Origin of the sequence: Symbiobacterium sp. (assembly GCF_040797425.1) — a bacterium.
Classification (GTDB): domain Bacteria; phylum Bacillota; class Sulfobacillia; order Symbiobacteriales; family Symbiobacteriaceae; genus Symbiobacterium.
On the sequence record NZ_JBFNEH010000023.1, the window covers coordinates 1 to 52,830 of the forward strand.

Here is a 52,830-nt window from a genome sequence, read left to right on the forward strand (position 1 = left end):
TTTGGAAGGGCCATCTCTCGTCCTGCTTTTTTCAGCAGAAATGTTGTGGCCTACCAACGAAAACTTTACTCACACTATCATGGAAACACACTTCACCGCGGCGCCCGCACGTCTGGCACTTCGACGGCCGCCGCCTCAGTCTCCCGGCAGGCCGCAACCGAATCAGCCGCGGGCGTCCACCGCGACTGCAGCGCGGTCTGAGTCGGCCAGGAGGTTCGCTCTCCAGCGCAGTGCGGTCGATGCCGGCCAGGCGGATCTCCAGCAGCGTGAGGGAGGCCAGCGGAACGCCGCAACCGCACGGGAGCCGCTGGAGTCTGTCTAGCAGGAGAGCCGCCGCGTGGGCACGCGGCGCCGGTCCGGCCGGCGCCGACGCAGCACCATGACCCCCCCTCGCAGGACTGCACAGTACACAGGGCGAACATAAGAAGACTGCGTATACCTGTTAGGCGGTGAGCGGTAGACAATGCGTACTGTGCACAGCATGCTACCGTCTCAACAGGCACAACAAGGATGACTGATTACTTACTTTATGCTTTGACTTTCTTGCGCACTGCGGCCGTGCCACCACCGAAGCTTCCGGCACCGGGCAGTCGCTTCCCATGGCCGCTGTCACCGCAGGCCGCCCACGACTCACGGCTGCCCTGCGGCTCACGGCCCACACTCACAACCTGTTCACACGGCCCGCGGCTCACCGCTCCATCACGTCGGAGGTGGCATGCTTGCCCGTTCGCGTGTTGATCCTGTCTGCCGACTTCGGCTCCGGCCATCAGGCCGCCGCGAAGGCCATTGCGGACGCGTGCCGCAGCCTCTCCGCCGACTGTGAGGCCATCGTGGTCCCATCGCAGAGCGCGCTGCTGGGCCTCTTCGCCCGCGCTTACCTCTGGCAGATCAAGCACATACCGGGCCTCTATCGCCGGCTTTACCAGCTGCCCGTCAGCCGGCCCCTGCGCACCCTGGTGATCCTGGTGCTGAGCAAGCCGGTGCGGCGCAGCGTTGAGAAAGAACGGCCCGACGTCATCGTCGGCACCCATCCCTTCCCGGCCGGCGCCGCGGTCTGCCTGCTGCGCCGGGCCCGCAGGCAGGTTCCCGTCGTCATGGCGCTCACCGACTTCGCCCCCCACGGCTTCTGGGTCTGGCCCGGCGTCGCCCGCTACTGCTGCGCCTCGCCGGCCGCCGCCGCCGACCTTGTGCGTCGCGGGGCCGATGCCGCCCGCGTCATCGTCACCGGCCTGCCGGTGCGGCCGCACCTCGCAGAGCTCATCCGGCAGAGCAGGAGGGAGCCCTCGGCTGGCCCGGGCGGCCCGAACCGGCACCTGGCGGACCAGGGCAGCGCGCCCAACTCGCCCCGCCGCGTGCTCCTGATGGGCGGCGGGCTGGGCCTCGGCCCGATCCCCGAGGCAGTGGGCGCCCTGCTGGCCCTGCCGCAGGCCGCCCTGCGCCTCACGGTGATCTGCGGGCGCAACGAGGCGCTGAAAGAAGAAATTACCCGCCGCTTCGGCGGCGACCCGCGCCTCACCGTGCTCGGTTTTACCGACGCGGTGATCGAGCACATGCGCGCGGCCGACCTTCTCGTCACCAAGCCGGGGGGCATCACGTGCGCCGAAGCCCTGGCGCTGGGCGTTCCCATGCTGCTGCTCGACCCGCTGCCCGGGCACGAGGAGGAGAACGCACGCTATCTGGTGGAGACCGGCGCCGCCCGGGTGGCCCGCGGCCCCGCGCTCACCGCGGCGGCCAGCGAGCTGCTGTTCGCCCGGCCCGACCGCCTCGCCGCCATGGCCGAGGCTGCCCGGCAGGCCGGGCAGCCCAACGCGGCCCGCATGATCGCGGCGGAGGTACTGGCGCTGGCGAAACGCTCCTGCCGCGCCCCGGGAAGCGTGCGAATAACCCCGCCTTCTTAACCAAACCTTAATATCGGTACGCTACAGTGAAAGTGGCCACACTTCGAGAACCATCGGCACGGAGGAGATGGAAACCCGATGGGTCGAGCACACAGGCGCGCGCTGCTGGCTGCCCTGCTCCTTGCGGTGGTGGCACTCGGCGGCTGCGGCGGGCGGCCACAGCCCGATCCCAACGACCCGCTGACCGGCACCATCCTGGCCAGCGGCTCGACCGCGCTCCTGCCCCTCGTCTCGGTGGCCGCCGAGGTCTTCGAGGAGCAGCACCCGAACGTGACGGTGAGCGTGAGCGGGGGCGGCTCGTACAACGGCCTCACGCAGGTGGCCGCCGGCGCGGTGGACATCGGCAACTCAGACGTGCCCGCCACCGGCGAGCTGGCCGAGGGGCTTGTGGAGCACAAGGTCGCCATTGCGCCCTTCGTGATCATCACCCACCTGGAGAACCCGGTGGACGGCCTCACCATGGACCAGCTGGCCGGCATGCTGCGCGGGGAGATCTCCAACTGGCGCGAGGTGGGCGGACCCGACCTGGAGGTGATGGTGGTCAGCCGCCAGCAGTCCTCCGGCTCCCGCGCCACCATCGTGGAGAAGGTGCTCGGCGGCGAAGGGGACATCACGCCCCAGGCGCTGGTGCAGGACTCCAACGGCAAGGTCGTGACCACGGTCCAGTATACCCCGGGCGCCATCGCCTACGTGGATGCGGCCTACTTCCGGCCGAAGAAGGTGAAGGCCCTGGCGCTGGACGGGGTCGCGTACTCGCAGGAAGCCGTGATCGCCGGCGAGTGGCCAATTTACGCATACGAATATATGTACACCAAAGGGGAACCCACAGGCCTCACCCGGGCCTTCCTGGACTTCGTGCTGAGCCCCGCCTTCCAGGAGGAGTACGTGGTGGAGCACGGCTTCGTGCCCATCGCGGCCGATCCGCAGCGGTAGGCCGGCCGGAGCCCGTCTCGGTGGGAGGTGTTGCCCGTGCCAGAGCGGATTCTCGTCGTCGATGATGAGCCGTCCATCCTGGAACTGGTCGCCTACAACCTGCGCCGGGCCGGCTACGAGGTGCTCACCGCCACCAATGGCGAGGACGGGCTCCGCATGGCCCTGGAGGGGGACATCGACCTCCTGATCCTCGATGTGATGCTGCCCGGCATCGACGGCTTCGAGGTGCTGCGGGCGGTGCGGCGCACCTCCGAACTGCCGGTGCTGCTGCTCACCGCCCGGGGAGAGGAGACCGATCGAGTGGTGGGCTTTGAGATCGGCGCCGACGACTACGTCACCAAGCCCTTCAGCCCGCGGGAGCTCACGGGACGGGTGAAGGCGATCCTGCGCCGGATGCGGCGGCCGCTGCAGCCGGAGGAGCAGGAAACGCTGCGCTTGGGGCCGCTGGCCATCAACCTCGCCAGCTACGAGGTGACCCGGGACGGGCAGCGGGTGGATCTCACGCCCACCGAGTTTCAGATCCTGAAGGTACTCGCCCAGAACCCAGGGCGGGTGTTCAGCCGCGACGAGCTGGTCGACCGGGTGATGGGCCCGGACTTCTACGGCGACGTGCGCACCGTGGACGTCCACATCCGGCACCTGAGGGCGAAGCTGGAGGAGAACCCCTCCGAGCCCCGGCTGATCGAGACCGAGCGGGGCGCCGGTTACCGCTTCGCAGGGGGCCGCCGGCGATGAGCGGGCGGCCGGGGCCCACGCTCCTCTGGTTCGCCCTCCCGGCCACCGCCGCTCTGGCGGCGGGCCTGCCCTACGTGCTCTCCGGCCGGCTGCGGCAGGCGCTGCTGGCCGGGCCAGGAGCGCTGGACATCCTGGTCTGGCTGCTGGTCGCCGGGGCGGTCCTCATACCGCCGGCGCTGGGCTGGCGGGAGGCCCGCCGGCTGGCGCAGGCCCTGGAGCATCATGCCGACGCGGCCAGGAAGCGGGCCGAAAAGGAGTACCAGGAGCGCCTGGCCGGGCTGCTCCTGGAGAAGGCCCACCTCGACGCGATCCTGCGGCACATGGCCGACGGCATCCTGCTGGTGGACCAGCAGCGGCGGATCATCCTGATGAACCCCGCGGCCGAGCGGATGCTCGGCGTGGCGCGGCACGAGGCGGTGGGCCGGGACCACCTGGAGGTCACCCACCACTTCGACCTGGACGAGCAGCTCGCCCGGGTGCTGGCCACCGGCGAACCCGCGACCCTCGAGATTCGCCGGGCCCGCCCGGAGCACCAGATCCTCGAGGCCCGCATCGTCCTGGCCGCCAGCGCCCAGGAGCGGGCGGCGCTGATCATGCTGCGGGACATCACCCGGGCCCGCCAGCTGGAGCAGATGCGCACCGACTTCGTCGCCAACGTCACCCACGAGCTGCGCACGCCCCTCACGTCCATCGAGGGTTTCGCGGAGACGCTGCTCGAGGGCGCCCTGAACGAGCCGGAGACGGCCCGCCGCTTCGTGGAGATCATCCAGCGGGAGAGCCGTCACCTGGCCGCCCTCATCGACGAGCTGCTCGACCTGGCCCGGGTGGAGTCGGGCAGGTTCCGGATGCGGCGGCGGCTCACGCGGCCGGCGGACCTCGTTCAGGAGACCCTCGCCCGCCTGTCCCCCGAGGCGGAGAAGAAGGGCGTCCGGCTCACAGCGGAGGTCGCGGACGACCTGCCGCTCGTCGACGGCGACCCCGACCGCCTGATCCAGGTGCTGACCAACCTGGTGGACAACGCCATCAAGTACACGCCCGCCGGCGGCCGGGTGACGCTCTCCGCCCGCCGTGCGGAGGACCAGGTCCTCCTCGCCGTGGGCGACACCGGCGCCGGCATCCCCCAGGCTGACCTGGGGCGGATCTTCGAGCGGTTCTACCGCGTGGACAAGGCCCGCTCCCGCGCCACCGGCGGCACCGGCCTCGGGCTGGCCATCGCCAAGCACATCGTGGAGGCGCACGGCGGCACCATCGCGGTGGAGAGCGAGCTGGGCAGGGGCAGCACCTTCACCGTCGCCCTTCCCGCCGCCGGTGAGCGCACGGCCTCCGTTTCGAACCGGCAATAGTCTCTGACTGGAGGGAGTTCCCGTGAACCGGGTGCGCACCGCGGACCGCACCGCACGGGTGGTGCTCACCGCCTGTGCGACCCTGGTCTCCCTGGTGATCGCCGCCATCCTGCTTTTTGTGGGGTCGGAAGGCCTTCTGCTCTTCCGGGACGTCTCGCCCTTTGAGTTCCTCTTCGGCCTCACCTGGAACCCGCCCCTGGGGCGCTACGGTGCGCTGCCATTCCTGGTCGGTTCGGTGGCGGCCACGGCCATTGCGCTCCTCATCGGCGCCCCGCTGGGCCTGGCCGGGGCGATCTTCATGGCCAAGGTGGCCCCGCCGTGGATGCGCCACATCCTCCGCCAGGCCGCCAACCTTTTCGTCGGCATCCCCTCTGTGGTCTACGGCTACATCGGCATGACCCTGCTGGTGCCCTGGGTGCGGGAGCACCTGGGCGGCCAGGGCTTCGGCGTGCTGGTGGCCGGGACGATTCTGGCGATCATGATCATGCCGACGATCCTCGGCGTGTCGGAGGACGCCCTGCGGGACGTGGACCCCACCCTCGAGGAGGGGTCGCTGGGGCTCGGCGCCACCCGCTGGCAGACGATCTGGCTGGTGGTCCTTCCGGCCGCCCGGCCCCGCATCCTGGCGGCGATCATCCTCGCCTTCGCCCGGGCGTTCGGCGAGACGACGGCGGTGCAGATGGTGATCGGCAACTCGCCGGTCCTCGTGCGATCGCTCACCACCGGCACAGCGACGCTCACCTCGCAAATCATCATGGAGATGGGCCAGACCCCGCCGGGCTCCCCCTGGAACCGGGCGCTCTTCATGATGGCCTTCGGGCTCCTCGTGGTCTCGCTGCTGATGATCCTGCTGGTCCGCTGGGTCAGCAACCGGGGGGTGGCCCGCTGATGACCCGGCAGAAGCTCGCAGACCGCATCGCCACCGCCGTGCTCTGGGCGGCGGGGATCCTGATCCTGCTCATCCTGGCCGGCTTCCTGCTGCCCATCCTCCTGCAGGGGCTGCCCGTGCTCGACTGGCAGTTCATCACCACCCGCTCCAGCGCGGTGCGGGAGGGTGGCGGCGTGGGGGCGCAGTTCTTCAACACCATCTACATCACGTTCCTATCCCTCCTCTTCTCCCTCCCCGTCGGCGTGGGAGCAGGCGTCTACCTGGCCGAGTACGCCAGGCCGGGGCGCCTCACCGACCTGATCCGGCTCTCGGTGGAGGCCCTGGCCTCGGTGCCCTCCATCGTCCTGGGCCTGTTCGGCATGATCCTCTTCGTCAACTACATGGGCTGGGGGTTCACCATCCTGGGCGGCGCGCTCAGCCTCGCCCTGCTGAACCTGCCGGTCCTGGTGCGGGTCACCGAGGAGGCCATCCAGGGCGTGCCCCGCTCCTACCGGGAAGGCTCGCTGGCCCTGGGGGCCACCCACTGGCAGACCACGGCGAAGGTGGTGCTGCCCACCGCCTTGCCCGGCATCCTCACCGGGCTCTCGCTGGTGGCCGGCCGCGCCCTCGGCGAGACGGCGGTGCTGATCTACACCGCGGGCGTCACCGCCTCCCGCTGGTTCCCCAACCCTGACCTGATGGTGGCGGGCGAGACCCTGGCGGTGCGCATCTGGTCGGTCACCTCGGAGGGGCTGGTGCCCGACGCCGACCGGATCGCCATGGGCAGCTCCGCCCTGCTGATCCTGCTGGTGCTGGCTGTCAACCTGCTGATCGCCCTGCCCCTCTGGCGGTACCGGCGCCGCATGCGCTAGGCGCCCCATGCTCCAGAACGCGAAGGAGGCTCTGACCGAATGACGGAACAGGTGCGGATGCGCGCCGAGGGTGTGGACCTTTACTACGGCACGTTCCGGGCACTGCGCAGCATCACGCTGGAGATTCCCGCCAATCGGGTGACGGCGCTCATCGGGCCCTCCGGTTGCGGCAAGTCCTCCTTCCTGCGCTGCCTCAACCGCATGAACGACCTGGTTCCGGGGGCGCGGATCACCGGCAAGATCACCCTGGACGGGCAGGACATCTATGCCCCCCATGTGGACGTGGTGGCCCTGCGGCGGCGGGTGGGCATGGTCTTCCAGCGGCCCAACCCCTTCCCGATGTCCATCTACGACAACGTCGCCTACGGCCCGCGCATCCACGGGGAGCGACGCAAGGCGGTGCTGGACGAGATCGTGGAACAGTCCCTCCGGGGTGCCGCCCTCTGGGACGAGGTGAAGGACCGCCTGCACCGGTCGGCCCTGGGCCTTTCCGGCGGGCAGCAGCAGCGGCTCTGCATCGCCCGCTCTCTGGCGGTGAAGCCCGAGGTGCTGCTCATGGACGAGCCGGCATCGGCCCTGGACCCCATCTCCACGGCCAAGATCGAGGAGCTGATCCGCCAGCTGCGCACGAGCTACTCCATCGTGATCGTGACCCACAACATGCAACAGGCCGCCCGCATCTCCGACTACACTGCCTTCTTCCTCTCCGGCGAACTGATCGAGCACGGCCCCACGGGCACCATCTTCACCAACCCCAAGGACCAGCGCACCGAGGACTACATCACCGGCCGCTTCGGCTGATGCGAGGGAGGTTGGACCCGTGACCACCCGCTCGGCGTTCGACGAGCAGATCGCCGCCCTCCAGCGGGACCTGCTGCGGATGGGCGTCTTCGTGAACGAGTCCATCGAGCGCGCGTTGCAGGCGCTCCAGCAAGGGGACCGGAAACTGGCGGAGGAGGTCATCGAGGGCGACGAGGTGGCCGACCGGATGCTGATCGATATCCAGCAGCGCTGCCTCCAGCTGGTGGCCCTGCAGCAGCCGCTGGCGCGCGACCTGCGCTCCATCGCGACCGTCCTCAAGATCGTGACCGACCTCGAGCGCATGGCCGACCACGCCACCGATATCGCCCGCATCGTACGCCGGCTGGGCCTCTCCGGCCCGCCCCGGCCGCTGGCCGACATCCCGCGCCTCGCGCAGCGGGTGCAGGAGATGAACCGGGAGGCCCTGGAGGCCTGGGTGAGCGGCGACTCCGAGCGGGCCCGGCGCATGACGGCGGTGGACGATGAGATCGACCGGCTCTACCGGCAGGTGTTCGATGAGCTGCTGCAGGTGATGCAGACCGACCCGAAGTCGGTCCGGACGGCCACCTACCTCATCCTGGCGGCCCACCACCTGGAGCGCATCGGCGACCACGCCACCAACCTGGGCGAGTGGACCATCTTCCAGGAGACCGGGGAACTGGAAGATCTGAACGCATGAGCGGAAGGGCTGTCCCAGCAGCAGATCACGCTGCCGGGGCAGCCCGGGTTTATGCGATGCGGCTCAAGCGGGTCATCCCCGCGTCTGGAACTGCCCGAGCCGCGCCCGCCAGAGCCAGCGCCGCTCGCGCCGGCGCATCTGGGCGGGGATGTACTGGTAATTCTGCACCGCCTCGGCAAACAGCCGGCGCGCCAGGTCTGCATGGCCGGCCTTCCGGCAAAGGTGGCCGGCCCGGGTGAGGATTTCCACGCCCTCAAACTGCTCCAGGGTGGAGACCAGTTCGGCCACCCGCTCCCCGTCGCCCTGCGCCGCGGCCTCTTCGATCAGATACAGGTACGGCTCCCCGTAGGCGACCTGGGGCTGCAGTGCGAGGGCCTGCTCCAGCCGGCTGCGCCCCTCGGCGCCGCGGCCCACCTTCACCAGGGAGGCGCCCAGCAGATAAAGGGCCCGGGGGCTGTCCTCGCCCCGCTCCACCGCCCGCTCGAGGTACTCGGCCGCCGCCTGGTACCGCCCGCTGCGCAGGTAGTGCTCGCCCAGCTCGACCATCGCCCGGACGTCCGCAGGGTTGACCTGCACCGTGTAGAGCAGGCTGGCGATGCGCCGCCGGTGGTGCAGGAGCGCCGTCACCGCTGCCACGATCCCGAAATATCGGTGATCCAGGTACCAGAGAAAGAGCAACAGGAGGAGCAGCCGGCCCAGCGCCGTCTGGAGCAGCCAGGAAACGGCCAGAAGCCAGCCGATCGACTTCATGGAAGGTATTCCGCCCCTTTGCAACCGAAATGTTGTGTTTCGACGGATTCGACGGGCGAGATGCCAACCCCTCTCCCCTACCCCCTTGCAGGCGACGACCATCTGTAGTTTGATGGTTTCGTGCCATAGCGGTGCGGCGCACAGGCCCGGCTGCAGGCCAAGGCGCAGCGGGCCTCGGCCAGAGGACTTCGCAGGCAGGACGGTGAGCAGGAGTGGCGGTGCGGGTGCTGGGGCTCGATCCGGGCAAGCGGACGGGCTGGTTTCTGAGCGAGGGCTACGAACCGGTGGGCTGCGGCTCGGAGCGGGACGCCATGCGCATCCTGGAGCAGGTGGGGCGGGTGGACGTGGTGGTCGTGGAGGACGCCCTGGACATGGACCAGGTGGAGCCGCTGCGCAAGGTGCTGACGGTTCCCTGGGTAGGGGTGACCCCGGAGCAACTGCAGCGGCGGCTCTTTACCCAGGTGCTCGGGCGGAAGCGGGTCAACGGCCCCGTGGTGCGGCAGGAGGTGGTGCGCCGGGCCTTCGGCATGGTGCCCGGCGACGTGCACGCCCTGGACGCCGCGTGCCTGGTGCTCTGGTGGCTGGTCGACAGCGACCTGGCCGACGGGGCGCCCGACCTGGGGCCGCTCAAGGTGTGGGACCTCTTCACCATCGCCGACGAGTTCGGCGAGGAGACCTACCAGATCGTGCCCCCCAACACGGCAGACCCGGAGCAGGGGCTGGTCTCCTGGGCCTCCCCGCTGGTGCAGGCGGTGAAACAGGCCAGGCCGGGGGACGTGGTGACCGTGCACGCACCCGGCGGCGACTGGCAGTGCCGGCTGGTGCGCATCGGCTCGTGACCCAAAGGTCGGAGGCAGGCCTTTCGCACGCCAGCCTCCTTGCGCTTTAACCAGAGTACCCGGGCAGCTCTGACGGCTGGGGAAGCTTCAGTTCCATCCCCGCGTAGATCTTGTTGGGATCTTCCAGTCCGTTCAGCGCCTCGATGTCGCCGGCGTAGATGTGCGTGTTGTAGTACTTCTGGCTGATCTCGTAGAGGGTCTCGTTAGGCTGCACGATGTGCACGGCGGGGACGGCCTCGAAGGTGGTCATGGCCGGGGCCGTCTCATCGCCATCGAGGGTCGCGCCGCTTCCGTCCGTGGTCGATTCTCCGGCGACGTCACGGGTCTCCCCGGCGCCCTGCGTGTCGGCAGTGGTCGCCGTGTTGGGGGCGGAACCGGTCGTGGTCTGCGTGTTGGTTGCGGCCTCCGTGTTCAGCGGCGTCCCGTTCTCAGGTTCCGCCAGCTGCTCCAGGGCATCGGTGCCCCCGGTCTGGTTCTGGCTCCGCTGGGTGAGCGCGAAGAGCGCAACGGCGAGGGCCAGCACCAGCACCGCCACCCCGCCGATCACCAGCGAGGTCCGGGTCTTGGAAGAGTTGGTCTGCATGGTTTCCCTCCTCTCTGCCAGCCCATTCTTGGGCTTCAGTGAGAGTATTTCCACGCAAACCATGAACTAAACATCCACTCTTCCAGCAGAGGGCCTCTGCCCCCGGTGTGGCCGGCACCTGAGCGGTCCTTTCGAACGCCTAGTCCTACTTCGCCGCGACTAGGGCGTTAATAGTACCTTGTATACCTAGTGTATATAGTACTCCCGGTCGTTAAACTATAGACTTATCTACCTCTACAATATTGACTGCGTTTTGTGATATCATGAGCCCGGGTGAACCGATCGGCGTGGAAGGAGGTCAACCTGGAATGCGACGTCCGATCAAGCAGCGGCCTATCCGCCCGGATTACCGGTCCCGCAGGCTCAGCCGGGAGCTCGACTGGCTTGTCGATCAGTGGCAGTCCTCGAGCCCCGAAGAGCGCCTCCAGCTGGTGCTTGCCAAGATCCGCGCCGAGGAGCGCATCGAGGCTGAATCGTCGTCCCGCTAGGGGCGGTTCATAGGCGGAACAGCAGAACGGCGGTCGCGCGACCGCCGTTCTGTTCGTTCTGCACTGCGCCATGCGGCCCCCCACTACCCCGCGAGGCGCTCCATCTCGTCCAGGAGGCCGGCAAACACGTCCAGGGCCTGCTGCACCGGCTCGGGCGACGTCATGTCGACGCCGGCCTTCTTGAGCAGGTTGGTGGAGTAGTCCGAGGAGCCGCTCTTCAGGAACTCCAGGTACCGCTCCACGGCCGGCTTCCCCTCCGTCAGCACCTGCTGGCTGAGCGCCACCGACGCCGAGATGCCCGTCGCGTACTGGTACACGTAGAAGGCGCCGTAGAAGTGGGGTACCCGGGCCCACTCCAGGGCGATCAGGTCGTCGATCACCATGCCCTCGGTGGCGTAGTACTTCTTGTTGAGATCGTAGTAGATCTCGTTCAGCACGTCGGCCGTGAGCGCCTCGCCCTGTTCGACCCGCTGGTGGGTGATGTGCTCAAACTCGGCGAACATCGTCTGCCGGTAGAGGGTGGTGCGGAACGTCTCCAGCTGGTGGTTGATGATGTACATTCTCAGCTTGGGGTCGGTCGTCTGCTGCAGCAGGTAGTGGGTGAGCAGGGCCTCGTTGAACGTGGAGGCCACCTCGGCCACGAAGATGGTGTAGTCGGCGTAGTGGTAGGGCTGGTGCCTGCGGGAGAAGTAGGAGTGCATCGAGTGGCCCAGCTCGTGCGCCAGGGTGAACATCGAGTCGAAGTTGTCCTGGTAGTTCATGAGGATGAACGGCTTGGTGGTGTACGCGCCGAACGAGTAGGCTCCCGACCGCTTGCCCACGTTCTCATAGATGTCCACCCAGCGGTCGGTGGTCATGCCCCGGCGCGCCACCTCGCAGTACTCCTCGCCCAGGGGCGCCAGCGCCTTGAGGATCGTCTCGACCGCCTCGCCGTACGAGATCTTCTTGTCGACCTCGGGCACCATGGGGGTGTAGATATCGTACATGTGCAGCTCGTCGACGTTCAGGAGCTTCCGCCGGAGCCGCATGTACCGGTGCAGCGAGGAGATGTTCTTGTTCACGGTGGCGACAAGGTTGTCGTACACGCTCTCCGGCACGTTCGTGTCCGCGAGCGCCATGGCGCGGGCGGAGGGGTAACGCCTCGCCCGGGCGTAGAACACGTCCTTCTTCACCGAGCTGGCGTATGCAGCCGCCAGCGTGTTGCGGAACTTGCCGTAGGTGGTGTAGAGCGCCTCGAACGCCGCCTGCCGCACGGCGCGCACCGGGCTCTCCATGAAGCGCAGGAAGCGCCCGTGGGTGAGCTCGACCTCACGCCCCTCTTCGTCCTTGATCTTCGGGAACTTCAGGTCGGCGTGGTTCAGCTTGCCGAAGATCTCCCGGGGCGCCTCGCTCACCTCGCTCATCTGGGCGAGCAGTTCCTCCACCTCCGGCGAGCGCACGTGCGCCTTCTGCCGCATCAGGTCTTCCAGCGCGTGCCGGTAGGCGCCCAGCTCCGCGTTTTCATCTAGCCAGGCCCGAAGCGTCTCCGTGGGAATGGAGAGGATTTCGGGCACAAGAAATGACCCGGCGGCCGCAACCTTGGCGTAGAGCGTGTTCGCGCGGGTCGCCAGCGCATGATACGTGGTGTTGGTGGTGTCCTCGTCCTCTTTCATGCGGGCGAAGACCAGCACCTGCTCCAGGAGTTGGTAGAGCTCATCCCGCGCCCGGAGCGCCTCCAGAAGGGTTCCGGCCGACTCGCCCAGGCGCCCCTGGTAGGCGGTGAGCCGCGGCATCATGGCCTCCACCCGGGCGTAGTCCTCTTCCCACGCGGCGACGGAAGGGTACACCGAGTCCAGGTCCCACTTGTGCTCGGCCGGCACGTCCTCACGCTTGAGCAGTTCCACCGAATGATCGCTCCTCCCCGTAGGCTCGTGATTCTATTGTTCTATTTTACCACGCGCAGGTACGGGACTGCGGCCGGGTTCCTCGTCCCTGCGGGGCCCGTCAGATCATAGCCTGGGGTTGCGGCGGTGCTGTGGCGCCCCGCGCCCGCCGTTCACACGTACGCGTGCCGGCCGGTGATCAGCAGGTTCACACCCACCAGCGTGAACAGGACGATCACGAAGCCCAGTGCGGCCACCCAGGCGGCCGCCCGCCCTTCCCAGCCCCGCACGATCCGCATGTGCAGGTAGCCCGAATAGAAGAGCCAGGTGATCAGCGCCCAGGTCTCCTTGGGGTCCCAGTCCCAGTAGCGGCCCCATGCCTTCTGAGCCCAGATCATCGCAAAGACCAGCGCCCCCAGCGTGAAGAGCGGGTAGCCCACTGCGATGCCGCGGTACGACACCTCATCCAGCAGCCGGGGGCTCATGTTGCCCACCGCCCGCGTTCCCAGATCCCGCAGGGGCATGTTGGCCGCGAGCCGGACCAGCGCGTAGAGCAGGGCACCCGCGACCGTGGAGAGCACCAGCGTGTTCAGGTTTCGGGCGGCGTAGAGGCCCCTCATCCAGGCGGGAGCCTGCACCAGGGGCAGGGGAAGCCCCAGGAACGCCGCCTCGCCGGGTTGAGAGCCCGCCGGCCCGATGAAGGGCGGCAGGCGATACTCCAGTACGGCGGGGCCCTCGGCCAGGCTCGTCACGTAGGCGCTGTAACCGGCGGCCTTGAAGCTCAGGGCCAGCACCAGGAAGCCGGTGAGCACGGCGCCGCAGAAGAAGAAGAACTCCAGCAGGGCGTCCTCCCACCGGCCGGACTGCTCCCGGCGCACGCGCAGGAGGTACATGAGTGCCGCCCCGAAGGAGACGGCGAAGGCGCCCTCCCCCAGGGCAGCGAAGGCGACGTGCAGCGGCAGCCAGATCGAGCGAAGCACCGGCGCCAGCGGCTGCACTTCGGTGGGGAAGACCGAGGCGTAGGCGATCACGGCGATGCCCACCGGGGCAACGAAGGCGCCCAGTCCCGGCATCTTGTACCACGCCGAGATGAGGACGAAGAAGAACATCACCGACCAGCCCATGAACGACATGTACTCGAACATGTTGCCCAAGGGCACCTGGCCCGAGCCGATCCAGCGCGCACCGATCGCGAGCCCCTGGAGGATCACGCCCAGCACGGCGGCGTGAAAGCCATGGCGGCCCAACTGGTCGGCCCGCGCGAAGTGGTGTGCGTCGCTCCGGCGCAGCGTGAGGCGGGAGACGTACAGGACCGCCGCGGCCACGTACGCTGCGAACGCGCCCAGGAACAGGTAGCTCGACAGCTGGATCATCGCTCTTCCCCTTCCATCTCCACATCCCCGGCGCACCGGCCGGGATCGAGCAGGCGGGCCAGTGCGGCTGTCTCCCGTGCGAAGGAGCGCGGGTTGCGGTTCGTCCAGCCCCCCACCACGACCAGGCCGTCCTCGGTGAAGGCCCAGTAGCGCCGGTGTGCGATGTAGAACGCGGCAAACACCCCCGCCGAGATGACGAACAAGCCCACGTAGACCACCGGAATCCCCAGGTCTTTCTTCACCTGGAGCCCGGAGGTGAAGACGGGCTCGACCCGCAGGGTGCTGAACCGGACCGGGGTGGTCTCGTCGAACTCCAACTCCGGGTGCAGGGGAAGGAACCAGGTGGTGTACGGCTCACCCTCGGGTGGTACGACCGCCAGCTTCAGGCCCGGGTTGGCGGGGCGGCTCGAACGGCTGGTGGGCTGCCCCCGGGCGTCGATCGCCAGGTCCGGGTAGTAGGCCTCCACCGTAATCCGGAAGTCGCCGGCGACGTACTCCCGCTCGGGCTGCATGAGGTCGATGGTGAAGCGGCCGACCTCCGTGCCGCCCGCACGGTCGATCACCGCCACCTCGGCCCTGCCGTAGTCAGCGTAGTAGGAGGACTGATAGAGCCCCACCCGGTCGTAGGAGAGGGGCTCGTTGACGGCGATGGTCCCAACCTTCACCACGTTCCCACCGGCGTCGAGCACCCGCACGCGGGTCTGGTAGTTCACCGGCTCGCCGTCGGCCCCGAAGTCCACGGCGAAACCGAGGCTCTCCACGTAGAAGTCGGTGCCGGGCACCCGCACGACCTCGCCGTCCCGCAGCCAGATGTACTCCTCGAGGTAGGCGCCGGGCAGGGTGCGGATGCCGGCTCCCACCAGCAGCAGGATCAGGCCGATGTGGGTGATGTAGGGGCCCCAGCGGCCCATGCGGCCCTTGTCGGCGTAAAGCCGGCCGCCCTGCTCGATCACCCGGTAGCGGCGCGCCCGCAGGGCCGCGGCCAGGTCTGCGTACGGCGAATCCCCCCGGGCGGCAGGCGCGGTGAACCGGTACTTCAGCCCCCGCACGAACTCCGTGGCCGGAGCCGGGTTCGGCCGCTGCACCGCCCGCCACAGGGGGACGAAGCGCTCCAGTGAACAGATGACCAGCGACGCGGCGATGAGGAAGAGCAGCGTCTGGTACCACCAAGAGGAGTACAGGTGCGTCACGCCCGTGCGCAGCAACAGGGCGCCCAGCACGGGGCCGTACTCCTGCGGGTAGAACTGCTCCGGGGGCAGGGCGGAGGCGTACTGCCCCTCCTGCGGGATCAGGGTGCCGGCAATGGAGGCCGCCGCCACGAGGAAGATGAGCACCGTGGCCACGCGCACGGAGGAGAAGAAGTCCCACGTGCGGTCCAGAAGATCCTTGTCCGGCCTCACGCCCTGCTCGTCCACGGCTCACCCCTCCTGGAGGATCAGCTTGAGGGCCTCGTCGACCTGTGCCTCGTCCAGAGCGCCCGTCCACTTGGCCCGGATGACGCCCTCCCGGTCGAGGAAGAACGAGGTGGGCAGCGGCACGATCTGGTAGAGCTGGCTCACGTTTCCGCCCCGGTCCACCAGAATGGGGAAGGTGAGCCCCAGCTGCTCACGAAACCGCGTGATCGCCAGGTCGCTCTCATCCAGGTTGACGGCCAGCACAAGGAGGCCGCGATCGCGGTGGGTCTCGTAGGCCGCCTGCAGCACCGGCATTTCGGCCCTGCAGTACGTGCACCAGGTGGCGAAGAAGTTGAGCACGACCGCCCGTCCGCGCAGATCGGAGAGCCGGTAGGTCTCACCCTCCACCGTGTTCAGTTCGAAGTCCGGTGCCACGCAGCCCACTGCCGCGCCGTCGGCGCCGCGGGGGCTGGGCCGGAGGAGCAGGAAGCCGAACCAGAGCGCGGCGAGCAGCAGCGTGACCGCCGCTGTGATCCGCTTGTACGTGGGGTACCGCTTCACTGCCCTTCTCCTCCCTCTGAACCCCGGGGACACCCGCGTCCGGGACGGACCCAACCGATAGCCTGTACTTACTACGTTAGCAGGACCTGAAGCCCACCGGCTATGGCTTCTGCGATGTATTAACATTTTAGACGCACGGCAATTTCGGGCAGCCCCAAAGGGCCTACCGACGGCCCGAACTGCCCTCTGTGCGCAGACGAAGGGCCCGACCGCGTGTCTCCAGATGCGGTCGGGCCCCCCAGCTGAGGGCGCAGCGCACACCTCCATCCCACCCGGACGCCCCTTGCGGAGGCCGCCATTCGTGGCCGCTGCGGCCGGCGTGTGCGGCGACGGCCCTCTATGGTACAATCAGGTGCGGCCGGGCGGGCCTGCCGGTGCCGCGCACAAACGCAGCAGCAGTGCGTGGCAACGCAGGCAGGCCCTCACCCGGGCGACTTCGTCATCGATCAGCGGGAGGGTGCGAACATTGGCGTGGGTCTACCTGATCGTGGCGGGCCTGATGGAGGTCGGCTGGGCCACGGCGATGAAGTACTCGGCCGGCTTCACCCGCCTCTGGCCGACCGTCTGGACCATCGTGCTGAGCCTGGCCAGCTTCGCCCTGCTCAGCCAGGCGATGAAGTCCCTGCCCCTGGGCACCGCCTACGGCGTCTGGACCGGCATCGGCGCCGTGGGCTCGGCGCTGATGGGCATCCTGGTGCTCGGCGAGCCGCGCGATGCGGTGCGCCTGGTCTGCATCGCCATGATCCTGGCGGGCATCGTCGGGTTGAAGGTGACCTCCAGGGCCTGATTACGGCACGGAACACGCGCGGCCCCTCAGGGCAGCGCCTCCACCACCGCGGCGATGCCCTGGCCGCCGCCGATGCAGAGCGTGGCCAGGCCGTAACGGCCGCCCCGGCGGCGCAGCTCGAGCAGCAGGGTGAGCAGAAGGCGCGCCCCGCTGGCGCCCACCGGATGGCCGAGGGCGATGGCCCCGCCGTTGACGTTGGTGCGCTCGCGCGGAAGGTCCAGCTCTCGCTCCACCGCCAGATACTGCGCGGCGAAGGCCTCGTTCACCTCCACCAGGTCCATGTCGGCGAGCGTGAGCCCGGCCCGTTCGAGGGCCTTGCGGCTGGCCGGCACGGGCCCGATTCCCATATAGTGTGGGTCGACGCCGGCCACCGCCCAGCTGACCAGCCGCCCCAGGGGCTTCCAGCCCTCGGCTGCCGCCCGGCGTGCGGAGGCCAGCACCAGCATCGCGGCGCCGTCGTTGATGCCGCTGGCGTTGCCGGCCGTGACGGTGCCACCCTCCTTGAACCGGGCCGGCAGGCGGGCGAGGGCCTCGTAGGTGGTGTCGGGCCGGGGATGTTCGTCCTGCTCCAGCCGGCGCCCCTCGCCGCGGCGGGCAGGCAGCGCCACCGGCACAATCTCCTCGGCCAGCCGCTCCCGTGCGGCTGCCGCGCGCTGCTGAGACAGAAGCGCGAACCGATCCTGATCCTCCCGGGTGATGCCGTAACGCTCGGCGAGGTTCTCGGCGGTGATGGCCATGCCACAACCGCAGTAGGTGTCGGTGAGCGCCTCCCACAGGGCATCGCCCAGTTCGGGGGTGCCGATGCCGGGGCCGAACCGGTTGCGCAGCACGTACGGCGCCTGGCTCATCGACTCGGCGCCCCCCACCAGCGCCACGGAGGCCTCGCCGGCCCGAATGGTCTGGGCCGCCGAGACGGCGGACTGCAGGCCGGAGCCGCAGAGCCGGTTGACGGTGAGCGCCGGGGTCTCCACCGGGATGCCGGCGTGCAGGGCGATGTGACGGGCGAGGTACGGTGCGTCCTTGCCGGTGTGGATCACGTTCCCCACCACCACCTCGTCCACGGCCCCGGCCGGGACCCCCGTCCGCTCCAGTGCGGCCTTCGCCGCCACCACCCCCAGGTCGACGGCCGAGACCTCCCGCAGCGAGCCGCCGAAGCTGCCGAAGGGCGTGCGGGCGCCCCCCAGGATCACCACTTCCTCCATCTGCGATAACCCCCCACTCGATTCGATTCTGTATTCAGCCTGGTCTATCTTCTCTGTGACCTTCGGCTATCCCTTGCCGTTTCACCTGATCCTTCCGAATTACTTCTAAAGACCCATTATCTCCCTGCAGGAATTTAGCCGAATCAGGTGAATAACGAGTATATGGAGAGAAGTAGGGACTGCCCGTTCAGGCCCCTCAAGGCCTTGAATAACAACGTCCTGCTGGCATACGATCCGGCCTCGGACCAGGAGGTCGTGCTGGTGGGACGGGGGCTGGGGTTCCAGGCTTCGGGCCCACTGAGCCGAAGCGATCCCCGCATCGAGAAGGTCTTCCGGCTGGATGAGAGCCGCAACCGCAGGCAGTTTCTCCGCCTGACGGAGACCCTCTCGGGCGACGTGATCGGCGTGGCGGAGGAGATCCTCCACCTGGCCGCGGGCCGGTTCGGCCCCCCGGGCGAGGAGGCGCACCTGACGCTGGCGGAGCACCTGGCCGCCACGCTGGACCGGGTCCGGCAGGGAATGCCGATTCCCAACCCGTTCCTGGCGCAGATTCAACTCCTCTACCCGGAGGAGTATGAGCTGGCCGGTCAGGCCGTGCAGATGATCGCGGACCGGCTGGGGGTCCGGCTGCCGGAGGAGGAGCAGGGGCTCCTGGCGCTCCACCTTCTGGGGATGCGCCGCAGGGAGCCACCCAAGCTGGTGGCCCGGCACCAGGCGGTGATCCGGGAGTCGGCCCAGTTCCTGGCCGACGAGGCGGGCATCTCCTGGTCGGACGACGACCCGCGCCTTGCCCGCGTGCTCCTGCACCTCCGGCTCGCGGTGGAGTTGATCGTCTCAGGGAAGGGCGAGGCAAACCCGCTTCTGGACCGCATCCGCAGCGAGTACCCGGACGCGTTCGCCCGGGCCCGTCGGCTGGGCGACTATATGGCGGAGCGGCTGGACCGGCCCGTGAGCGACGACGAAGTCGGGTACCTGGCCCTGCACCTCCTGCGCCTCAAGAACCTAACTTAATCATCGTTTGCGCTGGCGTGTCACCGCCGTGCTCAGGTGGGCATGAGCCAGCCAGAGAAGGTCCGGCACCTCTGTGGGGGCTGGGCGGTCTCTGGCTGGCTTTCTGTTTGAGGCGGGTGCCGGCGGCGCCAGGAAAGGAGGGTAGCGCAAGCGCCGCCGGCCCGATTCCGAGCTCACCTACCAGTCCTATTAATGAAGGAGGTCGATAGGATGCTCGCACAGCTCCAGAAGATCGGCAAGGGGCTCATGACGCCCGTTGCGGTCCTCCCCGCAGCCGGCCTGCTCCTGCGCTTCGGCCAGCCCGACGTGCTGGACTGGCCCTGGATGGCCGAGGCCGGTAACGCCATTTTCAACAACCTGGCCTTGCTCTTTGCGGTGGGTCTTGCCGTCAGCCTTGCCAAGGATGCCGGCGTGGCCGGGCTGTCCGGCGTCGTGGCCTACTTCGTGATCACCGAGGTCGCCACCACCATCAACAGCGAGATCAACATGGGCGTGCTGGCCGGCATCATCGCCGGTATCCTGGCGGCCAGCATGTACAACCGCTTCAAGGACACCAAGCTGCCCGACTACCTCGGCTTCTTCGGCGGCAGGCGCTTCGTCCCCATCGTCACGGCAGGTGCCGCAACCGTCCTCGGCCTGATCTTCGGCTTCATCTGGCCGCCGATCCAGCACGGCATCGGAGCCATCGGCAACTGGTTGGTGGCCGCCGGTGCGGTGGGCGTAGGCGTCTTCGGCCTGCTGAACCGGTTGCTCATCCCGCTGGGCCTGCACCACGTGATCAACAGCCTGGTCTGGTTCGTCTTCGGCGAGTTCCCGAAGGCCGACGGCACCATCGCCACCGGCGACCTGAACCGGTTCTTCGCAGGTGACCCGAGCGCCGGCTTCTTCATGGCGGGTTGGTTCCCGATCATGATGTTCGGCCTCGTCGGTGCCGCCCTGGCCATTACGCACGCGGCCCGGCCGGAGCACCGCAAGCGGGTGGGCGGCATCATGCTCTCCGCCGCCTTCACGTCGTTCCTCACCGGCATCACCGAACCCATCGAGTTTGCCTTCATGTTCGTCGCTCCGCTGCTCTACGTGATCCACGCCGTGCTGTCCGGCATCTCCATGGCAATCGCCCAGCTTCTGGACATCCACCACGGCTTCACGTTCTCGGCGGGGTTGATCGACTACGTCCTCAACTACGGCATTGCCTCAGACAACGCCTGGCTGTTGATCCCCATCGGCCTGGTCTTCGGCGTGGTCTACTACGTGGTCTTCCGCTGGGTCATCGTGAAGTTCAACATCGCAACCCCCGGCCGGGAGCCCGAGGAGAGCGCCGAGGCTGCCGACTAGATGACTGCCTCAACGAGGAGGAATGCGTGTGGACGACAGGACGAAGGCCCAGGAGATTCTCGCCGCCCTGGGCGGCAAGGAGAACCTCGTCGAACTGGAATCGTGCATCACCCGCCTGCGGCTGGTGGTGAAGAACCCCGGCGCCGTGGATGAGAAGCGGCTGAAGGCGCTGGGGGCCGTCGGCGTCATGAAGGCCGGTCAGGTCGTGCAGGTGGTGCTGGGCACCTCCGCCGAACGCATCGAGCAGATCATGAAGGATATGATCTAGATGAGCATGGTCACCCTGCTGGCCCCCATCACCGGCACCGTCGTCCCCCTGGACGAGGTGCCCGACCCGGTGTTCTCGGGCCGGCTGCTGGGCGACGGCCTGGCCATCGATCCCACGGGTGACCTGGTGGTGGCGCCGGTGGCCGGCGAGGTGGCAGCCCTCTTTCCCACGGGCCACGCGCTGGCCATCCGGACCGCCGCGGGCACTGAGATTCTGCTGCACCTCGGGCTCGACAGCAGCAAGGCGAAGGGCGTCTTCCGCCCCCTCGTGGCGCAGGGCGATCGGGTGCAGGCGGGCCAGCCACTGGTCCGCGTGGACCTGGCGGAGTTCCGGCGGCAGGCTCGCTCGCCCCTGAGCCCGGTGCTGATCCTGGACCCCGGGGAACACCTCCGGGTCGAGGTGGTCGCCAGCGGCCCGGTGGTGGCCGGTCAGGACGCCGTCTGCCGCCTGCTGGAAAGGAGGGAAGACGATGCGACTGCTTGACCTTCCTCCCTCGCGGCTGACAGAGCTCGGGCGCGCAGAACTGCTGGAAGGCATTAGGCTCTCGGAAGGCCGGCTGGTGGTGGCCGAGACGGTGGTGACCGCCCCGCCCCTGGTGGACGGGATCACCAACGCCGAACTGGTCGCCGCCTTCGGTGCCGACCTCGTGCTGCTCAACTGCTATGACTGCGAACGCCCCACCATCGCGGGACTGCCGGAGGGGGCGGGACAGACCTGCCGGGACGTGAAGGCACTGGTGGGCCGGCCGGTGGGGGTGAACCTGGAGCCCAGTGACCGTGTCCCGCCCGGCCGTCGGGCCACCCCGGCGAACGCCGTGCGGGCGGTGGAGCAGGGCGCCGACTTCATCTGCCTGACGGGCAATCCGAACACCCTGGTGACCAACGAAGGCATCCTGGAGAGCCTCCGGCTCATCAAGGCGGCCGTAGGGGACAGGGCCTTCCTGATCGCCGGCCGCATGCATGCGGCGGGGGTCGGCCTTTCCGGCTGCAGGGGCCTGATCACGCCGGAGGAGGCCGAGGCGTTCGTGGAAGCCGGCGCCGACGTGCTGCTGGTGCCCGCCCCGGGAACAGTGCCGGGCGCCATGGTGGAAGCGGTGAGCGCGTGCGTTCAGGCGGCTCACCGCAGGGGGGCGCTGGCGATGTCGGCTATCGGCACCTCCCAGGAGGGCGCCGACGAGGCCACTGTCCGGCAGCTGGCCCTGAACGCGAAGATGGCGGGAGTCGACCTGCATCACCTGGGCGACGCCGGCTACTTCGGCGTGGCAGTGCCCGAGAACATCCTGGCGTACTGCGTGGCCGTGAAGGGCAGGCGGCACACCTACCGGCGCATGGCGATGTCGCTCACGGGGTTGCGTGCTGGGGCGGACCGGCGGGGGGCGGCACCGGCCGCCCCCGGTTCGCTATAGCGTCTCGCGCCGCACCTTGTCGCCCTCGCAGGTGAGCCGCACCGGCTTCCCCTCCACCCTCGTCTCCAGGTGCACCGGCCGGCCCCACAGCTGGTAGACGTACTGCAGCGTGCGCTCGGCGTAGGGCAGGTCGAGGTCGCGGCCGTCGTGCTGGTGGCGCAGGTAGAGCTCGCGGCGCCCCTTGTAGTCGCCGTCCTCCACCACGATGTAGGGATGGCCGAAGTTGGTCATGGCGTCGCAGAGGGCGTCGCGCACCCGCTCCCAGTTCTTGTCGGTGATCTTCCACTCCTCGTCCTGGAACTCGTACACGAAAAGGTCGAGGTCCTTCACCAGTTCTTCGGTGAGGTAGGTGCGAAGGAAGGAGACGTCATTCTCCATCTCCCGCACCGCGAAGATCTTCTCCCGGCCGAAGCGCTTCTCGATGTCCTCGAAGACTTTTAGCCCTACGTAGTATGGGTTGATCCGGGCGTGTCCCGGCGTGCAGACCGCCGCGTGCAGCCGGCCGAACTCCACGAACTCCTCGTCGGTGAGGTCCAGTTCCCGCATGATGCGCATGTGCCAGAAGGAGGCCCAGCCCTCGTTCATGATCTTGGTCATCATCTGGGGCACGAAGTAGAGCGACTCCTCCCGCACGATGGCGATAATGTCCCGCTGCCAGTCCTCCAGGTGGTCGGCGTGCTCCAGGAGGAAGAGCAGCAGGTCCTTCTCGGGCTCGGGGGGGACCTTCCGGCGCTGCGGCTTCGCCGCCCGGGCGCCGGTTTTCTTTTCCTCCGCCCGCTCCTGCCGGGGGAAGAGGTCGGCGTAGGGCCCGTCGCCGGGGCGGACGGGGGGCTCCTCCCGGGGGTCCGGCTGCTCCCGGCGGGGGAAGGGGTCGATGTGGTCGGAGATGGAGAGCACGGCATCCAGGAAGCGCTCCACCTCCAGGTTCCCCTCCTCGATGCCGTACTGGCGGATGCGCCGGGCGTTCTGGCTGACGGTCTCGAGCATCCGCCGGTTGGTGGGCGCAAACCAGATGTTGTTCTTGAAGAAGTCGGTGTGGCCGAACACGTGGGCCACCACGAACTTGTTCTGCAGCAAGGAGTTGGTTTCCAGCAGGAAGGCGTAGCTGGGGTTGGCGTTGATCACCAGCTCGTAGATCTTGCTGAGGCCGTAGTCGTAGGAGGACTTCATGGTGTAGTACGCCTTGCCGTGGGTCCAGTGGCTGAACCGGCCGGGCAGCAGGTAGGCGCCGAACTCGTAGAGGATGGTCGCAGGCACGATCTCAAAGTGGGTGGGGAACGGATCCAGGCCCAGCCGTCGCGCCGTCTCCCAGATCTCCCCGATCGCTTCCTCCAGGACCGGCAGGTCACGGTCTTCCATGGGGCTGTCTCCTCCCTCCCGATGGGGTTCCTACATTCTATGCCCCGTCAGGGTGGGAAGTACGGGAGTTTCATGCCGCGCACACATGCCAACGCCCGGGCTGCACATCAGCCCGGGCGTTGCTGCGTATCTGACTACAAAGGAGAACCGCACTGATCGCAGAATTTGGCGTCCTCGTCGTTCAGTGCCCGGCAGCTGGGGCAGCGCACCTTCACGACTGTCTGCAGTTCCAACGAACTCTCAGGTGCGGAGTCCCGGACCTCCTCAAGGGCATCCTTCACAAGGCCGCCCGCCGCGCGGGCCCAGGGGCTGAGGTCCTCGCGGGCCTTCTCGGGGTCGAGAACCAACCCGGAGCCGGCGGGTCCCTTCAGGCCCACGTTCATCATGAAGGCGCCGATCACCATCAGCACCATGCCCCCGATGCCGCGCGCCATCATGCCCCGCATATCGGCGAGCGGGTCGGCGAAAGGGTCAGCGAAGGGATTCGAAGAGAAGGAAGATGGGAGAATGAAGAAGTTCGAAAGGAAAAGCAGCCCACCCATGGCTATGACAGCCATGCCGCCGTAGTAGACCGCCCTCCGCTCCGGTGAGATCTCTGGCTTCCGCATCTGGCCGCACCACCCCTGCTCCCAAGAAAGTACGTGTCCGACTCTATGACTGGCGACACTGTCCTTCGGGTTCGCACACGCCGGCGGCAGTTCATGGCGTGCGGCCGGCTGACGGTCCATGCGGACCGCCCAGCGCTGCAGCAGCGTTGGGCGTCACGTGTCCGGCGGGCCACAGGTGTGGCCACCGCCGCACGAGAAGTGGGCCCGGGGCGGTGGGGGCTCTGTGCGCGGTGCGCCATCATCGTTACGTCGATGGTGGCGCAACACTTTTTTCTTTCTGCTCGTTATTATCTATGGGAGAAGGAGAGTGATCGCCGTGCACAGATGGCGCGTCGGGCGAGTGCTGCTGAGCCTGCTTGTCGTCCTGCCGCTCGCCACGCCGGCCACCGCAGGGGCCACTGGTGGCATCCCCGAGGTTCATCGCCTCGCGGAGGCCGTCACCCAGGCCATGGCTGACTTCCCCGGCGAGTACAGTGTGGCCGTGGAGGATCTCACGACGGGAGCACAGTGGCTCCTGAACGCCGACCGGCGCTACCACCCCGCCAGCACCCTGAAACTGCCCGTCGCACTCTACGCCCTGGAGCAGTACCGGGCGGGCGAGATCGGCTGGGAAGACCTCATCGAGTACACCGAGCGCGACGTCGAGCCGCCGGTCGGCCCCTTCGAAACGGCCGCCTTCGGCAATCGCTTTCCCGTCGGCGACCTGGTCGGCTGGTCCCTCTCCAACAGCAACAACATCGCTGTAAACATGCTGGGGCGGCACCTGGGGTGGGGGAACATCGAGCTGTGGACGGCCAGCATCGGCGGGCGTCTGACCCACGAGGAAAGGCTGCCGCGCGCTAGCGCCCTCGACGTGCTGCACTGGTGGGGCCACCTCCACCGCCTCGCCCAGGAAGACCCGGAAGTCGCCGAGCTGGTCGTCCAGCCCCTGAGGGACGTGACGTACCGGGGGCGCATTTCCGCCGGCCTGCCAGAGGGCGTACCCCACCTGCACAAGTACGGCTCCTATGACGGCAACTACCATGACTCCGGCATCGTCTACGGAGACCGCCCCTTCATTCTGGTGGTGATGACGGACGGGGCGCCGCTGGCTGAGGCCGACGCTGCCATCGCCCGGGTCACCGCGGCCGTCTACCAGGTGCTGACCGAGTCCCCTGGGACGAACCCCGAACCGGTACAGGTGGTCAAGGCGCTGCTCGACGAGGTTGGACCGGTGCCGTACTAGTCCCGGCTCATCCAACCCGCACGCATCACAAGGGCGCCTCCTGCAGCCGCTAGGCGGCATGCGGGAGGCGCCTGCATACTGACGAGCCAGTGCACCGCCCTAGGAGCTTGACCAGGTAATCGAGTGCGGCGTCCCAGGTCAGGGGTTCGCACTGGGCCTGCTGGACCGGTTCGGAGCCGGGCGGGTCTGACGGACTGGATGCCGGTTCCGGCGACGCGGAGTCGGATGGGCGCTCCAGAAGGGAGGCGTCAGATGGCAGCTCCTGCACCGGGACATCTGACGGCGACTCGGAAACCGGATCGTCGGTCACCGTGCTGGTCGCCGTCGGCGCCGGGGCGGGGCCCGGCTGCGGCGTGGTTGGGAGCGCACCCGCGCAGCCGGTGAGCAGGAGTGGCACGAGGATCAACCCCACCATCCTGGTTGCCGTACCACTATTCATGCACATAGTAGATGACAGCCCCCATTCTCTGCCTCCCGAAACCATCTTTGAGGTAGCCGCGGTTCATGTTCGTTTCGCCGGCCTGAGCGATTGCTGGCCCTCTCTCGGGGTCGTAAGGTTCGTCGCTGGGAATCACCATGGCCACATGCCCAATACCACCAGGGTTGTAGAACACTGCTACGACTGGCTTTCCCTCGTTGGCCCATTCCTGGGCTAACCGACCCGCGTCAACCGGTCTCCTCGCACTGGCCAGTTCCTTGGCCTTATCGGTCTTATCGACAGGGATCCAGCCATTGGAGGCACCATACTGTGCCAACCAGACTGCCGTGAGGTTGGCGTCCAACTCTTGGCCGTCCGGGCCTGGTATAGCTTTTTTGGACCAGTCCCGCTTCTCTACCCAGTGGGGAATCTCAGCCCCATGGGCCCGGGTGACGTCCCAGACGAAGATGTTACAGTAGGGTGTTCTGATCGCGCACGCGCCCAGGCATTCACCTGCGTCATCATGTCCTTATCGCCGAACTGCCGCCCCCGTTCGGTGGTGGCCAGTGCGAGATCCCGACCGAACATCGTGTTGTCCTCCCACACCATAATACTCTGTTTAATGTGTCGAATTTCACAGTTCTCCCCTATCGCTCGTTTCTCCTGCTCCTTCGAGACAGGCCCGCAAGCAGACAAAGGCCCCCGGGGCAACCATCCGCCCCGGGGGCCCGCTCATGTGGCCATGCATCACTTGTCCAGAACGATGGAGAGGTACTTGTACTCGAGGTAATCCTCCAGCCCGTGGCGCCCGCCCTCGCGGCCCTGGCCGCTCTCCTTGATGCCGCCGAAGGGCGCCTGGGGAACCGCCAGGAGGGAGTCGTTCACCGCGACCATGCCGTACTCCAGCGCCTCGCTCACCCGCACCGTCCGGCCGAGGTTGCGCGTGAAGATGTAGGCGGCCAGGCCGTACGGGGTGTCGTTGGCCCGCCGGATCACCTCCTCCTCGGTGCGGAACGGGATGATCGGGGCCACGGGGCCGAACGTCTCCTCCCGCATGATCTTCATGTCATCCGTGACCTGGTCGAGCAGCGTGGGGGCATAGAAGAAGCCGCGGTCGAACTTCTCGCCGGTCAGCCGGTGCCCGCCGGTGAGCACCCGGGCCCCCTTGCCGCGGGCATCGCTGACGTGCTCTTCTACTTTTATAAATGCGGCCTCGTCGATCAGCGGCCCCACGGCGGTGCCCTCCTCCAGCCCGTACCCAACCCGCAGACCGCGCACCGCCTCCACGAACCGGCGGGTAAACTCCGCCGCCACCGACTCCTGCACGAAGATCCGGTTGGCGCAGATGCAGGTCTGCCCGGCGTTCCGGAACTTGCTGGTGATGGCCCCCTGCACGGCCGCGTCCAGGTCGGCGTCGTCGAAGACGATGAACGGCGCGTGGCCGCCCAGCTCCATGCTGAAGCGCTTCATCCGCGCAGCCGCTCCCTGCGCCAGGTACTTGCCCACCTCGGTGGAGCCGGTAAACGAAATCTTCCGCACCAGCCGGTTCTCCAGAAACTCCTGCCCCACGGCCGCCGGGTCGCGGGTGGTGACGATGTTGACCACGCCCGCCGGCAGGCCGGCCTCCTGGATGATCTCGGCCAGGAGGAGGGCGCTCAGCGGGGTCTGCTCGGCCGGCTTCAGGACCACCGTGCAGCCGGCCGCCAGGGCCGGGGCGATCTTCCGGGTGATCATGGACGACGGGAAGTTCCAGGGCGTGATGGCCGCGACCACGCCCACCGGCTGGCGCAGCACCACGATGCGGGTTCGCCGGGAGGAGGCGGGGATGACCTCGCCGTAGACGCGCCGGGTCTCCTCGGCGTACCAGTTCAGGTACTCCGCCCCGTTGATCACCTCGGCCTTCGCCTCGGGCAGCGGCTTGCCGTTCTCTTCCGTGAGCACGCGGGCGAGTCGGTCGACGTTCTGCATGATGCCGTCGTAGACCTTGCGCATGTAACGGGCCCGCACGTGGGCGGGCAGCGAGGACCACTCCGCAAAGGCGGCGTGGGCAGCCTCAATGGCGGCGCGAGCATCCTCCGCACCGGCATCGGGAACGGTGGCCACCACCTCGCCGGTGGCAGGGTTGGTCACGGCGAACCGTGCGCCGCTCGCCGCCTCCCGCCACTGGCCGCCGATGAAAAGCTGATAGGACTGTGCGGACACCAGCGATCCCCCCAGAACCTGCATTTTCCAAACCCATGATGCGGCCTGGGTTGCGGGGTTGTCAACGGCGGTGGCGTCCGGATCCGGGAGGCGGGTCGGGTGCTTGGCCCGCATGGCGGTTGGCGCGGCTCACTTGCCCTCCGGCGGCCTCGACCACCATGGCGATGCCCTGCCCGACCCCGATGCACATGGTGGCGAGTCCATACCGGCTGCCGCGGCGGACCATCTCATGTACCAGCGTCGTCAGAATGCGGGCCCCGGTGCACCCCAGCGGGTGTCCGAGCGCGATCGCCCCGCCGTTCACGTTCACCCGGACCGGGTCCAGGCCGAGGGCGCGGATGCAGGCCACGGCCTGCGCCGCAAAGGCTTCGTTCAACTCCACGAGGTCGAGCTGGTCGACCGTGAGGCCAGCCCGCTCCAGCGCCTTCCGCGTGGCGGGGACAGGGCCCATGCCCATGATCGACGGGTCGACTCCGGCCACGGCCGTGGCAACGATGCGGGCCATGGGGGTCAGCCCGAGGGCCCTGGCCCGCTCAGCCGACATCACCAGGAGCGCGGCCGCGCCGTCGTTGATCCCGCTGGAGTTGCCGGCTGTCACGGTCCCGCCCTTCCGGAAGGCCGGCGGCAGCCGCACCAACTGCTCCAGCGTCGTGTCCGGGCGCGGGTGCTCGTCCGTGGTGACGAGCCGGGTCTCGCCGCGTCCGGCGGGAACCGGAACCGGGACCAGTTCCGCGTCGAACCGGCCTTCCCGCATCGCGGCGGCACAGCGCCTCTGGCTCTCCAGGGCGAACCGGTCCTGGTCCTCGCGGGAGATCTGCCACTGCTCCGCCACCCGCTCCGCCGTCTCGCCGAGGCTGATGGGCGGATACGCCTCGGCGAGGCGGGGGTTCACGAACCGCCAGCCGAGGGTGGTGTCGTATATCTCCACCTGGCGCGCCCAGGGAGCGGCCGCCTTGGCCATCACGAAGGGCGCACGTGTCATCGACTCGGTTCCGCCGGCGATGAAGACCTCACCCTCGCCGCTCCAGATGGCCCGGGCCGCCTGGGCCACCGCCTCGAGGCCTGAGCCGCAGAGGCGGTTCACCGTGACCCCGGGAACGGTCACGGGCAGCCCGGCCAGAAGCACGGCCATGCGGGCGACGTTCCGGTTGTCCTCCCCGGCCTGGTTGGCGCAGCCGAGGTAGACATCGTCAATCGACTCCGGTGGGACAGCCGGGTTTCGCTCCAGCAGCGCCCGGATCACGGTCGCCGCCAGGTCGTCCGGGCGGACGTCCCTGAGGGCCCCGCCGTACCGACCGATGGGCGTACGGACCGCATCGACAATCACTGCTTCTGCCGGGCGCCCGCGCGACACGGCCAGCCCATCCCTCAGGGCAGCCACTGCCCGGCCACCTGCCACCCGGCGATGCGCCACGTGCCCCCCACGGGCACGAAGCGCCAGGTCAACGTGGAGGCCTGTCCGGTGAAGTTGCTCACGTAATCCATCCGCACCAGGGTCCCCTCCCCGTCCGGTTCCACCGAAAGGCGAATCGCGTCGGGGAACCAGTCCTCTGCCTTGAGGTTCACCGGGGCGCCCGCCACCCACTCCCGATAGTGGGCGGCCGCCCGGCCGGTGGTCAGCAGTTCCGCCCGCTCATACAGGTCGGCGTTCCAGAAGCGCGTCAGCAGTTCCCGGGCCGTCGCCTCGTCGAGAGGAGGAGGCGGCGGCGCACTCGCGTCGGGGGCGGGGTAGTACGAGGCCAACTCGATCTCCGTCACCAGCCCGCGCGGGCCAAACCGCACCGTCAGCGCCGCATGGGACGAGGGGCTCAGGTACCGCCACTCCGCCCCGTCCGCGGCGATTGCCTGCGGCGCCCCGAGCCGGGCGACCACCTCAGCCGCGCACTGCCCCACCGCCACGCCGGCGCCGGCTTCGCCGCTGGCCGTCACCAGGCGGTGCGCCTGCGCCTGCAGGTGCGCCGCGTAGGGGAAGTGGGCCCACACCGCACCATTCCCAAAGACGTAGGTGCGGTCGTCGAAGCTGCTGCCTGGCCCCAACAAGGTCTCTAGTTCCTCCAGCCGGCTGCGGAGGGGTGCTCCCGCCACGGTCAGCTCCGCCGCCTCCGGCTCCCAGACCCGCCCGGGGTCGGGCTCCACCGCACCCCCGACCTGTGCGGGCGGGGTGAAGCGGAGTGCCAGGCGGTCCGAGAGCGCCCAGTCTTCCCCGCGGATACTCAGCACTTCTGCCGTGCCTGTGTCGCCACTGGGCTGCCCGGCCAGCGGAACCGTCACCACGAAACTCCCCCAGTCGCCGCGGCCGCCGCCCGCCTCCGCCTGCACCTCGCCCAGGAGCGCACCGCCCCCGTCGCGCACCCGCACCAGCAGCACGTTCTCGTTCACCATGGCGAACCCGCTCACGACCACCCGGCCCGTGCAGGCCTGGTCGTGCAGCGCGGAGGCCAACCGGACGCCGGCCTCGGGCAGGGGAACCGGCGGAAGACTATGCGGATTGCGCACCGCCGGCAACCACGGGCTGCCCGGCTCGGGCCCCTGGACGACCCGGGGCGGCTCACCGCCGGCAGCATCCGCCGCCAGTACGGCCACTCCGGGCGCCCCCTTCTGCCCTTCCGTGATGCGGTACCCGACCTCCACCGCCCCTTCTCGCCGTGCGAGGCGGGTGATCGTCAGGGCGCCGGCCGTCCCGGGTGCGGCGACGAGATAGGTCTTCCCCTCCTCGAATAGGGTCACCAGCCCGCCGTGCTCCTGGATGGCGGCGACCCATGCGCACACGGCCTCCGGAAGCGGCTGGTTCGCCATCACCGGCGTGAGGCCCGTCACCCCGCCGGCGATGTTCAGAGGCGGCGCGGTGCAGTCGGAAGTCTGATCCGGGCGGGCGCCTCCCTGATTTTCCTGTGCCGGCTCCTGCGCCGAGACCGGTGCCGTTTCTTCCACGCTTTCCGGTGCTGGCTCCTGCGGCGGCGCCCATGCGGCACATCCAGCCGTGAGCACCGCCAGGAGCAGTGCCGTCGTCCACTGCTTCACGCTTCGACACATAACCGCAACACCTCAGCAGACGAACATGCGTCCGTCGCTCCGAGACTCGCCCGCCGGCCTCCACGAGCCGGGCCGGCCCTCGTAAGGACCACGGCCCGCCGCCCACGGTGCCCGCCCTCTTGGACGGACCGGCACTTGCGCTGCCGCGGCCGTGCGCGGCGGCCCGCCTACCGGAGCTTCGCGTACTCCTCCCGCACCATCTCCATGAACCGGTCCCAGGGGAAGTTGCGGGGTTCGTTGTACTTGCCCGACTTATTCAGGAAGTCTCCGTGCCCGACGACGGTACTCCTGGTGAGATCCACGAACGGCTTGCCGTCAGGGTTCAGCACGAGGTTGCCGTTGGCATCGCGCAAGTACTCCCGCGTGGGCTCGAGGCCGTACCGGTGCAGGATGTCCGCCACCAACCTGGCCGCCTGCCGCAACTGCTTCTCCGTGTAAACGAACTCCACGCCCTCCAGGGTCTCCCAGTTGCCGGAGAACGGTGTGCGCAGGTCGTCGTTTTGCAGTTCGATGCCGATGGACCGCCGGTTCATATAGCCCGCGTCCTGAACCCACGGGTTATTCCTCAGCCCTGCCGGAGCAGAGGACTTGTTGATGCCGCCGGCGTGGTAGGCGATGTTTTTCTCGGCCACTGCCCGCGTGATCACGCCATCGTGGTCCACGATGTAGTGCGCCGAAGCCTCCACGTCATTGGACCAGTGGCTGAGGGCAGCTTCCGTGCCGCCGGCGGAGATATGATGGATCACCACGTGGGTGATGTCGCCCCGGGTGCGGTTCGCGACCGTGTAGTTGGCCGGGTGGACCCGATGGGTCTGGTCGACGATCTGGAGGGGCGGCGCTGACTCCGGAGAGCGCTGGGGTTGGGTGACGGAGCGGCCCTCCACCTCTGCCCATCGCTCATAGAAGTAGATGACATCTTCCAGATAGCGCGGGTTGCCGCCCTTGACCACCGACCGGAAGGAGGTCCACTCCTCCTCAGGCCGGCCGGCCGCTCGTGCCGCCTGGATTGCTTTCAGGACGTTGCCCTGCCCGTAGTTGTAGGCCTGTATCCCCTTCCGCACGTCTCCATCGAAGTAATCAATGAAGTATCTGAGAATCTGGGCTCCCTTCCAGATATTCTCCACCGGGTCGAGCAGCGGTTCGGGCGAGGAGTAGCCCCACAGATTCCAGACGATCTGCATCAGACCGGTGTCGCCACTGCCTCCCCTCGCGTCGGGGTGTCCTTTCGACTCGCGGGTGATGACAGCCTTGATGAGCAGCGGGTCCAGGTTGTAGGCGGCTGCGGCTGCCCGGATGACCGAGTCGTACCGGTTCACGCGTTCGATGATTTCCCGGCCCTCTTTCTCCCAGATGTCCGCGACGTTGGGGCTGGGCTCCAGCAGTCTCCCGGCGCCCGGGAAGAGTTCCTCCCGGCTCACTGGACCCTGTGGCCGGAAACGGGCCTCGGCGAGGGCATCCCACTGGGCCACCAGCGCCGGGTCCAGGTGCTCGCGCCAGAAGGCAAGCGCGGCCGTTGCCCGCTCGACCACCGCGATCGAAGAGCGGCTTTCCGCCAGAACCTGGCGCGCGGCCAAGTATTCTTCCTGAAGTCGCTGCTCGAACTGCTCTGCAATCCGTCGGCCCGGGCGGCTGGCAACCGCAACCGGTAGGGCTGCCAACAGGCTCTCTGCCTCTGCCAGCGCCGCGCGGTCGCAGTTCAACAGTGCCCTCCAGTATGCCTCGTAGGCTTGCCCAAACTCAGCCAGCACGGCCCCCTTCTCACGGTCCAGATGCCAGCTGTTGTCAGACCGCCAAAGCACCTCTGCCCCGGGGTCGCGCACCACCAGGAGTGCCCTGACCTCGGCCCCCTGCTGCTCCCAGCGCTCCGTGGGCTGACCCTGGAAGTATGCCTGCCACCAACCTTGCTTCGCCCGGTACAGCATGGCGTAGGCATCGTGCAGGCTCACCGCCTCAGCCTGGATCGCCTCCACCAGCACGCCGAAGACCGGGTCTTGCAGGTTCGCATCCCTGAAATCCCGCAGGGGCTGGTAGAACTCGGCATCCCAGCGATTGGCGGCCTCCTCGCCGTCCTTGATGACGCGGTGCCAATACTCCGCCTTGCCCTTCAGGAAGTTCTCGCGGAAGGTGAGAACGGCATCGACCCGGCTGGCCTGTTCTCCAAACACCGACGCGAGTTTCTCCTGCATCCACCCCTCGCCGAGCACCTCGTCAAAACGATCCAGCCGGGCGAGGTGCTCCTGCACTTGCGGGACCGTGGCCATGCCGGTCTCCAGTTCTTCGCGCAGGAGGGTGAGCTCGGCGATGGCCTGCTTCTCCACCAGGCGCAGGATGGAGTCCCGCACGCCGAAGGGATCCGCCGGGGGTGGCCCGGGCGGCAGCGGCTGGCCCGTCAGGAACGCCTGCCAGTACTCCGCCAGCTTCGCCCACTGCTGCTGCATGGCGACGATGTGCTCCCGGGTCTCGGGTTTCACCTGTTCCCACAGGTGGACATACGGGAGAAATGCCGGATCCGCGCGGAACTGGGGGTCGACCACGTCCAGCCGCCCCTGCTCGGCCAGGCTCCTATACTGCTCGCACTTGAGCTGGACCAAGAGGACGTCGGGGTCGGCCGTGAGCTGGAGGGCCAGTTGGTCCGCCTCACGGCCGGACACCGCCGCGTAGACGCGCACCAGCGTCCGTCCTTCAGGGTTGTCCAGTCCCTGGCTCCGCAGCGCCGCCTTGGCCTCCGGCGAGAAGGCGTCCCCCTCCCCACGCATCTCCTCCCCCAGCATGTTCTTGACATAAGTGAACGCCCAGGCCTGGAGCACGGCCGGGTTCCGTTCCCCCGGCTCGGCACCGCCCAGGCTACCTAGCGTTGCGAGCGCCTCCGCGTTCATACATAAGTCCCTGACCTGAGACATCAAGTAGGATACGGTCAGACCGTCCCGCTGCAGCACCGGGCTCCTGGAACGGTCCATATTCCATCTGCCTCCCCCGACATCAGAGTCTGTCACCCACGCATATCACTCTTTTCCGTCTAAACTCAATATTCAGTCATCTTCGTGCCCGCCCGAATCCCCGCGCCTCCAGTTGCCGCCTTGCGACTGGTCACCACGCCGAACGTTTAGCCGTGAACGGGCCGCCTCCCCCTTACCCTGAATCAGAACACCCCATCGCTCACCCCTGTGCTAGGCCCTACCGTCCCGCAAGGAGCGCCGGAAGGCAGAGGGTCCGGCCGCACCGCCGGACCCTCCGCTTGCGCTATCCCACCGCCATCCCGCCGCGGCTGAACCACTTCTGCAGGGCGGGATAGACGTCCCGTTTTTCCGTAATGGTCACAATCACGAACCGCGGGTCCTTGATCGCCGAGAAAGCGCTCATGAGTGAGCTCGTGTACCCGCCCTCCCGGATCTCGCCGTACCCGAACAGGTTCGAGACCTCCAGCAGCTTGTGCACCAGCTCCACGCAAACCCGGTTGTCGTTGTCGCTCCAGTTGTCCCCGTCAGAGAAATGGAAGGGATAGATGTTCCAACGCTCCGGGTCGTACCGCTCCCGGATGATGTCCAGCGCCAGCCGGTAGGCCGACGAAACCCGCGTGCCTCCGCTTTCGCCCAGCTTGAAGAACGCCTCCTCATCCACTTCCCTGGCCTCGGAATGATGGATGATGAAGACGATCTCCACGTCCTGGTACTTCGTCCGCAGGAACCGGGTCATCCAGAAGAAGAGGCTCCGGGTGATATACTTCTTGAACTCGCCCATTGAGCCGGAGGCGTCCCGCATCGCGATGACCACCGCGTTGCTGCTGGGGCGCATCTCCTGCTCCCATACCTTGAAGCGCAGGTCTTCGTTTGTGATGTTCCCCAGGACGGGCATGCCCAGGCGGGCGTTGCGCTTCAGGTTCTCCATGATCGTGCGCCGCCGGTCGAGGTTGGCCATGGGCCCCTTCTTCCGCACCTCGGTGAAGCGCACCTCTTCGGTCGGAACCTCCTGCGTCGACTTGGGCTTGAGGTCGGGCAGGCCCAGGTCCTCGAAGATCAGCTCGGCCAGCTCGTCGACCGTCACCTCGGCCTCGTAATAATCCACGCCGGGCTGGTCGCCGGGCTGGTTTCCGGTACCGGCTCCCTTCCCACCGGAACGGGCCCGGCCGAGCACGTCGCCCACCCGCGAGTCGCCGTTGCCCTGCCCCACCCGCTTCCCCTGTTTCGGGTCGAACCGGAAGCGGTACTCCTCCAGCGTCCGAATGGGTACCTTCACCAGCCGCTTGCCGTCGGAGGTGATAATGGACTCCTCGGCGATGATCTCGGGCAGGTTCTCCCGGATCGCCTCCTTGATCTTCTCCTGGTGCCGGGCCTGGTCGATGGGGCCTTTCCGGTGCAGGCTCCAGTCGTGCTGAGACGTCGAAGCCATACTCCTCCCCCCTCCTCAGTCTGCACACCTGCGCGGGTGAACGGTCCTGATTCCAGTCTATGATGCAGCTTTGTGGCAGACTTGCCGCGCACGCACGTAAACTCACGACTTTCGCTGACAGATTATTTACGCTTCAATTCCGACAATGACAGGACTGAGCCACCCGGCGGACGAATTCCACCTCTCCACGAGGGCGGACAAGCCCTCGAATCCGGTGTGGAGGAGGAGTGTCCATGCGACCCGCGATCCGTCGCAGCTCCGCGGGTTCCGGCCCGCGGCTGATACGGACCGGTCTGGCCCTGCTCCTGACTGCCGCCGTGCCGGCGCAAGCCATGGCGGCAATCGGCGTCGGCGTCAAACCCGGTCCGGTTCAGTCCGGCCCCGGGAAACCCGCGGCAGTCTCCGTGTTCGGTGACCCCTCGGCCAAGGGTGAGGCCAAGGTCCAGTCCACCGTGCTGGAAGCTTTCAAGGAGAGCGACAAGGTCTCCTACCTGGTGAAGCTGAAGGTACAGGCGGACATCGAAAGCGCCGCGGCCTCCGCACGGGCGACGGCCCGGACCCCTGCTGCAGCCGAACTCGCAGCCCGCAGTGCGGTGATTACCAGCCTGCAAGAGGCTGCCGCCGTGTCCCAGGCGGGGCTGCTGAGCTTCCTGGACAAGGCTCAGTCGGCAGGACTCGTCGAGTCGTACCAGTCCTTCTGGGTTACCAACATGGTGGCCGTCACGTCTGACAAGGCCACCCTGGAGAAGATCGCGGCCCGTCCCGACGTCGAGGCAATTTACCTGGATGAGAAGATCCACCTGATCAAGTCTGACATCGTGTTTGAAGAGGCGGAAGTCGGCACGCTCGCTGCGGAGCCCGAGTGGAACATCACCCGGGTCGGCGCGCCGGCCGTCTGGAGCCAGTTCCAGATCGACGGCACCGGTACGGTCGTCGCCAGCCTGGACACCGGCGTCGACGCCAACCACCCGGCCCTGGCGAACCAGTACAAGGGCCGCGGCGCCAGCGATCACTCCGCCTTCTGGTTCGATGCGGTGAATGGGCGCTCCACTCCCTATGACGACGAGGGTCACGGTACCCACACCGCCGGCACCATGGTAGGCCGCGACCCCGAGGGCGTGAACCAGATCGGCGTGGCCCCCGGCGCCCAGTGGATCACGGCGAAGATCCTGGACAGCAGCGGCAGCGGCTACAGCAGCTGGATCCTGGCCGCCGGTCAGTGGCTGCTTGCCCCCGGCGGCGACCCCGCCAACGCCCCCGACGTGGTGAACAACTCCTGGGGCGGCGGCCCTGGCATGAACGAGTGGTTCCGGGACGTCGTGCGGGCCTGGCGTGAAGCCGGCATCGTGCCCGTCTTCGCCAACGGCAACGACGGCCCCGGCGCCGGCACCGTGGCCAGTCCGGCCAACTACCCCGAGTCCATCGGCGTGGGCAACGTGACCCGCGACGACAGCCTCGCCAACTCGTCCAGCCGTGGGCCCAGCCCGTACGGGGAGATCAAGCCTGAGCTCTCCGCACCCGGCACCGGGGTCCGCTCCTCGCTGCCCGGTGGGGCGTACGGCGCCGGAACCGGCACCTCGATGGCGGCGCCCCACGTGGCCGGCGTGGCCGCACTGCTCCGGCAGGTGGACGCCAGCCTGAGCGTCGATGAAATCGAGGAGATTCTCACCAGCACGGCGGATCCCATGACGAATGCCCAGTATCCCGGCGTTCCCAACAACGGCTGGGGCTATGGCATCGTCAACGCGTACAAGGCCGTCTCGGCCGCACTCGGGCTGACCGAGGGCCGCATCACCGGCCGTGTGCTCACCCAGGGCGACGACCTCCTCGGTCCGACCATCCGCCACACTCCTGTGACCGAGTCCTTCAAGTACACCCCCACCACCATCACCGCGGAGATCACTGACGACGTCTCCCTCACCGCCGTCTACCTGCGCTTCCGGCAGCCCGGCCGCAGCTGGTGGGGCATCGTGGACATGACCCAGACCTCGGGCGACCACAGGGGCGGCACCTTCGTCGGCACCATCCCGGCTGAGCTCTCGACCACCGACACCATCGAGTACTACATTGAGGCCGTCGACTACGGCAACAACCGCGCCCGCAGCGGCTCCCCGACCAACCCGCACGTGATCATCCTGCACAACGGTGCGACGCCCGGCTACTTGGAGGACTTCGAGGGTGCAGCCCCCGGCTGGTTCACCGCCGGTGATCCCGCCGACCTGTGGGAGATTGGCGAACCCACCTCCGGCCCCGGCTACGCCTACTCCGGCACCCGGGTCGCCGCGACCAATCTCTCCGGCCAGTACACCAATAACGCGCAGGCCTTCCTGATTTCGCCGCCCATCGACCTGAGCAACGTCGACGGTCCGCCTGCCCTTCGGTTCCAGCACTGGTACAACCTCGAGACCAACTTCGACCTGGGCATCGTGGCAGCCACCGTCAACTACGGTGAGACCTGGGACATTCTGGCCACCTACACCGGCACCAGCGGAACCTACCAGGAGGCCGTCATCAGCCTGGGCGACTACGTCGGAGCCCAGAACCTCTTCATCGCCTTTGTCCTGGACACCGACAGCTCCGTCACCCGCGACGGCTGGTACCTGGACGACGTGGAGATCTTCGTGGACACCGAGGCTCCGTCGGCTCCGACCAACCTGACGGCCATTCCCACGGGCATGGGCGGCATTGCGCTCACGTGGGACGCCTCGCCGGAGGCCGACGTCGACCACTACACCGTCTACCGCTCCACTACGTCCGGCGAGGGCTACGCCGCCATCGCCACCTCGATCGACACCGCCTATGTGGACATCGCCGTGGAAGCTGACACGCAGTACTTCTACGTGGTGACAGCCACCGACATCTTCGGCAACGAGAGCGGCTTCTCCAACGAGGCCTCGGCCGCACCCGCCGCGGTGGACATCCGCTTCTTTGACGACATGGAGGCCGGCCCCGGCAACTGGACGCTGGATGGCACCAACAATCCCTGGGAATGGGGTGCACCCACCACCGGTCCCGGCGCTGCCTTCTCCGGCCAGTACCTGTGGGCCACCAACCTGCACGGCAACTACCCGGCCAACGCCAACGCCTCCCTCGTCTCGCCGCCCATCGATCTGAGCGGGCTGAGCGCGGCCGCACTGCAGTTCACCCACTGGTACTCGATCGAGCGTAACTACGACTACGGCCGCGTGGAAATCACTGCCGACGGCGGCGCCACCTGGACCGAACTGGCCCGCTACACCGCACCCGGGTCCAGCGGCGCTCCGGTTGGCCCGGAGAGCCCGCTGATCGACCTGAGCGACTACGTGGGCCAGACCGTGCAGATCCGCTTCCGCCTCACCTCCGACGGCTCGGTCCAGTACGCCGGCTGGTACATTGACGACGTCGTCGTGGCCGGCGCTGCGTCCGGGGCCGCGGCCATCGACCTCAGCTTCTCCACCGGCGGCGAACCGGCCGTCACGAAGGACGGCAAGAAGCCGGCTGAGTCGGTCGAGCTGAACCTGAAGATCCCGGCAGCCGTCAAGTCCGACTACCGGATTGACGAGGGCAACGACAAGGTCGGCGCCCTGGCCCTGCCGGTCCTGGATGCCACCGTGACCGTCCTCGAGACAGGCCGCATGGTGCGCACCAGCCCGGCCGACGGCTCCTTCACCCTGGATCTCCCCGCCTCCACCTACACGCTGGTGGCCGAGTCCTACGGCTACTACCCGCAGGAGCGCGTGGTCACGGTGGAGGGCGGCGAGGAAGTCACCGTCAACTTCCTGCTTGAGGCCATTCCGTACGGCGAGCTGCGCGGTACCGTGATCAACTCCCGGACCGGCGAGCCGGTCGAAGGCGCCCGGGTCCACGTGGTCGAGGACGCCCGCATCGCCCCGACCTTCACCGATGCCGATGGCGAGTTCAGCCTCAGGGTGCTCGAGGGTACCTACACCCTGGTCGTCTCCCACAGCAACTACTACAGCCACTCTGAGGTCGTCGAAGTGCCAGGCAACGGGACCACCTCTGTGGAGATTGCCCTGCGTCCCTTCGTGGGCGTGCCCGGCGAGCTGGCCTATGACGACGGCACCGCCGAGAACGCCTGGGCGTTCTACGACGCCGGCAACGGCTGGGCCGTGCGGATGACTGCCGAGCAGCCCGTGCTGCTCACCGGCGCCAAGGTCTACCTCTGGGATTCCAGCTGGCCCGGCTACGGTGCGAGGGCCTTCCAGGTGGCCGTCTTCGGCGCCAGGGCAGATGGCACGCCTGGTGACCTCCTGGCCGGCCCCGTGCTGGTGGAGAACGGTATCCTGGGCGGCTGGAACGAGGTCGACCTGCGCAGCTACGGCATCTCGGTGCAGGGTGACTTCTATGTGGCCTACATCCAGGCCGACGCCTACCCGAACGTGCCTGGCATGGCCTTCGACGAGACCACCACCCAGGGTCGCACCTGGCAGCTGGTAGGCGGCGCCTGGGGTCCCTGGACCGACGAGGGCAACGCGATGATCCGCGCACTGGTCTCCACGGAGGTCGGCGCTCCGGTCATCACGTCTCCTGCGGACGGTTCCTTCACCAACCAGACCGAGGTTACGGTGGAGGGCAAGGGCGTCAAGGGCACGACCGTGCGGCTCTATGACAACGGCGAGCCCGTGGCCGAGGCCGCGCCGGGCGACGACGGCCGGTTCGCAGCCGTGGTCAGCCTCGTGGAAGGCGAGCACCTGCTCACCGCAGTGGCCGTCAACCCCGAGGGCATGACCACCGATCCCTCGGCGCCCGTCCGGATCACCGTGGACCTCACGGCTCCGGAGCTCACCATCACCTCGCCCTCCGATCCTGCCCTGGTGAACAGCCGGCTTCTCACCGTCACGGGTCGGGCGGTTGACCTGCACCTGGCCGGTGTTACGGTGAACGGCACCGCCGCCGACGTGGACGAGGAAGGCAACTTCACGGCCGAGATCCTCCTCCGCGAAGGCGACAACTCCGTCACCGTCACCGCCGCCGACCGGGCGGGCAACTCGACCACCGCCACCCTGACCGTAGTGGTGGACATCACCGCACCCGTGCTGACCAACCTGCAGCCCGACTCCGACCTGACTCTGACGACCGGCGACACCCTGGTGGTCTCCTTCGAGTCTGAGCCGGCCCTGGCCCTGGCTGCCTTCAGCATCGTGGCCAACCTGGGCGGCGGCAGCGCCACCAGCGATGATCCCGTGGCCGGACTGGAGCCTGGCGAGATCGCCATGACCGAGACGGCCCCGGGCCACTACGAGGGTACCTTCACCGTGCCGGAGGGCCTGAGCCTGCCGCAGGCGTTCGTGCGGTTCCGGGCGGTGGACGAGGCCGGGAACACGACTCGGGCCTTTGCTCCGGGCCTGCTGACCATCACGGCCGGCGAGCCCGGTGAGCCCGGCGAGCCCGGTGAGCCTGGTGAGCCCGGTGAGCCTGGTGAGCCCGGTGAGCCTGGTGAGCCCGGCGAGCCCGGTGAGCCTGGTGAGCCTGGTGAGCCCGGCGAGCCCGGTGAGCCTGGTGAGCCTGGTGAGCCCGGTGAGCCTGGCGAGCCCGATGAGCCCGGTCAGACCGATCCCACCACCCCGGTGGCACTCATCGACGGGCCGACCGTCGTTGAGGTAAAGAAGAACGGCAAGTGGAGCGCTGCCGAGTCCTACTCCGATTCCCGCATCGTGAAGTACGAGTGGGATATGGGTGACGGCTCCGAGCCCATCAAGGGCAAGAACATCACGTACAAGTACAAGCAGGCTGGCACCTACACCATCACGCTCACCGTCACCGACAAGGAAGGCGACACCGCCACGACGACCCTGACCGTGGTAGTCTTCGAAAAGCCGAAGGCCACCATCCAGGGTCCCAAGTCGGTGAAGCTTGACGAGACCGTCACGTTCGACGGCTCCGGGTCCACCGGCAGCCACATCGTGCGGTACGAATGGAACATGGGCGACGGCTCCGATCCCATCGAGGGTCCGGTCGTCCAGTACCAGTGGGCGCATACCGGGACTTACAAGGTTACCCTGACCGTGACCGACAGCTTCGGCAACACGGCTACGGCCACGCTAACGGTAAAGGTCACGAACAAGTAGCCCACGCCGAGAAAGGGAGCGAAGTTCTGCTCCCTTTCTCTTTTTGACCTTATCACCCAAGAGGGCGAGGTTGATCCGTCAAAATCATCCGATAATTCATGCTGCCAGGCTGTGGCACGGATGCTACGCTTCCTCCAGGTCTCCCTTTTTCTTGAAGGAGGGGTAGAGGTGATAGGGCGACGCCTCAGACGCCAACTCCAGTCGGCGCTGGGCACCCTGCTTTCCCTTGCCGGACTGGTAGTTGCCTCCGTTCCGGCGCTGGCCCAGGAGCCGCATCAGTACGCCGCCTGGAATCTGAACGTGGAATCCGCCGCCCTCGCGTTCGAACGGCTCGGCGGTCCCAACTGCAGCGACACCGCGTACCGCCTCTCGATCCCGACACTGTCGGCGGAGACGGTCTACGCCATGCCGGTGGAGTGCCCTGACCTGCAGAGACTGGCGCCGGGGGACGCCGGTCATGTGGGCTCGTACACCGTGAGGAACGAGGGGGCTCGCTCCGTCCGGCTGAAGTTCCGAGGCCTCACCAGCGGCAAGCTGTTTTCCGGCCCCTCCCCCCTCCAACTGGCGGTCACGGACGACCAGGGCAACACCTACGTTTCGGACGGAAAGACCCGCACCGTTTCCAACCTGGCCCCGGGTGAACAGGTCACCCTTACCGTGAAATACTGGTGGGATCCGGCCGCACCGAACGAATACCAGGGCAGCCAGGGCACCATCCTCCTCTCGCTGGTGGCCGAAAGCGCCGGCAATCCCGGCGGCGGCGACCCGGGTGGCGGCGGTACGGACGACCGTCCCCGCACCCCACCGCGTCAGCCGCCCGCCACTGACCCCGGCGGACCCGCCATTCCCGCTTCAGGCCGGGTGGTGGTCCACGTCCTGGGTGACGCCTTCGGCGACGGCTCCCTCCGGCCTCTGCCCGGTGCGGCCGTGACGCTGGGGGCCCTCTCCGGCTCCACCGACTCGACCGGCCAGGTGGTCTTCGACGGGCTTCCCTTCGGCCTCTACACAGCCATGGCCACGGCCGCCCACCCGGTGCGCGGCACCGACCCGCTGACCGGCACCGGCGCCGCGGAGATCACCGCCGAGGAACCGGTCGGCCACATCACCATCGTGCTCACCTGGCCGCCGGAGCCGCCCGTCCCGCCGCCTGACGTGTCCGAACTGATCGACGAGGAAGGGCCTGTCCTCTCGGAGCAGAACGGGAGCCTCACGGTCCGCGTCCTGGACGCGAGCCCGCGCAACCCGGACGGGCCCCTGCCGATGGCCGGTGCGCTGGTCCATGTGGAGAGCTGGGGCGGCTACACCGGCGAAAACGGTGAGCTGTACCTGGCCAACCTGCCCCTCGGGACCTACACCGTGTATGCCGAGGCCACGGATCCCTCGGGCAGGACCAGCGAGCGCCGCAGCGGCTCGGTGACGGTGGAGCTGACCCCCGAGGCACCGGATCAGACCGTCACCATCCGGCTGGCCTGGGAGGATCCGGCCCCGCAGGCCGACCTCACCCCCGGGTCCATCGCGGGGCGCATCTGTGCACCGCGCACGGGCGCAGCCCGTATCTGGGCGGTCAACGAAGCCGACGAGACCGTCGCGACGGTGGTGGCCGCCACCGGCCGCATCGGCGTGTGGCTCGACTACGAGCTGAACGGGCTGGCCCCGGGGGCCTGGACGCTGACGCTGCAGAACCCCGGGGACCGGGAGGTCTCCCAGCGGGTGGTCGTGAGTCCCGGGCAGGTGACACGGGCACCCGACTTCACCCTGGCCTGCACCGGCGACGGCCTGGCCACGCCGCCCCACGTGGGCTACTTCGCCGCGGGCGTGGTGCTGCTGCTCACCGGCTGGCAGCTGCGGCGGATGGGCAGAATGCGGCAGGCATGATACGATAGCACTGCCGCCTGCACTGCGGCCCACACTACACCGGTTTGGGGGCGCGTGACTTGCTCCAGAAGCTACAGCTGGTGGCGCGGGAGGGCACCATCCGCATTACCCACGCCTATCTCGGACACATCAAGCGGGAGGAAGACCGCAAGGTCCTGGCCCACGCGGACGCCTACGCATGGGAAGACGTGGAGCCCCACCTCCGGGCTCTCCTCACCCAGCACCTCTACCAGGCCATCGAGGGGACCTTGGGCGAGGTCAACTTCCCCTGCATGTACACGGGCGAGGTGCTGCCGGTCGACAAGGTGGCCTCGGCCGAGTTCGACCGCCTCAAGAACCGACCGGCCGTCGAGGTGCTGGAGAGCATCCGCGATATGGAGGAGATCGAGCCGGCGACGCTGGTCGAGCTGGGCAACGTGCTGGCCTACAAGGTGATGGCGGCGGGGGCCATCCGTAACCACCTGCTCGCGATCCTCCGCTTCCAGGCGGCTCCCGAACTGGGGGCCGCCCCCGTTCGGTTCAGCTTCGCCACAGTCCTCGACCTCGACGACCGGGAGGAATCCCTTTTCGACGAGCAGACCGGCCGCTTCATCACTCAGGTGCTGAACAACGTGGTCAAGCGGGGGGCGGTCTCACGGGCCGTTTTCTTCCCTTGCCTCGACGACGACGGGCGGGAGATGGCCGACCTGATGATCTACGCCGGCAGCGGGGCGGCGGCCTGGTTCAGGGCACTGGAGGCCACTCGCCGCCTGAGCCCCCGGCAGGAGGGCCAGGCGCTGCTCAGGATGATCACAGAGGAAAACGCCGCGGGCGAGGTGCCCCACGACCTTTTCCGCCGCATGGGCACCGACCTGCTGGACGAAGCTGCGGACGGGCTCAGTGCGGAGTCGGTGGCCCGCAGCATGGAAAAGGCGGTGGGCCACGGCGTCGACCGTGCGAATCTCCAGGCCCGCTGGAGGGCGGCGTTCGGCGACCTGTCCTACCGCCCGTCCTACACCTCCCTCTTCGGCGGCGGTGAAAGCGAAAAGCCGACCCGCTTGAAAATGCAGGCCGGCAATATTCAGATCAGCCTCACGCCGGATCAGTTGGAGTCGTTCCGCCAGGTAACGGTCGGCGACAGGACCTTCATCCTCTTCGCCGTTCCCGAACGCGCCCGAGTCGTGGTCGGCAAGGACCTGGACCTTAAGATCAAGCCGGTGGCGCTGGCCGACATCCAGCGGTGGATGACCGGCGAGGAGGACGGCCAGTAACCTGAGGGAGTCCCGCACCGGCGGGCTCTGCCCCACGGGATTCTCCCTCTGCCTCCCGGGAGCTTTCCTCCCGGGGCTCCGCCCCGCCAGTCCCCGTGGCCTCCGGGCCACCCGCGCGACAGTCGGGCGCCGGGCTGGTGGGTCGCCGCCGGGCCTCCTCCAGTGCGGCGGCCACCGTGGCGTTCACCCTGCGCCACATGACCACCCACTTGACGGCGGTCAGGGCCAACACCACCAAGACAACGACGGCGAACAGGCGCTGGACCTGGGCCATTTCCATTCTCCCCTGGCGTAAATGTTTTACCGGTATCGCGTTCGACCTCGGCGGCGGCGCCTCCTCCCGAACAGCACATACCGTGGCGCACACCAGGGAGGGATCACCGTGAACGGGCGAAGCCAACGGCACGCTTCCCTGCAGTCCCGGATCGGCGGCCTGTTGCTGCTCCTCGGGGCCGCGCTGCTCGCAGTCCCGGCCGCCCGCTGGGCCCGCGAGGAGATCGCCTATCGCCGCCTGATGGCGCAGGCGTCTGCCCCGTCACCGGTGATGCTGGTGCCGGGGGAGGCCGCGGCCGCAGCAGGGGGAAATGCCGGTGGTCCGTCCGCAGCCCCACCCGGCGGCTCGATGCGGGACCCCGGGAACGGTGGCGGGGAACCGGCCAGCAGCAGGCCCGGGGAAAGCGACGCCGTTACGAACCCGGCCGGGAACGGAGGCGGCCACAGTGATGGTGGTGCGGCACCGCGTGACGGAGGCGAGGGCCCGGGGGAAGCGGCGCCCGCCTATTGGATCAGCATTCCCAGGTTGGAGATTTCCTACCGCGTCGGCGAGGGGGTCGACAACCCGGTTCTGGACGCAGGCCCCGGCCACTACCCGCAGACGGTGCTCCCCGGCGAGGTGGGCAACGCGGCGCTGGCCGGTCACCGCACCATCCGGGGGCGCCCCGCCTACTTCTACCGCCTGAACGAACTGGAACCCGGCGACCGCATCCACATCCGCTACGATGACCGCAGCCTCACCTTCGTGGTGGAGCGGGTCTTCGTCACCGACCCGTACGACCTCTCCGTCCTCGCCCCCACCGACTACCCGGCGCTGACGCTCACCACCTGCGACCCGCCCGGCAGCGACGAGATGCGGCTCATCGTCCAGGCCCGACTTCAGCGGGAGGCCTAATCCTCGATGACCTCCGCCGGCCGCCGGGCGTGGGCGATGCGGCTGGCTGCCGCCGCGGCGATGGCCGCGACCAGGTCGTCCATGAACGTATGACAGGCACCGTTCTTCTTGGAGTTAAGCCGGCCAATGAGGAGCGGCTTGGTCTTGTCGAGGTAGCCGAAGTTGGTGAGGCCGATGGAGCCATATACATTGGTAATGGAAAGCGCCAGGATCTCGTCGACGCCGAAGAGGAAGTCGTCGCCCGCCACGATGGACTGGAGCGGCTCCGGCAGTTTCCCCTGCTCGGCGAGCATATCCAGCGCGACCCCGGTGAGGATGGCGTTCTGAACCTCCCGCTTCCGCACCACAGCCTCGACGCCTTCGAGACACTCCTCCAGCGTCAGCTGGTCGTAGTAGCCCCTCTGAACCTCCAGTACGACCTCGGCAATTTCCTTGAGGGTGACGCCCCGATCGGCCAGCATCTTGACGACCGTCTTGTACATCTAGAACCCCCTGTTCTGGTTCGTACCTTGGGCTATCTAATATGAGACGTCAGACAGAGTGTGTGAGGTTCGCCGCCCTCGGACAAGGTGAGTTTGAGGACCGAGTTGTCGTTCCGACCGCCCCATGGACAGAGCTCACGCAACGAGCCCTCTCCATCCTGATGGGAGAGGGCTCGTCAGACACTCCTGCGGTTCCTGGGAAGCGGTGTGCGAGCGGACTCCGCCTACTCGGCCGGCAGCACCCGGATGACGGCGGCGCCGCCCTGCGCCGGGTAGGACATCAGCATCGGGCCGGTCACTTCCACCTCGACCCGGGCGCCGACCTTGAGGTCGGATGCGCTGCCCTCGGCATCACCCACCAGGATCTTGGTGTTCTCCTCGATCGCCAGCCAGGCGAGGAAGGGCTCACCGCTGTCCATGGGCGCGCCCTCGAGCAGGATGCGCCCGTCGGCGATCTCCTTGATAGTCCCGGTCAGGACGTCGGCCCTGGGTGCCGGCACGACCATGATGCTGGCCGCAGCTGCCCGGGCGGGGTAGGACTCCAGGATCGGGCCGCTGACCTCCACCACGATCTCGGCGCCCACCTGCAGGTCAGCGGCCGTCCCGACGGCGTCGCCGACGGTGATCTTGGTCTCGTCGGTGATGGTGAGCCAGATCAGCTCAGGCTCGCCGTTCGCCATGGGCGGACCCTCCAGGAGGATGCGACCCTCTTCGACCTGGCTGATCCGCCCCACGTACCGGCCCTCCTGCTGGATCGCCTCGGGGCCCGGCAGGACGAGCTGCGACGCCGGGACCAGACTCATCACGCCCTCGTCGGCCGGCACCTGGCTGAGGCCGAGCACGGTGCTGATGGCGTCGGCGGGGATCATGGTCCGGTCGTCGATAATCTGGACGGGCTTCGCCAGGGCGATGCGGTTCGGCTCGGCGGACTCCGGACCGTCAAGACGCAGCTCGGCCTCCTGACCGCCGATGCGGAACACCGCCGCCCGGTCGCCCAGGCGCACGTGCACCTGGCGGAGCGCGCCGTCCCAGGTGACCTCGGCGCCGGCCGCCTCCGCGATGGCCCGCAGGGGAACGAACAGGATCCCGTCAACCACCACCGGGCTGCCCAGGTTCGTGGCAATGGGAGCGCCGTTCACCCAGATCTCCCGGGGCAGGGGGGCGTTGGCCGGCACGTCCCAACTCAGCGGGGAGAGGGCCTCCACCTCGCCAGCGGGCCGGATGCGGATCACTTCGATCGCCGGCACCATGTAGAAGGAGATGCCGGTGAACTCGCGGCCCTCCACCACGACCTCCATGCCCTCGTACTGTTTGAACAGCTCGTTATCGCCGATCAGCCGCATGCCACCCACGGCCCAGTAGCCGCCTTCGAGGTCGACCCATTCCACCGGGCCCATGAGGCGCATGTAGGCGCCAATTTCCTCGGGCGCCAGGATCGGTGCGACATCCACCGGGGCGGAGATTGGCTGCGCGGTGACGGGCTCGTCGAGGTCTCGGGCCGCGGCCGGGACGGCGGCAACGGTCATGAGCAAGGCACTGAGCGCAGCAGTTTTCTTCCAACGCTTCATCATGCTTACCTCCTTTTCACCGTGACTGACGGAGTACACCGCACTCCCGTTTCATCGGCTTTTCTCCTTGCACAGGTGCGAAACCCCGGAAGTCAAGCACCGGGCGGCTCCACCCGCTCGCTGCGGGATCGGAGCCGCCCGGTGCGGAAGTGCCCTACCCCTGCTTCTGCCCGACAAAGGTCACCTGGACCGTAACCTCTTCCTCCACGGCGACGAAATTGGCGATGTTGGGCGGGTCCACGCCGAAGTCGGTCATGTTGAAGGTGGCGGTGGCCGAGAGGGTGATCGTATCGCCTTCCAGCCGGGCGGTGCCGTCAAAGGTGAGGGGCCTGTCCGTGCCCTTGATGGTCATGGTTCCCTGCAGCTTGATGGGCACATCCTCCCCCTCCTTCAGCACCGGATCGCCCTCGGCCCCGGTGATCTGGAACACGGCGCGGGGGTGGTTGCGGGTGTCCAGAACCTGCTGCACCCGGTTGTCCCGCCGGGACTGGTCGCTCTTCAGGGTGGTCAGGTCCACCTCGACAACGGACGGCTGGATGACCCCTTTCTCATCCAGCACGATGGCCCCGGACAGCGCTGTGGTCTTCCCCACGGCAACCACGTCCAGCTTCTGCCCGAGGAAGGTTTCGCCAACAGCATAGGAAGCCTCGGACCGGTCCCGCACCACGTCAAACTTGGCACCCCTGGCCATGATCTCGACCTTGACCACCTGGGCGTTTGTCTCCAGGGCCGCCGTGACGGTATCCCGGTTGACAGCAGCCGCCTCCGTGCCGGTCCCCCCGGCCGGCCCCCGGGCGCATCCGGCCGCCACCAGGGCTGCCAGGGCGAGACCCACGATCATGGTGTGTCGCTTCAGAAGAACCCCCCCAAGACCTGTTGTTAGGGATTATTCTGGACAAAAAAGCTGAAAGAAACCTGAATATAGCATAAGGATTTGCTGTGTATGTCATGGCGGGCGGCCTCGGGTCAGGTACGTCACCAGGCCGGGCACCCCATGTGCGCCAAGCGTCGCCCACCGGCACTGCGGCCCTGAGGAGGCGAACCTCGCCGAGCCAGGGCCGAGCGACCCGGCGACAGGAAAGAAGGCTGTCCCCAAAGCACGCCGCTCTGCGGGGACAGCCTTTCGCATTCACGCTCCCGCCAGGGAGCCGTCAGTCCTGGGCCCGCAGCCAGGTCAGCAGGGCATCGACCGCGGCCTCATCCATCGGCCCGAACAGGTCCCGGGCGGGGTCCGCCGTCGGACTCAGGGCGTGGCCCAGGCCTGGGAATCGCCGGAAGGTCACGTGGTCGGGCGCCGCGGCGGCGATGGCCTCGCCGTCGCTCACCGGCACGAAGCCGTCCGCCTCACCGTGCAGGACCAGCACCGGCCGGCGCAGTTGCCGCACAACCTCGGCGATGGAGGCGGCCGGCTCATCGGCGGGGTTCATCATAGGGTTCACGGAGGGGTTCGCCAGGAACGCCTCAATGGCCGGGCGCAGTTCGGCCTCCAGGTCGATTTTCCCGTCGCCGTCCCGGTCGGTGTCCGAGCGCATCTTCGGCAGCCAGGGGGTCGAATCGGGCGCCCAAACGTAGAAGCTGCCCATCAGCGCCGCCGGACCCGTGGGCACCGTCAGCCACTCCTCCAGCGACAGCTTGCCGTCGCCGTCGGCGTCCACCTCCCGCAGCACCCGCAGCCCCAGGGTCACGTGCTGGTAGCGCAGGATCTCGGACCAGCCGCTCGCAGGCGGTCCCTGCAGGATGACGCCGGCCACGGCCCCGTCCGCCAGGGCGGCGTGGGCGGCCACCTGGGCGCCCTGGCTCCACCCGTAGAGGTAGATGCGGTCTCCGTCCACCTCCGGCTGCTCCCGGGCCGCCGCGATCACCCGGGCGGCATCGGCGATGAGCTGGTTGGTGGTCGCCCGGGCCGCCTGCTCGGGGTCATAGTCGCCATACTTCTTCACCCCGCGCTTGTGGAAGCGGAGCACGGCGAAGCCCTCGGCACTCAGCCGCTCGGCCAGCAGCTTGAAGTTGGCCGAGGTGATCTGCCCGAAGGTGTCCACCTGGATCGCGTCCATGTCCACCGGGCCCGATCCGTGGAACAGGATCACCGTCGGCCAGGGGCCCTCGCCCGCGGCCGGGTACGTGAGCTCTGCGGCCGAAAACCAGGTCTCATCCAGGGCGATGGTCAGGCTGCGCCGGCGGGTGCCTTCCCCGGGTTCGCTGCCCGGTCCGACTCCGTCGGCAGGCACGCTCCCCTGCCCATCGTTCCCGGGTCCCGGTCCGACACCAACCACCAGCATCAGCAGCGAAAGGAGTGCGGCCAGAAGCACACGCATCGCTCGACACCTCCTCTAATTTCGGGCAAAGGAGAGCCGCCGGATCAGCCTGGCGTTGACCAGCCACATGAGGGCGGTGTAGGCCAGCATGACGAGCAGGTTGCGCATGACGGGCACTGCCTCGCCCGTGAGGCCCGCCGTGAGCAGCTCCACCGCCGGCCGCGTGGGCAGCCACGCCTGCAACGCCCACACGCGGGGCTGCACCAGCGCCCAGGGCAGCGTGGTGGCCGTCATGAGAAGCAGGATCACCGGGGTGCCTCCCAGTCCCAGGCTGCGCGTGTCCCGGACCAGCAGACCCAGCAGAACGCCGAGCCCCACCGTGAACAGCGAGAGCACCGTGTAGGCCGTCAACCAGAGCAGGGAGCGCCGGGGAACCTGGTCCAGGATCAGGAACATGAACGCCCCGAAAACCAGGCTTCCCACAAGGCCGAGAACGCCCTTCACGAGGATGACCTGCCAGGGGCGAACCGGCGTGAGGAAGAGCGCCTCCAGCTGCCGCTTCTCTTTCTCCTCGGCCAGCGTGAACGCGGGGATGTTCCAGCCGACGAAATAGGTCGTGGCCGTAAAAACCGCGGACGCCATGATGTCCCGGGCGCTCGCGGGCATCGTCGCCTTGAGCAGGCCGCCCATGACCACCGCGGTGGCGAAGAAGAACAGCAGCATGGGGTTGCGCACGATATCTTGCACCTGTGCGCGGGCCAGTGCGAACACGGTCACGTGAGTTCCCTCCCCGTCGTGTGCAGGAAGACCTCGGCCAGCGAGGCCTCGTGGGTATCCACGGCCAGCAGCGACCCCTCGGCCTGGCGCCGGGTCACCGCCTCCACCCAGGCCGCATCCTCCAGCGGCCACTCCGCCGTCTCGGCGGCGGCGCCGCTGGCAAAGGTCACCCGCACCGTCCGCCGCCCGTAGCGGGACTTCAGGGCTGCGGGCGAATCGCAGGCGACCAGCCGCCCCCGGTCGAGGATCGCGACCCGGTCGCACAGGGCCTCCACCTCCGCCATGTCGTGGCTGGCGATCACCACGGTCCGCCCCCGGGCCTTCAGGCCGCGGAGTAGCTGGTGGAAGGACAGGGTCGCCGCAGGGTCGAGCCCCGCCGTCGGCTCGTCCAGGACGAGCAGGCGCGGCTGGTGCAGCAGGGCGCGGGCCAGCGCGACCCGCTGGCGCTCGCCCCGGGACAGGCCCCTCACCGGCCGCCCGGCGAGTCCCTCCAGCCCGGCGGCGGCCGAGGCCTCCTTGACCTCCGCCGGCCTCACGCCGTGCAGGGCGGCAAAGAGCCGCAGGTTCTCCCCCACCGTCAGGCGGTCGAACAGCCCGCCCTGGTCGGGAACGACGCCGATCTGAGCCCGCACCCGCTCAGGGTGCTCCCACGGGTCGACCCCCATGACCTGCACCCGCCCGCTGGTGGGGGCGGCCATGCCGGCCAGCAGGCGGAGAGTGGTGGTCTTGCCGGCCCCGTTGGGCCCCAGCAGTCCCAAGGTCTCGCCGGGTGCCACGTGCAAGTCGACCCCATCCAGCGCGGTCGTCGTCCCGTACCGCTTCGTCACCTGAATCAGACGGATCACGCCCATCACCTCCGCCCCGATCATCGCACGGGCAGAGCGGGCGTTTCCGCATTCGCCCGACAACTGGCGGATGACGGGCGACAACTGGCTACCAGTTCAGCCGCACCCTCAACTCCTGCGCCCGGTGCTTGCTGAGGGGCACCTCCTCGCCGGTCTTCAGGATCAGCGAGTAGGAGTCGCGCGTCCAGGAAGCGATCTCCTTTACGTACGTAAGATTGACCAGGTACGCTTTGTGGCTCCGGAAGAAGCCGCACGCGGTCAGCCGCTCTTCCAGCTCTGCGAGGGTGAAACTCACCCCACAGGTCCCCTCGGCAGTCTCGATGTAGACGGCCTTGTCCCGGGCGTAGGCGTAGCGGATCTCCTCGGGCCGGAAAAGCAGGATCCGGTCGCCCTTGCGCGCGGCCACATGGGGCGTGGGTCCCTGGGGCGGCGCTGCGCCCCCCGCCTCTGCGCGCGGCGGCTCAGGCCGGGAGGCACCGGCCAGTGCGGCGGCCGGCGCTGCCCTGGCGGCCTGCGCCTCGTCCGGCTCCAGCAGGCGGCCGCCCTCGAGGTAGCAGATGCGGGAGGCAAGCTGAACGATGCGCGGGTCGCCGAAGGTCGTCACCAGCACGGCCCTGCCCGCCTCCGCCTCCTCGGCGATGGTGAATGCGATCAGGCTGGCACTCTCGCTGTCGATGTCTCCGGCCGGCTCGTCCAGCAGGAGTGCGCGGGGCTCGTGCACCAGGGCGCGCGCCAGCCTGAGGCGCGCCGCCTCACCCGGGGTGAGGCGCTGCACCCGGCTCTCGAGCCGGCCTGTCAGCTCCAGCCGCCGCAGCAGCTCCAGCGGTCGCTGCGGGGAGACGCCCCACAGGCGGGCGAACAGGCTCAGGTTCTCCCACACCGTCAGCCGGTCCAGCAGGCCCCAGGCCTCCCCGGCCACCCCGACCAGGGCCAGGCTCTGCGGCGTGCCCGCCGGGCAGCCGTCGATGAGGGCCCGCCCCGCCTCGACAGGGCACTGGCCGGCCAGGGCCCGGATCAGGGTGGTCTTGCCGCTGCTGCGGCTGCCCACGACCGCGACAATCTCCCCGGGCTGAACGGCAAGCGTGACCGCGGTGAGCTTGTGGCTTACGGAAAGGTTCTCAGCACAAATCATCTGGCTACCCCCACTTTTCACATTGCTCCATTCAGCAGGGCCACGCGGGTCTCCTGCCAATGCTGGTGGGGGGTGGTTACTCACGTCAACACCCTAGTGCATTTGGGCCATGTGTCTGGTCACCGAATATCTCTTTTGGTGCTCTCCGTACGGATTGTTGCAGTCAGGGGGCAGTCTACACGTATTTGAATA

General features: G+C 68.1%; 43 protein-coding genes. 21 read left to right on the forward strand and 22 right to left on the reverse strand.

The annotated features are described in order from the left end of the window. Nucleotides 1-719: 719 nt before the first annotated feature. The 8 genes from AB2385_RS08835 (at nucleotide 720) to phoU (ending at nucleotide 8,129) form a co-directional block, all read left to right on the forward strand. Entirely contained in the window at nucleotides 720-1,898 is a 1,179-nt protein-coding gene (locus AB2385_RS08835; protein WP_367654598.1) for a glycosyltransferase, read from the forward strand. A gap of 78 nt (nucleotides 1,899-1,976) precedes the next feature. Continuing rightward, a complete protein-coding gene (locus AB2385_RS08840; protein ID WP_367654599.1) occupies nucleotides 1,977-2,831 on the forward strand; it encodes a phosphate ABC transporter substrate-binding protein in 855 nt (284 codons plus the stop codon). 27 nt (nucleotides 2,832-2,858) lie between these two features. After that, nucleotides 2,859-3,566: a response regulator transcription factor gene (locus AB2385_RS08845; protein ID WP_367654600.1), complete on the forward strand. Its 708-nt coding sequence runs from the start codon at nucleotides 2,859-2,861 to the stop codon at nucleotides 3,564-3,566. Further along, nucleotides 3,563-4,909, forward strand: coding sequence for a two-component system histidine kinase PnpS (gene pnpS / locus AB2385_RS08850; RefSeq protein WP_367654601.1), 1,347 nt, complete (start codon nucleotides 3,563-3,565; stop codon nucleotides 4,907-4,909). Before AB2385_RS08845 ends, pnpS begins: the two co-directional genes overlap by 4 nt. Before the next feature lie 22 nt (nucleotides 4,910-4,931). Then, a complete protein-coding gene (gene pstC, locus AB2385_RS08855; RefSeq protein WP_367654602.1) occupies nucleotides 4,932-5,798 on the forward strand; it encodes a phosphate ABC transporter permease subunit PstC in 867 nt (288 codons plus the stop codon). Then, nucleotides 5,798-6,649, forward strand: a complete 852-nt coding sequence (gene pstA / locus AB2385_RS08860) for a phosphate ABC transporter permease PstA (RefSeq protein ID WP_367654603.1) — start codon at nucleotides 5,798-5,800, stop codon at nucleotides 6,647-6,649. Before pstC ends, pstA begins: the two co-directional genes overlap by 1 nt. Before the next feature lie 39 nt (nucleotides 6,650-6,688). Next, on the forward strand, nucleotides 6,689-7,450 hold the full coding sequence (gene pstB / locus AB2385_RS08865; protein ID WP_367654604.1) for a phosphate ABC transporter ATP-binding protein PstB: 762 nt from the start codon (nucleotides 6,689-6,691) through the stop codon (nucleotides 7,448-7,450). Nucleotides 7,451-7,469: 19 nt separating this feature from the next. Next, the gene (gene phoU, locus AB2385_RS08870) at nucleotides 7,470-8,129 is read left to right on the forward strand and encodes a phosphate signaling complex protein PhoU (protein ID WP_367654605.1); all 660 of its coding nucleotides are present in this window, start codon (nucleotides 7,470-7,472) and stop codon (nucleotides 8,127-8,129) included. A gap of 72 nt (nucleotides 8,130-8,201) precedes the next feature. Here phoU and AB2385_RS08875 read toward each other — a convergent pair whose 3' ends face one another. Next, complete coding sequence (locus AB2385_RS08875; RefSeq protein WP_367654606.1) at nucleotides 8,202-8,879, reverse strand: tetratricopeptide repeat protein; 678 nt, start codon at nucleotides 8,877-8,879, stop codon at nucleotides 8,202-8,204. Between the two features lie 212 nt (nucleotides 8,880-9,091). Between AB2385_RS08875 and AB2385_RS08880 the strand changes: the two genes are divergently transcribed. Then, the gene (locus tag AB2385_RS08880) at nucleotides 9,092-9,718 is read left to right on the forward strand and encodes a GreA/GreB family elongation factor (RefSeq protein ID WP_367654607.1); all 627 of its coding nucleotides are present in this window, start codon (nucleotides 9,092-9,094) and stop codon (nucleotides 9,716-9,718) included. Nucleotides 9,719-9,764: 46 nt separating this feature from the next. Here AB2385_RS08880 and AB2385_RS08885 read toward each other — a convergent pair whose 3' ends face one another. After that, entirely contained in the window at nucleotides 9,765-10,301 is a 537-nt protein-coding gene (locus tag AB2385_RS08885; protein WP_367654608.1) for a LysM peptidoglycan-binding domain-containing protein, read from the reverse strand. Nucleotides 10,302-10,609: 308 nt separating this feature from the next. On the opposite strand from AB2385_RS08885, the gene AB2385_RS08890 reads away from it, so the two are divergent. Then, nucleotides 10,610-10,789: a hypothetical protein gene (locus AB2385_RS08890; RefSeq protein WP_367654609.1), complete on the forward strand. Its 180-nt coding sequence runs from the start codon at nucleotides 10,610-10,612 to the stop codon at nucleotides 10,787-10,789. An 83-nt stretch (nucleotides 10,790-10,872) separates the two neighbouring features. Here the strand turns inward: AB2385_RS08890 and pepF are convergent, their stop codons facing one another. From pepF to AB2385_RS08910, 4 genes are all read right to left on the reverse strand, one after another. Then, nucleotides 10,873-12,672 (reverse strand): oligoendopeptidase F, encoded by a 1,800-nt coding sequence (gene pepF / locus AB2385_RS08895; protein ID WP_367654610.1) that lies wholly within the window; start codon nucleotides 12,670-12,672, stop codon nucleotides 10,873-10,875. Nucleotides 12,673-12,824: 152 nt separating this feature from the next. Next, the gene (gene ccsB / locus AB2385_RS08900; protein WP_367654611.1) at nucleotides 12,825-14,024 is read right to left on the reverse strand and encodes a c-type cytochrome biogenesis protein CcsB; all 1,200 of its coding nucleotides are present in this window, start codon (nucleotides 14,022-14,024) and stop codon (nucleotides 12,825-12,827) included. Beyond that, nucleotides 14,021-15,439, reverse strand: coding sequence for a cytochrome c biogenesis protein ResB (locus AB2385_RS08905; RefSeq protein ID WP_367654612.1), 1,419 nt, complete (start codon nucleotides 15,437-15,439; stop codon nucleotides 14,021-14,023). The genes ccsB and AB2385_RS08905 overlap by 4 nt, the downstream gene beginning before the upstream one ends. Before the next feature lie 3 nt (nucleotides 15,440-15,442). Beyond that, entirely contained in the window at nucleotides 15,443-15,979 is a 537-nt protein-coding gene (locus AB2385_RS08910; protein WP_367654613.1) for a peroxiredoxin family protein, read from the reverse strand. A gap of 466 nt (nucleotides 15,980-16,445) precedes the next feature. On the opposite strand from AB2385_RS08910, the gene sugE reads away from it, so the two are divergent. Continuing rightward, entirely contained in the window at nucleotides 16,446-16,766 is a 321-nt protein-coding gene (gene sugE, locus AB2385_RS08915) for a quaternary ammonium compound efflux SMR transporter SugE (RefSeq protein ID WP_367654641.1), read from the forward strand. Between the two features lie 26 nt (nucleotides 16,767-16,792). Here the strand turns inward: sugE and AB2385_RS08920 are convergent, their stop codons facing one another. Beyond that, nucleotides 16,793-17,968: an acetyl-CoA C-acetyltransferase gene (locus AB2385_RS08920; protein ID WP_367654614.1), complete on the reverse strand. Its 1,176-nt coding sequence runs from the start codon at nucleotides 17,966-17,968 to the stop codon at nucleotides 16,793-16,795. Nucleotides 17,969-18,130: 162 nt separating this feature from the next. On the opposite strand from AB2385_RS08920, the gene AB2385_RS08925 reads away from it, so the two are divergent. From AB2385_RS08925 to AB2385_RS08945, 5 genes are all read left to right on the forward strand, one after another. Next, nucleotides 18,131-18,979 carry a PRD domain-containing protein gene (locus AB2385_RS08925; RefSeq protein WP_367654615.1) on the forward strand — a complete coding sequence of 283 codons (849 nt, stop codon included), beginning with the start codon at nucleotides 18,131-18,133 and terminating at the stop codon, nucleotides 18,977-18,979. Between the two features lie 210 nt (nucleotides 18,980-19,189). Beyond that, entirely contained in the window at nucleotides 19,190-20,314 is a 1,125-nt protein-coding gene (locus tag AB2385_RS08930) for a PTS transporter subunit EIIC (protein WP_367654616.1), read from the forward strand. A gap of 22 nt (nucleotides 20,315-20,336) precedes the next feature. Next, complete coding sequence (locus tag AB2385_RS08935; protein WP_367654618.1) at nucleotides 20,337-20,582, forward strand: PTS transporter subunit EIIB; 246 nt, start codon at nucleotides 20,337-20,339, stop codon at nucleotides 20,580-20,582. After that, nucleotides 20,583-21,065 (forward strand): PTS glucose transporter subunit IIA, encoded by a 483-nt coding sequence (locus AB2385_RS08940; protein WP_367654619.1) that lies wholly within the window; start codon nucleotides 20,583-20,585, stop codon nucleotides 21,063-21,065. Then, nucleotides 21,052-21,987: a haloacid dehalogenase-like hydrolase gene (locus tag AB2385_RS08945; protein WP_367654620.1), complete on the forward strand. Its 936-nt coding sequence runs from the start codon at nucleotides 21,052-21,054 to the stop codon at nucleotides 21,985-21,987. Before AB2385_RS08940 ends, AB2385_RS08945 begins: the two co-directional genes overlap by 14 nt. Here the strand turns inward: AB2385_RS08945 and AB2385_RS08950 are convergent. Continuing rightward, nucleotides 21,982-23,346, reverse strand: a complete 1,365-nt coding sequence (locus AB2385_RS08950; protein ID WP_367654621.1) for a SpoVR family protein — start codon at nucleotides 23,344-23,346, stop codon at nucleotides 21,982-21,984. The two genes, AB2385_RS08945 and AB2385_RS08950, sit on opposite strands and share 6 nt — an antisense overlap. A 134-nt stretch (nucleotides 23,347-23,480) precedes the next feature. After that, a complete protein-coding gene (locus AB2385_RS08955) occupies nucleotides 23,481-23,954 on the reverse strand; it encodes a zinc ribbon domain-containing protein (protein ID WP_367654622.1) in 474 nt (157 codons plus the stop codon). A 316-nt stretch (nucleotides 23,955-24,270) separates the two neighbouring features. Here AB2385_RS08955 and AB2385_RS08960 point away from each other — a divergent pair, with 316 nt between their 5' ends. Continuing rightward, nucleotides 24,271-25,179: a serine hydrolase gene (locus AB2385_RS08960; protein ID WP_367654623.1), complete on the forward strand. Its 909-nt coding sequence runs from the start codon at nucleotides 24,271-24,273 to the stop codon at nucleotides 25,177-25,179. Between the two features lie 431 nt (nucleotides 25,180-25,610). Here the strand turns inward: AB2385_RS08960 and AB2385_RS08965 are convergent, their stop codons facing one another. The 6 genes from AB2385_RS08965 to yhbH all read right to left on the reverse strand — a co-directional run bounded on the left by AB2385_RS08965 (nucleotide 25,611) and on the right by yhbH (nucleotide 35,218). Continuing rightward, nucleotides 25,611-25,961 carry a hypothetical protein gene (locus tag AB2385_RS08965; protein WP_367654624.1) on the reverse strand — a complete coding sequence of 117 codons (351 nt, stop codon included), beginning with the start codon at nucleotides 25,959-25,961 and terminating at the stop codon, nucleotides 25,611-25,613. Between the two features lie 383 nt (nucleotides 25,962-26,344). Continuing rightward, nucleotides 26,345-27,799, reverse strand: a complete 1,455-nt coding sequence (locus AB2385_RS08970) for an NAD-dependent succinate-semialdehyde dehydrogenase (protein WP_367654625.1) — start codon at nucleotides 27,797-27,799, stop codon at nucleotides 26,345-26,347. Nucleotides 27,800-27,860: 61 nt separating this feature from the next. After that, nucleotides 27,861-29,180 carry a 3-oxoadipyl-CoA thiolase gene (pcaF, locus tag AB2385_RS08975; protein WP_367654626.1) on the reverse strand — a complete coding sequence of 440 codons (1,320 nt, stop codon included), beginning with the start codon at nucleotides 29,178-29,180 and terminating at the stop codon, nucleotides 27,861-27,863. Further along, nucleotides 29,168-30,832: a Gmad2 immunoglobulin-like domain-containing protein gene (locus AB2385_RS08980; protein ID WP_367654627.1), complete on the reverse strand. Its 1,665-nt coding sequence runs from the start codon at nucleotides 30,830-30,832 to the stop codon at nucleotides 29,168-29,170. Before AB2385_RS08980 ends, pcaF begins: the two co-directional genes overlap by 13 nt. Before the next feature lie 167 nt (nucleotides 30,833-30,999). Further along, nucleotides 31,000-33,789 carry an N-acetylmuramoyl-L-alanine amidase gene (locus AB2385_RS08985; protein ID WP_367654628.1) on the reverse strand — a complete coding sequence of 930 codons (2,790 nt, stop codon included), beginning with the start codon at nucleotides 33,787-33,789 and terminating at the stop codon, nucleotides 31,000-31,002. 283 nt (nucleotides 33,790-34,072) lie between these two features. Continuing rightward, nucleotides 34,073-35,218 (reverse strand): sporulation protein YhbH, encoded by a 1,146-nt coding sequence (gene yhbH, locus AB2385_RS08990; RefSeq protein ID WP_367654629.1) that lies wholly within the window; start codon nucleotides 35,216-35,218, stop codon nucleotides 34,073-34,075. A gap of 233 nt (nucleotides 35,219-35,451) precedes the next feature. Between yhbH and AB2385_RS08995 the strand changes: the two genes are divergently transcribed. The 4 genes from AB2385_RS08995 (at nucleotide 35,452) to AB2385_RS09010 (ending at nucleotide 45,579) form a co-directional block, all read left to right on the forward strand. Continuing rightward, complete coding sequence (locus AB2385_RS08995; RefSeq protein WP_367654630.1) at nucleotides 35,452-41,286, forward strand: S8 family serine peptidase; 5,835 nt, start codon at nucleotides 35,452-35,454, stop codon at nucleotides 41,284-41,286. A 168-nt stretch (nucleotides 41,287-41,454) separates the two neighbouring features. Then, the gene (locus tag AB2385_RS09000; RefSeq protein WP_367654631.1) at nucleotides 41,455-43,161 is read left to right on the forward strand and encodes a hypothetical protein; all 1,707 of its coding nucleotides are present in this window, start codon (nucleotides 41,455-41,457) and stop codon (nucleotides 43,159-43,161) included. 59 nt (nucleotides 43,162-43,220) lie between these two features. Continuing rightward, entirely contained in the window at nucleotides 43,221-44,411 is a 1,191-nt protein-coding gene (locus AB2385_RS09005) for a hypothetical protein (protein WP_367654632.1), read from the forward strand. 382 nt (nucleotides 44,412-44,793) lie between these two features. Then, entirely contained in the window at nucleotides 44,794-45,579 is a 786-nt protein-coding gene (locus AB2385_RS09010; RefSeq protein WP_367654633.1) for a sortase, read from the forward strand. On the opposite strand, the gene AB2385_RS09015 is transcribed toward AB2385_RS09010, so the two are convergent. The 7 genes from AB2385_RS09015 to AB2385_RS09045 form a co-directional block, all read right to left on the reverse strand. Beyond that, nucleotides 45,576-46,061 (reverse strand): phosphatidylglycerophosphatase A, encoded by a 486-nt coding sequence (locus AB2385_RS09015; RefSeq protein WP_367654634.1) that lies wholly within the window; start codon nucleotides 46,059-46,061, stop codon nucleotides 45,576-45,578. The genes AB2385_RS09010 and AB2385_RS09015 overlap by 4 nt on opposite strands. A 224-nt stretch (nucleotides 46,062-46,285) precedes the next feature. After that, nucleotides 46,286-47,629 carry a stalk domain-containing protein gene (locus tag AB2385_RS09020; protein WP_367654635.1) on the reverse strand — a complete coding sequence of 448 codons (1,344 nt, stop codon included), beginning with the start codon at nucleotides 47,627-47,629 and terminating at the stop codon, nucleotides 46,286-46,288. A 154-nt stretch (nucleotides 47,630-47,783) separates the two neighbouring features. Beyond that, the gene (locus AB2385_RS09025; RefSeq protein ID WP_367654636.1) at nucleotides 47,784-48,470 is read right to left on the reverse strand and encodes a YceI family protein; all 687 of its coding nucleotides are present in this window, start codon (nucleotides 48,468-48,470) and stop codon (nucleotides 47,784-47,786) included. 310 nt (nucleotides 48,471-48,780) lie between these two features. Continuing rightward, nucleotides 48,781-49,944, reverse strand: coding sequence for an alpha/beta hydrolase (locus AB2385_RS09030; RefSeq protein WP_367654637.1), 1,164 nt, complete (start codon nucleotides 49,942-49,944; stop codon nucleotides 48,781-48,783). Between the two features lie 15 nt (nucleotides 49,945-49,959). Beyond that, complete coding sequence (locus AB2385_RS09035; RefSeq protein ID WP_367654638.1) at nucleotides 49,960-50,661, reverse strand: ABC transporter permease; 702 nt, start codon at nucleotides 50,659-50,661, stop codon at nucleotides 49,960-49,962. After that, a complete protein-coding gene (gene ccmA / locus AB2385_RS09040) occupies nucleotides 50,658-51,506 on the reverse strand; it encodes a heme ABC exporter ATP-binding protein CcmA (protein ID WP_367654639.1) in 849 nt (282 codons plus the stop codon). Before ccmA ends, AB2385_RS09035 begins: the two co-directional genes overlap by 4 nt. Before the next feature lie 88 nt (nucleotides 51,507-51,594). Then, nucleotides 51,595-52,638: a LytTR family transcriptional regulator DNA-binding domain-containing protein gene (locus AB2385_RS09045; RefSeq protein ID WP_367654640.1), complete on the reverse strand. Its 1,044-nt coding sequence runs from the start codon at nucleotides 52,636-52,638 to the stop codon at nucleotides 51,595-51,597. Between the last annotated feature and the right edge of the window lie 192 nt (nucleotides 52,639-52,830).

Excerpts from the sequence above, each read along its gene's own strand:
- AB2385_RS08840 (WP_367654599.1), top strand. The coding sequence starts at position 1,977 with ATGGGTCGAGCACACAGGCGCGCGCTGCTGGCTGCCCTGCTCCTTGCG.
- pnpS (WP_367654601.1), top strand. The coding sequence starts at position 3,563 with ATGAGCGGGCGGCCGGGGCCCACGCTCCTCTGGTTCGCCCTCCCGGCC.
- pstA (WP_367654603.1), top strand. The coding sequence starts at position 5,798 with ATGACCCGGCAGAAGCTCGCAGACCGCATCGCCACCGCCGTGCTCTGG.
- pstB (WP_367654604.1), top strand. The coding sequence starts at position 6,689 with ATGACGGAACAGGTGCGGATGCGCGCCGAGGGTGTGGACCTTTACTAC.
- AB2385_RS08875 (WP_367654606.1), bottom strand. The coding sequence starts at position 8,879 with ATGAAGTCGATCGGCTGGCTTCTGGCCGTTTCCTGGCTGCTCCAGACG.
- AB2385_RS08885 (WP_367654608.1), bottom strand. The coding sequence starts at position 10,301 with ATGCAGACCAACTCTTCCAAGACCCGGACCTCGCTGGTGATCGGCGGG.
- AB2385_RS08890 (WP_367654609.1), top strand. The coding sequence starts at position 10,610 with ATGCGACGTCCGATCAAGCAGCGGCCTATCCGCCCGGATTACCGGTCC.
- ccsB (WP_367654611.1), bottom strand. The coding sequence starts at position 14,024 with ATGATCCAGCTGTCGAGCTACCTGTTCCTGGGCGCGTTCGCAGCGTAC.
- AB2385_RS08920 (WP_367654614.1), bottom strand. The coding sequence starts at position 17,968 with ATGGAGGAAGTGGTGATCCTGGGGGGCGCCCGCACGCCCTTCGGCAGC.
- AB2385_RS08925 (WP_367654615.1), top strand. The coding sequence starts at position 18,131 with ATGGAGAGAAGTAGGGACTGCCCGTTCAGGCCCCTCAAGGCCTTGAAT.
- AB2385_RS08930 (WP_367654616.1), top strand. The coding sequence starts at position 19,190 with ATGCTCGCACAGCTCCAGAAGATCGGCAAGGGGCTCATGACGCCCGTT.
- AB2385_RS08935 (WP_367654618.1), top strand. The coding sequence starts at position 20,337 with ATGCGTGTGGACGACAGGACGAAGGCCCAGGAGATTCTCGCCGCCCTG.
- AB2385_RS08940 (WP_367654619.1), top strand. The coding sequence starts at position 20,583 with ATGAGCATGGTCACCCTGCTGGCCCCCATCACCGGCACCGTCGTCCCC.
- AB2385_RS08945 (WP_367654620.1), top strand. The coding sequence starts at position 21,052 with ATGCGACTGCTTGACCTTCCTCCCTCGCGGCTGACAGAGCTCGGGCGC.
- AB2385_RS08950 (WP_367654621.1), bottom strand. The coding sequence starts at position 23,346 with ATGGAAGACCGTGACCTGCCGGTCCTGGAGGAAGCGATCGGGGAGATC.
- AB2385_RS08955 (WP_367654622.1), bottom strand. The coding sequence starts at position 23,954 with ATGCGGAAGCCAGAGATCTCACCGGAGCGGAGGGCGGTCTACTACGGC.
- AB2385_RS08980 (WP_367654627.1), bottom strand. The coding sequence starts at position 30,832 with ATGTGTCGAAGCGTGAAGCAGTGGACGACGGCACTGCTCCTGGCGGTG.
- AB2385_RS08985 (WP_367654628.1), bottom strand. The coding sequence starts at position 33,789 with ATGGACCGTTCCAGGAGCCCGGTGCTGCAGCGGGACGGTCTGACCGTA.
- yhbH (WP_367654629.1), bottom strand. The coding sequence starts at position 35,218 with ATGGCTTCGACGTCTCAGCACGACTGGAGCCTGCACCGGAAAGGCCCC.
- AB2385_RS08995 (WP_367654630.1), top strand. The coding sequence starts at position 35,452 with ATGCGACCCGCGATCCGTCGCAGCTCCGCGGGTTCCGGCCCGCGGCTG.
- AB2385_RS09015 (WP_367654634.1), bottom strand. The coding sequence starts at position 46,061 with ATGTACAAGACGGTCGTCAAGATGCTGGCCGATCGGGGCGTCACCCTC.
- AB2385_RS09020 (WP_367654635.1), bottom strand. The coding sequence starts at position 47,629 with ATGAAGCGTTGGAAGAAAACTGCTGCGCTCAGTGCCTTGCTCATGACC.
- AB2385_RS09025 (WP_367654636.1), bottom strand. The coding sequence starts at position 48,470 with ATGATCGTGGGTCTCGCCCTGGCAGCCCTGGTGGCGGCCGGATGCGCC.
- AB2385_RS09030 (WP_367654637.1), bottom strand. The coding sequence starts at position 49,944 with ATGCGTGTGCTTCTGGCCGCACTCCTTTCGCTGCTGATGCTGGTGGTT.
- AB2385_RS09045 (WP_367654640.1), bottom strand. The coding sequence starts at position 52,638 with ATGATTTGTGCTGAGAACCTTTCCGTAAGCCACAAGCTCACCGCGGTC.